The sequence below is a fragment of the Kitasatospora griseola genome (assembly GCF_014648555.1).
In the GTDB taxonomy this organism is placed as follows: domain Bacteria; phylum Actinomycetota; class Actinomycetes; order Streptomycetales; family Streptomycetaceae; genus Kitasatospora; species Kitasatospora griseola.
The window spans coordinates 68,819-118,808 of the sequence record NZ_BMRI01000009.1 but is presented as its reverse complement, the minus strand read 5'-3'; the positions used below and the strand labels follow the sequence as shown (position 1 = coordinate 118,808).

Sequence of the window (49,990 nt, the reverse complement as noted above, 5' to 3'; positions counted from 1 at the left end):
CGGTCAGCCTGAAGCTGCGCAACACCGCGGAACTGGACCGTTTCCTTTCGGCGGTCGGCACTCCCGGCACCGCGGAATTCGGGCACTATCTGACGCCCGCGCAGTTCACCGAGCGTTTCGGCCCGACCCAGGCCGACGTGGACCAGGTGCGCGCGTTCCTGACCGCGCAGGGCCTGAAGGTCGACTCGGTGAGCGCCAACCGCCAGGTGGTGAACGCCACCGGCTCGACCTCCGCGGTCGCCGCCGCGTTCGGCACCCACGAGTCGACCTACAGCGACCCGCAGCAGGGCAACCGGAGCTTCTTCGCCAACGACGCCGCCGCCTCGGTGCCGGCCGTGCTGGCCGGCGTGGTCGAGGGCGTCAGCGGCCTCAACGACCACACCGTGCGCACCACCCGGATCGCCAGGCCCGAGGCGTCCACCCCGCACGCCACCCCGAGCGGCTTCGGCCCGGCCGGCTACGACGGCGCCTACCGCCTCAACCAGCTGGGCGCGGACGGCACCGGCAGCACCGTGGCGCTCTGGGAGTTCGACGGCTACAAGTCCACCAACCTGACCACCTACGACAGCCAGTTCGGCCTGTCCGGTCCGGCGGTCAGCACCGTCTCGGTGGACGGCGCGAACTACGACGCGAAGCCGGGCGACGGCCAGGGCGAGGTCGAGCTGGACTCGGAGATCGTGCGCGGCGTCGCCCCCAAGGCCACCCAGCTGGTCTACGAGGCGCCCAACACCGACCAGGGCGAGATCGACATGGCCGCCAAGATCGTCGCGGACAACCGGGTCTCGGTCATCTCCATCTCCTGGGGCTCCTGCGAGCCGGACACCACCGCCGCCTCGATGACCGCGGTGAACAACTCCTTCAAGCAGGCCGCCGCCCAGGGCATCTCGATCTTCTCGGCGTCCGGCGACGACGGCTCCCGGGACTGCACCCGCTCCACCTCGGGCTCCACCGTGAAGGCCGTGGACTTCCCCGCCTCCAGCCCGTACAACACCGGCGTCGGCGGCACCAACCTGAAGGTCTCCGGCACCACTTACAGCTCGGAGAGCGCCTGGAGCACCGCCGGCGGCGGCGTCTCCACCCAGTTCGCCAAGCCCGCCTGGCAGACCGGCACCAACGTCACCGGCACCATGCGCACCGTGCCCGACATCTCGTCCAACGCCGACCCGGCCAGCGGCTTCGCGATCTACACCCAGGGCAGCACCGCCGCCGGCTGGCAGGTCTACGGCGGCACCTCCGCGGCCGCCCCGCTGTGGTCCGGCTTCGCCGCGCTCTACAACCAGAAGGCCAAGGCCGCGTCCAAGCCCGTCCTGGGCGAGGTCAACCCGAAGCTGTACACGGTCGCCAACAGCAGCTCCTACGCCACCTCGCTGCACGACGTGACCAGCGGCTCGAACCAGGACTTCGCCGCCAAGACCGGCTACGACCAGGTCACCGGCTGGGGCACCCCGATCGCCGACGGCCTGGCGGGCGCCCTGCTCGGCACCGGCGGCACCACCCCGCCGCCCACCGGCGGCTGCACCGCAGGCCAGCTGCTCGGCAACGCCGGCTTCGAGACCGGCACCGCCGCCCCCTGGACCACCAGCACCGGCGTGGTCGACAACTCCGCCTCCGAGGCCGCCCACAGCGGCTCCTGGAAGGCCTGGATGAACGGCTACGGCTCGGCCCACACCGACACCGTCTCCCAGTCGGTGGCCATCCCGGCCGGCTGCAAGGCCGCCTTCAGCTTCTGGCTGCACGTCGACACCGCCGAGACCGGCACCACGGCCTACGACAAGCTCACCCTGTCGGTGAACGGCGCCTCGGTGGCGACGTACTCCAACCTCGACAAGAGCACCGGGTACGTCCAGAAGACCGTCGACCTGTCCGCGTACGCCGGACAGACCGTCACCGTGAAGTTCACCGGCGTCGAGGACGCCTCGCTGCAGACCAGCTTCGTCATCGACGACACCGCGCTCACCGCCTCCTGACGGCCGCTCAGCACGGGTGCCGGGAGGGCCTTCACGGGTCCTCCCGGCACCCATGTGTCAGGAGTGTTTCCGGCGCGATCCGTCTGCGAAATACTTGTCGTGACCACTGTCATATGTCCTGATTGATGACGTAGCCTCTCAACCCTGCATAGGGTTCCCACACACTCGGCGGCGCACCTCCGACGCACCGCGGAGCCGGGGCGAACCCGCCGAACCCGCCGGGTGGGGAAGGTGTCGCATGGGCTCACAGCAACCACAGCACGCCGGCCGGCTCCGCCTGGTCGGCCAGCGCGAACACGGCGGTGACCGGCCCCCGGCCGGACCCGCCGCGCCGGCCGGCCCGCAGGCCGCCGTCCGCACCACCGCATCCGTATCCGCACCGTCCGCCGCCACCGCACCCGCCGCCCCCACGACTCCCGTCCCCGCCACGCCCGCTGTGCCCGCCGCGCCCGCCACCGCGCAGGGCGGCTTCGCCGAGGTCCTCAACGCCGCCATCGAGCACAGCGGCCTCAGCCTCGACCGGATCCGCGCCGCGCTCGCCAAACAGGGCGTCAGGGTCAGCGTCACCACGCTCAGTTACTGGCGGCGCGGCCGCAGCCAGCCCGAACGGGCCACCTCGCTGCGCGCCGTCCACCTGCTGGAGGAGCTCCTCGGCCTGCGCCACACCGCGCTCACCGCGCTGCTCGGACCGCCCCGCCCGCGCGGCCGCTGGGTCGCCCAGGGCCCGGCCCCCGACGGCCTGCGGGTCGAACAGATCTGGCCCGGCGAGACCGAGCTCGGCGAGGTGTTCGCCGAACTCGACGCCCCGCCGGCCGGCCAGCTGGAGCGGCAGTCCATCCACGACGCCTACTACGTCGACGCCTCCCGCCGCGGCAACGTGCTGAGGATGCGCCAGGTGGTGCGCGCCACCGTGGACGGTGTCACCCGGCACGTCGTGGTCCACAAGTCCGACGAGGGCGTCGAGACCTGTCCCGAGATCACCTCCGTCCGGCACGCCCGCCTCGGCCGGATCCGGCGCCGCCCGCTCAGCGGACTGCTGGTCGCCGAGCTCCTGCTCGACCGGCCGCTCGCCCTCGGCGACTCCACCGTGCTCGAGTACGAGGTGCACCTCCCCGACTCCGGCCCCACCACCAGCTACGGGCGGTTCTTCCCGGCCCCCGTGCGGGAGTACGTCCTGCAGGTCCACTTCGACCCCTCCGCCGTCCCCGTCCAGTGCGAACGCTTCGACCGCGCGCCCGGCGCCGACACCGACCGCCACCGCGAACCCCTCTGGATCGGCGCCTCCGCGAGCGCCCACGTCCTCACCGCCGACCAGCAGCCCGGCCAGGTGGGCATCCGCTGGCAGTGGGAGTGACGCCGAACCCGGCCTGACCGCCCATCAGCCCTGCCGCACTGGCACCACGCCGCACCGCCACCCCGCCGTTCACCCGTTCTGCCCAGTCCGACCGCCCATCAGCTGGTCCTTGCTGCTACCTCCGTGAAAGGTGAGTCCCACTCACCGAGGAAAGGCAGGTCCCCCGTGCTGATGGAGTTCAGCGAGGTCGAACCGGACGAGTCCTGTGCCTGCGGCGGCTGCACCGCCCGCGTTCGGGCGCGGCAGCTCGCCGTCCGGTCGGGCCGCGGCGCCACGATCCAGGCCCGTGGCGCGCGGCGGGCGGCGGTGCTGCTCGCCGCCGTCGGCAGTGTGCTGGGCGGCGGGGCGGTCTCGTCGGCGGTCGCGGCCGCACCGCGCACCGACAGCAGTCCGCAGACCGCGAACTCGCCGCAGGGCCAGGTCGCCGGCCCGTTCGGCGAGCCCCCGACGTCCCGCCGGGCGGTGGCCGCGCCGCCGGCCACCACCCGGGCGGAGATCATGCGCCGGGCCCAGGCCTGGGTGGACCAGAAGGTGCCGTACAGCATGACCAAGTACTGGTCGGACGGTTACCGCCAGGACTGCTCCGGGTTCATCTCGATGGCCTGGAACCTGGGCAGCAGTCAGACCACCTGGACGCTGCCGGACTTCGCCGTCCGGATCGCCAAGGACGACCTCCAGCCGGGCGACGTGCTGATCTACAACAACGCGAACGACCCGCAGGGCGGCTCGCACGCTGTGCTGTTCGGCGGCTGGGTGGACGCGGCGCACACCAAGTACACGGCGCTGGAGCAGACCCGCCCGGGCACCACCGAACGCAGCACCCCGTACGCCTACTGGAGCAACTCAAGTGGCTACCTGCCGTACCGGTACCGGGGGTTGAGCCTGCCGATGCCGGCGCCGGACGGGGCCGACGCGTTCCCGGGCGCGGACAGGTTCGGGCCCGGCAAGGTCAACGACTACGTGACCCGGCTGGGCCGGATGCTGGTGGAACGCGGCGGCGGGCGGTTCTACCGGGAGGGACCGAGCCCGGACTGGGGCGAAGCCGACCGCAGGGCCACCGAGGCGTTCCAGCTGGCGCAGGGCTGGCGCGGCGCGGAGGCCGACGGCTACCCGGGCAAGGACACCTGGGACTTCCTGGTCCACCACAAGGGCAAGGACATCCCGCCCGCCGTGACCGCTCCTTCGCCGCCGCCCGCGCCGGGCCCGCCGTCGTTCCCCGGCACGGACAAGTTCGGGCCCGGCAAGGTCAACGACCACATAGCGCAGCTGGGCCGCCAGCTGGTGAAGAAGGGCTTCGGCAGCTCCTACCGGCAGGGCCCGGACCCGGCCTGGGGCGAGGCCGACCGCCGCAACGTCGAGGCGTTCCAGCGCGCCCAGGGCTGGACCGGCTCCGAGGCGGACGGCTACCCCGGCCCGCACACCTGGAAGCTGCTGTTCTCCTGACGGACGCTCAACCCTGCGGGGGCGCGCCGGCGGCGTGCTCCCGCACCCAGGCGTGCATGGCGATCGCCGCGGCCGCCCCGGCGTTGATCGAACGCGTCGAGCCGAACTGGGCGATCGAGCAGACCGCCGTCGAATGCTCCCACGCCTCGGCCGTCAGCCCGGGGCCCTCCTGCCCGAACAGCAGCACGCAGCGCTCGGGCAGCGGATAGGTCTCCAGCGGCACCGCGCCGGGCAGGTTGTCGATGCCGATGATCGGCAGCCCCCGCTCGGCGGCGTGGGCGGCCAGCGAGGCCACCGAGTCGTGGTGCCGGACGTGCTGGTAGCGGTCGGTGACCATGGCCCCGCGCCGGTTCCAGCGCCGCCGGCCGACGATGTGCACCTCCCCCGCCAGGAAGGCGTTGGCGGTGCGCACCACGGAGCCGATGTTGAAATCGTGCTGCCAGTTCTCGACGGCGACGTGGAAGCCGTGCCGCCGGGTGTCCAGGTCGGCGACGATCGCCTCGTGCCGCCAGTACCGGTACTGGTCGACGACGTTGCGGCGGTCGCCGGCGGCGAGCAGCTCGGGGTCGAGGCGGGGGTCGTCGGGCCACGGCTCGGGGTGCGGTCCGACGCCGATCTCCCGGTCGTCGGGGAGCCCCGTGAAATGGCCGTCGTCGTACTGCTCGCCCAGCTGGGGCACCGAGGTGTCGCTCACGCCCTCGAGGGTACGGGCTCGCCGCGGACCGGCTGCGGGCGCGTCCGCACCGACTTCTCCAGCTCGGTGAGCGCCTGCATGACCAGCCGCGCCCCGGCCCGGGTGACGTCGATCCCCTCGTCGCGGGGGAGCGAGGCCAACAGGTAGTCCCAGGTCCGGTGGGCCTCGCGCAGCTCGGAGAAGTCGACGTCCTGGCCGAGCAGGATCGCCGCGGCGGCGATCGCGGTGGCGTCCCGCAGCTCCTCGCCGAACGCGCCGGCGCCGGGCAGCGGCGGGGCGTCCGCGGCGGGCAGGTGGGCCTCCAGCAGGACGATCGAGCGGTCCAGCATGCCGACCGCGGAGCGGGCCCGGTCGAACTGCTTGCGGCTCAGCTCCGGCACCTTCGCGAAGTGGTGCACGGGCTCCAGCTCGGCCCGGTCCAGCGCGGCCAGCATCTCGCTGCGGGTCTCCCGGACGTCCAGCAGCGCGGGCCGGACGTCCTTCTCGGCGTGCCCGCCCGCCGGATCGCCGTACCCGGTGAACACCGCGGCCGCGTACCGCCCGGCGGCGGCCAGCCACTCGGCGAGCCGCTCCGGCAGCCGGGCGGTCTGCCAGGTCGGGAACAGCGCGTACGCGCCGAGCGCGACCGCGCCGCCGAGCAGCGTCATCGCCACCCGGTCGAACGCCAGCCGCACCGGCTCGCCGGGCTGCAGGCCGAGCAGGAACACCACGTACGAGGAGATCGCGGCCGTCAGCAGCGCGTACCCGGTGCTCAGCATCATGTACGACAGGCCCATCGAGAACACGGCGAGCGCCGCCAGCACCCAGTCGCCGGGCTGGAACACCTGCACGATGGCGGTGGACACCAGCACGCCGGCGACGGTGCCGGCGACCCGGGCGACGCCGCGGCTGAAGGTCTGCGCGAAGTCGGGGCGCATCACCATCGCGGAGGCCATCGGCGCCCAGTAGCCGTGCTCGATGCCCAGCAGCTGGGCCGCCAGGTAGGCGGAGGTCACCACGCCCGACATCCGCACCGCGTGCTGGAAGATCGCCGAATGCTTGTGCAGTTGCCGGCCGACGGTGGCCAGCGCCGCGGGGGCCACCTTGACCAGCGGAGGGCGGTGCAGACCGGCGCCGCGGCCGGCGGTGGGGACGGCCCCGCGGTCCTGCCGGTCGAGCCGGTCGGCGGCCCGGCCGAGCAGACCGGACAGCTGGCGCGCGGAGCGGCGGGCGCCGCCGCGCAGCAGGTCCTCGCCGGTGCCGGGGCGGGCCAGCGCCAGGCCGGGGGTGTCCCTGGGCAGCTGCACCGGGTCGCCGGTGCGGATCGCCCGGGCCAGCGCGTCCAGCACGTCGGCGGCGGCGGCCAGCACCTCGCGGGCCCGGTCCCGCTCCGGGCCCTCCTCGGCGGCCCCCACCCGCGGATCGGCGAGCGCGGCCAGCGTGGGCCGCACGCGCTCCGCGATGGTCCGCAGGCCGCGCAGCTCCGGCGGGCGGCGGCGGGCCTGCCGGGCGGTCAGCCGGGCCGCCTGGCGGGCGACGATGAACGGCTCCGGGTCGACGTGCGCCACCGGGTCGTGCCGCAGGCTGCGGGCGTAGTCGCCGAGCCCGGCGTAGATGTCGGCGAGGGCGTCGCGCTGCGCCCGCCAGCTGTCGATCGGCCACAGCGTCACCACCAGGGCCTGCACGCCGCCGCCGACCGAGCAGAGCACGGCGTGGCCGAGCGCCGCGGACACCGACACCGGCAGCTGCACCACCACCATCATCACGGACAGCGTGTTGGCGGCGACCACACCGGCGGTCGGGCTGACCGCCCAGGCCATGCCCGCGCCGAACGCCCACAGCGCCAGCAGCACCGGGAACGCGCCGGTGATGCCGACCGCGACGTAGCCGAGGAAGGTCGACGCACCCAGTCCGGCGCCCGCCACCAGCGCCAGCGAGGCGCGCGGCCGGAACGAGCGCTGGAAGGTCGCGACGCCGGCGATGAACGCGCCCATCGCGGCGGACGCGGCGTGCGAGGGCCCGTAGATCGCCATGGTCGGGAAGATCACCAGCGCGGCGGCGACCGCGGCGCGCAGCGACCGGCGCGGATTGGTGAGCGAGAAGTCCACGGTCAGCCCGGCCTTCGCGGTCTCACGCAGGGCCTTGAACCAGGACATAGCGGGAGCTTAGCGACTTTTCCGCCACCGGCCCGTCAGCACTCGCTCCACTGCCGACAGCGCCGCGGCGGGCCGGAACACCGCGTCCGCGGCGGGCATCGCCGGCGAGCGGAACGGCAGCCCCGGCAGCACCGCGATCGCCAGCTGCTCGGCGCCCGTCAGCACCGGCAGCGCGTTCTTCAACCGCCGGCCCGCCGGCGCGAACGGGACGCCCGCGTAGGTCGGCAGGGGCGGGCCGCTGCTACAGGACGAAGGCGTCCTGGCCGCCGCTGCTCACCATCGGGCGGCCGGCGGCGTCCCACGCGAACATGCCGCCGTCCACGTTCACCGCGTCCCGGCCGCCGGCGACCAGGTACTGCACCACCTGCGCGGAGCGGCCGCCGACCCGGCACAGCACGTACAGCCGGCCCTCGGGCAGCTCGTCGAGGCGGGCCACCACCTGGCCGATCGGGATGTGCAGCGCACCGTCCACGTGGCCGGCGTCCCACTCGTCCTGCTCGCGGACGTCGAGCAGAACGGCATCGGCGGGCACCGAGGCGGCGTCGGTGGTGGGCAGCTGAGCGAACATCGGGGCGTTCTCCTGGGATCGGTGCGGGTCGTTCGAGCCATTGTCCGGCAGCAGTGCGACCAGCTTGGCCTGCCGGTCGGCGGCGGTGGCCAGCAGCTGGTCCGCGAGGTCCTCCAGCAGGCGCTCCGGCTCGTCCGGGCGCAGCAGCAGCAGTTCGCCCATCGGGGTGCGCTCCAGCCGGACCTGCTCGGTGGCCAGCGCGGTGATCCGGCCGGTCAGCCACTCCAGGCGCTGGCGCAGCCAGGCCGACCGGTCGGGGGAGCCGACGGCGGGCGCGGACTCCGGGTCGGCGGACCACTCCTCGGCGAGCCGCTCCAGCCCCTCGGTGTCGGCCAGCGCGTACGCCTCGTTGACCCGGGCGATGAACGCCGAACGGCGCTGCTGCTCGGCCGGGTCGGTGGACAGGTCGGGGTGGGCCCGGCGGGCCAGTTCGCGGTACACCCGCTGGGCGCCCTTGTCGGGCCGCACCCGGCGGGCCTCCGGCTCGCCCTCGCGCGGGCCGCGCTGCTCGGCGGGCTCGACCCGCTCCCGGGCCTCGCGGGCCCGCCGCAGGTCCTCCGGGTCGCCGCTGAGCGCCGCCACCGCCTCGGCGATCAGCGCGTCCAGCTCGTCCAGCTCGGCGTACAGCGGGCCGAGCAGCTGGTGGTGGGCGAGCGCGAAGTTGTCGATCTCCACCCGCAGGGTGGCCACGTCGACGTCCAGGGTCAGCCAGGCCAGCTCGGCCGCCGCGACCCGCTCCTCCAGCTCCTGCCGCTCCGGATCCGCCCACACCTCGACGCTCGGTACGCTCACCCGGGCCACCCTACCGGGACCCTCACACCGCCCTGACGGGTGACGGTGGAGCACGCCGGGGGCGCGCCGTCAACGACACGCAACTGATACGGACGAATCTGCCGGATTAACTACCTCCCATTGGCATCTCCGTGCTTCATTGGAGGACGCACGCAAGGACGCGCGCACCGGCCAGGAGGGGCAGCGAGACTCAAAGGGGCAGACCGATATCCATGGTGGACCAGCCCATTTCCGCACCCGACCGGGCGGACCTCCCGGGCGGCCGCCCCACCGGGGTGGTGGCACTGCTTCGCGTGGCCGCCGCGCTGGTCGATCCGGACGGCCGGATCACCGTGTGGAACCGCACCGCCGAGGAGCTCTTCGGCCACCGCGCCGCCGTCGCCGTCGGCCGCACCGCCCACGGCCTGCTGCCCGCCGTCTGCCCCCGCCACGACCCGGACGCCCCCGCGCACCGCTGCGACGCCTTCGACACCCTCGACGACCTCGCCGCCGACGGCCCCTGGGCCGGCGCGATGACGGTGCACGACCGCGAGGAGCGGCAGCGCGACGTTCTGTGGTGGGCCTACCCGCTGGCCGAACCGGCCGGCCGCTCGCTGCTCGTACTGGCCGCCGACGCCCGACCCCTGCGCGCCGCCGGCCCCCGGATCGCCCTCGGCGAGCGCCTCGTCCACTACTCCGCCGCACCCTCCGCGGCCCGCCCGCAGCAGATCGCGGCCGCCTTCGCACCGCCCGCCGGGCCCACCCCCGAAGCACTGGCCGCGCTGCTGCCGTCCTGCTCCCCGGAACGCCGCGGCCGACTGCTGGCCGCCCTGGCCGCCGCCGGGCCCCCGGCCCTGCGGGTGGACGCGGCGCTGCTGCCGGTGGCGCCCTACCAGTCCTCGCCGGGCGGGCCGTCCGGCACCGCCCGGGTCGCCGCCGGCCTCGGCCGCCGCTACCCCACCCCGCAGCAGCGGGCCGCCCAGCAGCGCGAGCGCACCGCCCGCCGCCCCGCGGAGCCGCAGCGCGGCACGGGTGCCCGGGCCCCGCTCGGGGTACGGATACAGGCTGCCGGGCCCGCGGAGGAAGCGCGGGTGCCCGGCAGCACCGTCCCTGGCCCACGCGACGCCGCCGCCCACGGCCCGACCCCGGGAGGCCCCGCCATCGACCCCGCCACCGCCCCGTCCGAATCGGCCCCCGCCCAGGTCTCCGCCGTCCTGCCCGGCCCCGCCAAGGCCGCCGACGGCGGCGTCGAGGTGGTCCGCGGCCTGCCCGACGACGGCGACCTGGCGCTGCTGGCCTCGGTCGGCAGCCAGGTCGGCACCACTCTCGACCTGGACACCACCGCCCGCGAACTGTGCAAGGTGCTGGTCCCCCGGGTCGCCGACTTCGCCTGCGTCGACCTGCTCGACGGCCTGCTCTCGGACGGCGAACTGCCCGCCGACCCACCGGACAACCGCACCGTGCTGCGCCGCGTCGCCCGCACCTTCAACGCCGGCTCACCGCGCTGGAACCACGTCCTGGACGAGGGCTCGCTGCTGACCATGCCGCGCTCCACCCCGCCCGGCCTGGCCCTGCAGGAGAACCAGCCGGTGCTGGTGCCGCTGATCTCCGCGGACGTCGCGGTCGACTACGCGGCCTCACTGGGCGGCCCCGAGCTGGAGCCGACCGTGGTCGGCCGCTCCATGCTGGCGCTGCCGCTGTCCGCCCGCGGCGCGGTGCTCGGCATCCTCAAGCTGCTGCGGCTGTCCGACCGGGCGCCGTTCACCCGCGCCGACGCCGACACCCTCAAGGAGATCGCCGCCCGCGCCGCACTGTCGCTGGACAACGCCCGGCTGCACCGCGCCGAGTCCAAGGTCGCCACCACCCTGCAGCGCTCGATGATCCCGACCCGCCCGCCCAAGATCCCCGGCGTGCAGATCGCCCACCGCTACATGCCGGGCGACCGCAAGGCCGAGGTCGGCGGCGACTGGTTCGACGCCATCCAGCTCCCCGGCAGCCGGGTCGCCCTGGTGGTCGGCGACGTGATGGGCCGCTTCCGCACCGCCATGCAGACCCTCGCCGCCCTCGACCTGCCACCGGGCCAGCTGCTGCGGCACCTCGACAACCTGGCCCAGAAGCTCGGCGACGACCACCTCGCCACCTGCCTGTACGCGGTCTACGACCCGATCAACCGCACCTGCGAACTCGCCTCGGCCGGCCACGTCCCGCCGGTGCTGGTCCACCCCGACGGCCGCGGCGAACTGCTCGACCTGCCCTCGGGCGCACCGATCGGCGTCGGCGGGGTGCCGTTCGTCGCCACGAAGATCGACGTCTCGGACGGCTCGATGCTGGTGCTGTGCACCGACGGTCTGGTCGAGGTCCGCGGCGGCGACATAGGAGAGGGCCTGGCCGCGCTCTGCGGTAACCTGATCGACCCCAAGCAGACCCCGGACGAGGCCTGCGACACCGTGCTGAACACCCTGCACTCCGACGACCGGCAGGACGACATCGCGCTGCTGGTGGCCCGCTTCGACGGCGTCCCGCCGACCGAGGTCGCCACCTGGCAGCTGGGCGTCACCGAGCTGGAGGTCGGCCGGGCCCGCCGCCTGGTGCGCGACCAGCTCGCCGCCTGGCAGCTGACCGCGCTGTCCGAGACGGTCGAGCTGCTGGTGTCCGAGCTGGTCACCAACGCCGTCCGGGTGGCCCGCTCCGAGGTGCAGCTGCAGCTGATCCGGGTCGACAAGCTGCTGGTCGAGGTCAGCGACGACAACCACAACCTGCCGTCGCTGGAGCCCGCCGACTCGCTGTCCGAGCACGGCCGCGGCCTCAACCTGGTCAGCAAGCTGTCCGAGAAGTGGGGCACCGCCCGCAAGGCGGTCGGCAAGGTCGTCTACTTCGAGATGCCGCTGCCGCGCGGCTGACCGGCCGGGGTCAGGGCGTGACCGCCCTGGCCCCGCCCTGCGCCACCGAGGCGGCCGCGCCGACCCCGGACAGCACCCGCGGCCAGTAGTCGCCGAACACCTCGACCCACACCGCGATCAGCACCGCGGTGCTGATCGCCACCAGGTGCTCCAGGCCCGCCAGGTTCGGCAGCAGCGTCGCCTCGACCACCATGGCCGCCACCACGGCGCCGCCCGTCCACCAGGCCCGGCAGCGGAACGCCACCACCACGGCCAGCGCCACCACCGCCGCCGAGGGCCCGGTGTCGCGCACGTGCGCCACCCAGCGCGGGAACCCGAGCAGGTGGTGCGGGCCGAGGGCCACCGCGATCCGGGCGAACAGCGTTCCCGCCAGGGTGCAGACGTAGGCGACCACCAGGGTCAGCCGCCGCCCCAGCACGATCTCCGCCACCCCGAACACCAGGAAGACCTGCGCCAGCGCCCCCCACACCGGCAGGTCCAGGGCCGGCACGTACAGCGACAGCGGGGTGCGCAGCAGCGACACGTCCAGCGGCAGCGCCGCCTTCACCACCCCGATGTCCGAGACGAACCGGGCCCCGCCCGGCAGGTGCTGGACGATCGAGAACAGCAGGACCAGCGCGGTCGCCGCGGTCGCCAACGGCACCGCGGCGAATTTCCGCCGCACCACCCGTTCCTTCACGGCGCCGAACAGCGCCCCCCACTCGGCGACCGCGGCCCGGCGGAATACCGCCCCGAGCCCCGGCCGCACGCCCCCCGCGTGGGTGTTCTGCTTCACGAACCGGTTCTCCCGTCCCGAGGACGTGCGGCCATCCCGACGTCCGTACCGCTGTGCGCGTCTTCTTCTACGCCTCTTCTTCGACCCTACGCATCGGATTAATCAGGGGCATCAACTTCACAGCCCGGTCGTGTCATACCGCGGTCTGATCTTCCGGCCCGCTCCGCCCCCCGGCGGAGGGACCACCGTCCCGGGCCCAGCGGGCCGGGAAGCCCGTGGCTCAGCCCTCGCGGGTGTGCCTTCGGCGGAACAGCGCCGGCAGGCTCGGCACCGTGATGAAGCCCTCCGCGCGGGCCGAGGCGATACCGATCCGCGGAATCTCGCTGCTCTTCTCGAAGAGCAGATAGCGCGGCTCCCAGATCGGCCGGTATTTCGCATTCGCCCGGTAGAGCGACTCGATCTGCCACCAGCGGGAGAAGAATCCCAGCACCGAACGCCACAGCCGCAGCACCGGGCCGGCGCCGAGCTTCGAACCGCGCTCGAAAACCGAGCGGAACATTGCGAAGTTCAACGACACCCGTTCCAGTTCGACCTCCTTCGCGCGCTGCAGGAGTTCGATCACCATGAACTCCATCAGGCCGTTCTCGCTGTCCCGGTCGCGCCGCATCAGGTCCAGCGACAGACCGTTCGCGCCCCACGGCACGAAGCTCAGCAGCGCCCGCAGCTCGCCGTCCCCGTCGAAGCACTCCAGCATCACGCAGCGCCCGTCGCCCGGGTCGCCGAGCCGGCCCAGCGCCATCGAGAAGCCGCGCTCGGTCGCGCCGTCCCGCCAGTGGTCGGCCTTCGCCACCAGCTCGGCCATCTCCGACTCGGGGATGGCCTCGTGGCGGCGGATCCGCACCGTGTAGCCGGCCCGCTTGACCCGGTTGTAGGCCTGCCGGACCACCCGCATCGCACGGCCGTCCAGCGAGAACTCGTCCAGCTCGACGATCGCCTCGTCGCCCAGCTCCAGCGCGTCCAGCCCGTGCCGGGCGTAGATCACCCCGGCCTCCTCGGAGGCGCCCATCACGGCCGGCACCCAGGCGTGCTCGCGGGCCTCGGCCAGCCAGGCGTCGATCGCCCCCGGCCAGGCCTCCGGGTCGCCGATCGGGTCGCCGGACGCCAGCGTGACGCCGCCGACCACCCGGTAGGCGACCGCGGCCTTCCCGCTCGGCGAGAAGACCACCGCCTTGTCCCGGCGCAGCGCGAAGTAGCCGAGCGAGTCGCGCTCGCCCTGCCGGTCCAGCAGCTCGCGCAGCTTCCGCTCGTCCTCGTCGCTCTGCAGCTCCTCGCCGCGCGGCGAGCGGAACGCCACGTACAGCACGGCCAGGAACAGCACCGCGCTCATCGCGTTGATCGCCGCGTTCACCCAGGTCGGCACGGAGACCACGTCGGCCACCTTCGCCGACGGGGTCAGCGTGATCATCCGGTGCACCGAATAGCTGAACCGGGTGCCGAAGCCCGCGCCGCTGATGGTGTTGGTCAGCTGCACCAGCACCGAGCCGATCAGGCCGCCCAGCAGCAGGCCGCCGGCCCCGGCCGCGATCGCGGTCTTCGGGTTCGACCGGTCGCCCTTGGAGGTGAACTCGCGGCGCGAGAACAGCAGCGCCACCAGGAACAGGCCGGTCAGCACCACCGAGAAGTAGTTCCACGGGTGGGACGCGAAGTGCTGGCCCCAGGCCATCAGCGCCAGGTAGCCGACGAAGGTCAGGCCGGCCAGCCCCGTGTTGAAGATCCACGCCGCCCGCTTGCGGCGGCGCATCGCCACCGCCAGGAACAGCGCCAGCGCCACCGAGGTCAACCCGGCGGTCACCAGGTACGGGGTGAAGAACTGGCCCTCGTTGTGCCGCTGCACCGTGTCCTTGAACGGCACCGAGAGCACCGCCACCAGGTTCAGCAGTGCCACCAGCCGCAGGTACCAGACCGTCGACGTGGCGGCCCGGCGACGCCAGAGCGCCTGCGGACCCGAACCCTCGCCCCGGGAGGGCGACACGGCCGAGGCAGCCGTCTTCACTGTGGACACAGCAACCATTCCAGACGATCGAACATTGGGGCGCATCCGCGCGCGGTCTGCGCACTTCACCCCGATTTCCATGGTTGCCCAGCGAAGATGAGAATTGCGTGAATCCGGTAGCGGATTCCCACCCCCGCCGATCGGCGGGGGTGACAGCCCGAACCCCCACCAGGGAGAGACATGCCGCCGACCCGGGTCCTGATCGTGGACGACGAGGTGCTGGTCCGCTCCGGGCTCGGCCTGATCGTCGGCTCCGCACCCGACCTCGAAGTGGTCGGCGGCTGCTCCGGCGGCCAGGCCGAGCAGCAGGCCCGGGCGCTGGCCCCGGACGTGGTGCTGCTCGACGTCCGGATGCCCGACCTGGACGGCATCAGCGTGCTGCGCCGCCTGCGCGCCCTGCCCGACCCGCCGGTCGTCGCCATGCTCACCACCTTCGACACCGACGAGTACATCGGCACCGCGCTGCGGGCCGGCGCCGCCGGGTTCCTGCTCAAGGACACCGCCCCCGAGCAGCTGGTGCACGCCGTCCGGGTGCTCGCGGCCGGCGGCAGCGTGCTCTCCCCGACCGTCGCCCGCACGGTGATCAGCGGCTACGTCGACGGCGGCGGCCCCGACCTGACCGCCACCGCCCTCACCCACCGGCTCACCGGCCGCGAACTCGACGTGCTGGCCCTGCTCGGCGAAGGCCTCTCCAACGCCGAGATAGCCGACCGGCTGTTCCTCGGCACCGGCACCGTCAAGGACCACATCAGCGCCATCCTGGCGAAACTCGGCGCCGCCAACCGGGTCCAGGCCGCCGTCGTCGCGCACCGCGCCGGGCTGGTCCGGGAACGCCGGGACGGGGAGTGACCTCCGCCGAACCCGCCGCCGAAGCCTCCGCCCCGCACCGCTGGGCCTGGCTGCGCTCCCCCCGCACCACCCTGCTGGTCCCGGTGGTGGCCGCCGCACTGGACTCCGCGCTGGTCGCCAAGGGCTCCGAGCCCTGGCAGATCGCCCTGTCCGCGCTGTCCGTCGTCGCCCTGCTCGGCCGCCGCCGCTACCCGCTGACGGTCGCCCTGCTCACCCTGCCCGGGGCGTTCTTCAACGAGATCTGGCTGGCCCCGCTCACCGGCGTCTACGCGGTCTCCGCCGCCTACCCGAAACCGCGGATCCCGGTCGCCTGCGCCGTTTCCTTCGCCCTGATCGAGTTCTTCCACTGGCCGTTCGCCCCCGACCTGTTCGCCCTCAGCCGGGACAACGCGCTGTACGCCATCCAGTCGGCGATGCTCGGCGCCGGACCGGCCGCGCTCGGCATGCTCACCCGCACCCGCCGCGAGCTCGGCGAACGCGTCACCGAACTCACCGAGGGACGCCAGCGCGAGAGCCGGCTGATCGCCGAGCGGGTGCTGACCGCCGAACGCGCCCGGCTGGCCCGCGAAATGCACGACGTGGTCTCCCACCAGGTCAGCCTGATCTCCATCCAGGCCGGGGCGATCCAGGTCGCCAGCACCGACCCGGCCTCCCGGGACGGCGCCCGCACCATCCGCGAACTCTCCGTCCGCACCCTGGACGAACTGCGCCAGATGGTCGGCGTGCTGCGCGCCGCCGGCATCGGCAACCGCACCCCGCTGGCCCCGCAGCCCACCCTCGCCGACCTGCCCCGGCTGATCGACGACAGCGGCCTGCCGGTCACCCACCGGATCGACACCGGCCGCCGCGACTGGCCCGAGGCGGTCGAACGGGCCGCCTACCGGACCGTCCAGGAAGGCCTCACCAACATCCGCAAGCACGCCCCCGGCGCCCGGGTCACCGTCCGGGTCGCGGCCCGCGGCGGAAAGCTCCACGTCGAGGTCCGCAACGGCCCGCCGACCGACCGCACCGCCGCCGCCCCGCTGCCCGGCGGCGGCCACGGCCTGGTCGGCCTGCGCGAACGCGCCGCCCTGCTCGGCGGCAGCTTCACCGCGGGCCCCACCCCCGACGGCGGCTTCTCGCTGCACGCCGTCCTGCCCGCCTGAGACCGCCGGAGTCCGCGGAGCCTTCCGCGGAGCCGCGGGCCGGAGAACAGTTGCAGGACAACAAAAAAACCCCGCAGATCCTGAGATCTGCGGGGTTTCGCTGTGCGCGAGGGGGGAGTTGAACCCCCACGCCCTTTCGGGCACTGGAACCTGAATCCAGCGCGTCTGCCTATTCCGCCACCCGCGCATGGGTGTTGTCTTCCGGAGCTTGTCGCTCTTTCGACTCTTCGAGAAGCTTAGCGCATCTCTCCGGGTCTTCCGTTCGGCTCCCTTGCGGGCGCCCCTTCCGACATGGAAAACATTAGCACGCCCCGAGCCCCACCTGCGAATCCATTCCCGCAGGCCCTCGGCACGGCCCGGACCGGACCGCAACCGGAGGCGGGTGCGAACGGGTGAGCGGACCGCCCAGTGGGTACCCTCCGGGCGCGACCTGGCCGGGGAACCGTACGGAAGGGCCGGGCGTGGATACGATCAGTACGGAAGTACCGCTTTCCGGCCTACCGGCCGGTCCGACCGACGCCCTGAGAGGGGGTGCCCCGTGGGAGTCCTGAAGAAGTTCGAGCAGCGACTCGAAGGTCTCGTGAACGGCACCTTCGCCAAGGTGTTCAAGTCCGAGGTCCAACCGGTGGAGATCGCCGGTGCCCTGCAGCGCGAGTGCGACAACAACGCCAGCATCTGGAACCGGGACCGCACGGTCGTCCCGAACGACTTCATCGTCGAACTCAGCCCGCACGACCACGAGCGGCTCAGCCCCTACGCCGGGCAGCTCGGCAACGAGCTCGCCGGCATGGTCCGCGAGTACGCCGAGGCGCAGCGGTACACCTTCATGGGCCCGCTGCAGGTCGCCCTGGAGAAGGCCGACGACCTGGACACCGGCCTGTACCGGGTGCGCAGCCGGACGCTGACCGCCGAGGAGCCGCAGCGGCCGCCCGCGCCGCCGGCCGCCCAGCCCGGCTACGGCCGTCCGCCGACCCCGCCCGCCCCCGGCGCGCCCTGGCAGCAGGGCGCCGGCGCCCCGTACGGCGCTCCGCCGCCGCCCTCCGCCCCGCCCGCGATGCCGCCCGCCCCGCCGGCCCCCGGCAACAACGTCCGGCCGTTCCCCGGCGCGGGCCACGGCGGCGCCGGCACCCGGCGCTGGGTCGAGGTGAACGGCGCCCGGCACCAGATCACCCAGAACGCGGTCGTCCTGGGCCGCTCCACCGAGGCCGACATCCGGATCGACGACCCCGGGGTGTCCCGAAAGCACGCGGAGATCCGCCCCGGCACGCCCGCGATGGTGATGGACCTCGGTTCCACCAACGGCATCGTGGTGGACGGACAGCACACCCAGCGCGCTACGCTCCGCGACGGCTCCCGGATCGTCCTGGGGTCGACCACCATCGTCTACCGACAGGTCGAAGGGTAGAAGCGGGCCGGTATGTCTGATCTGACCCTGACGGTCATGCGGCTGGGCTTCCTCGCCGTGCTCTGGCTGTTCGTCATCGTCGCCGTGCAGGTGATCCGCAGCGACCTCTTCACCACCAAGGGCGCCGCGCGCTCCGGGCACCGGGCCGCGCCCACCGCCCCCGCCGCGGCCGGCCAGGGCCGGCAGCCGCAGGGGCAGCCCGCCGCCGCCCAGCAACAGCAGCAACAGGCCCGGCAGCGCCGGGGCCAGCCCACGCACCTGGTGGTCACCCAGGGCTCGCTGGCCGGCACCACCGTCGCGCTGCACGGCCAGACCGTCACGCTGGGCCGGGCGCACGACTCCACGATCGTCCTGGACGACGACTACGCGTCCTCCCGTCACGCCAGGATCTACCCCGATCAGGCTGGGCAGTGGACCGTGGAGGATCTAGGCTCCACCAACGGCACCTATCTGGACCGACAGCGGCTGACCACGCCGACGCCGCTCCAGATCGGCGTGCCGATCCGAATCGGCAGGACCGTCATCGAACTGCGGAAGTAGTCAGCGCATGAGGACCAGCTCCACCCGAAGGAGGGCCCGGACAGCATGAGTCTCGTGCTGCGCTTCGCCGCCGGCTCGCACAAGGGCCTGATCCGCGAGGGGAACGAGGACTCCGGCTATGCCGGACCCCGGCTGCTCGCGGTGGCCGACGGCATGGGCGGGGCGGCGGCCGGTGAGGTCGCCTCCTCCGAGGTGCTGGGGTCGATCGTCCGCCTGGACGAGGAACAGCCCGGCGCCGACCTGCTGACCCTGCTGAGCGACGCGGTGCAGACCGCCAACGACCGGCTCCGGCAGATGGTCGAGCAGGACCCGCAGCTGGAAGGCATGGGCTGTACCCTCACCGCGCTGCTGTGGGACGGCCAGCGGATGGGCCAGGTGCACATCGGCGACTCCCGCGCCTACCTGCTGCGGGACGGCCGGCTCGACCAGATCACCCAGGACCACACCTGGGTGCAGCGGCTGGTCGACGAGGGCCGGATCACCGCCGAGGAGGCCGAGACCCACCCGCAGCGCTCACTGCTGATGCGCGCCCTGGACGGCCGCGGCCAGGTCGAGCCCGACCTGTCGATCCGCGAGGTCCGGGCCGGCGACCGCTACCTGATCTGCTCCGACGGCCTGTCCGGCCCGGTCAGCCACCAGACCCTGGAGGAGACGCTCGGCAGCTACTACGCGCCGCAGCAGACCGTCCAGGAACTGATCCAGCTGGCGCTGCGCGGCGGCGGCCCGGACAACATCACCTGCATCGTGGCCGACGTGATCGAGGTCGGCGCCACCGACCTGCTCAGCGGCCAGGCCGCGCAGGCCCCCGAGGTGGTCGGCGCGGTCGCCGACACCCAGCCGCACCCGCAGCAGCACGACCCGCACCTGCTGGACACCCCCGCCGGCCGCGCGGCCGGCCTCGGCCGCACCCCGCCGGCCCCGCAGGGCGCCTTCGGCCCGGCCGAGGGCTACCAGGGCGGCTACGACCAGCAGCCCGGCTACGGCGCCCCGGCCGGCGACTTCGGCCCCGCCGAGGGCTACCAGGGCGGCTACGACCAGCACGGCAACTACGTCGACCCGGCCGGCTTCCCGCCCGGCGACGGCGACGAGTACGGCGGCCCCGACGACCCGTACGAGGGCGACGCCCCGCCGAGCCGCCGCAAGAAGAAGCGCGGCCTGAAGCTCACCCTGATCGGGGTGCTGGTGCTGGCGGTGCTCGGCGGCGGCGGCTTCTTCGCCTGGCAGTGGAACCAGAACCAGTACTACGTCGGGGCCGAGAACGGCCACCTCGCGGTCTACCGCGGCCTCGACCAGAACCTGGCGGGCCTGAAGCTCAGCTCGGTCTACCAGCAGTACGGGGACGTGGAGCTGAAGTACCTGCCCGCCTTCCAGCGCGACCAGGTCGCCAAGAACATCCAGGCCAGCAGCCTGGAGGACGCCCGGAAGCAGGTCGAGACGCTGCGCACGCAGGCCGAGGTCTGCAAGAAGGTCGCCGATTCCAAGGCCGCCCCGGCCACCGGGGACGCCACGCCGACCGCCCCGCCGTTGACCGAGCAGGAGCAGCAGCTCGCCGTGTCCTGCTCCGGGCAGTAGCCGCGGGCGACCCCGGGGGTTTTCACAGGCATGAGCACATTCGACGTGAGCCGCGGCAGCACGCCCACCACCGGGCGGCGCCGCGCCGTCGGCCGGTCCGCGACGGGCGACGCCCCGAACCGGCGCAACACCGAACTCCTGATGCTGGCCTTCGCCCTCGCGATCCCGATGCTGGCGTACGCCAACGTCGGCCTGGCGATGGACGGCAGCCTGCCCGTCGGCATGCTGAAGTTCGGGCTCGGCATGGCCGTGCTGGCGCTGGCCGCGCACCTGGCGGTGCGGCGGTTCGCGCCGTACGCCGACCCGCTGCTGCTGCCGCTGGCGACGCTGCTGAACGGGCTCGGCGTGGTGATGATCTGGCGGCTCGACAAGGCCGGCAAGCTGCTGCGCCTCAACTTCCCGGCGGCCGGCAACCAGCTGATGTGGTCCGGGCTCGGCGTGGCGATGTTCATCGGCGTGGTGATCCTGCTGAAGGACCACCGGATCCTGCAGCGCTACACCTACATCTCCATGGTGGTGGCGCTGGTGCTGCTGGCCGCGCCGGCCTTCTTCCCGTCCCGGCCGGAGGACTACGGCGCGAAGATCTGGATCCGCTTCGGCTCGTTCTCGATCCAGCCCGGCGAGTTCGCAAAGATCATCCTGACGGTGTTCTTCGCCGGCTTCCTGATGGTCAAGAAGGACGCCCTGGCACTGGCCAGCCGCAAGTTCATGGGCCTGTACCTGCCGCGCGGGCGCGACCTGGGCCCGATCGTGGTGGTCTGGCTGCTGTCGATCCTGATCCTGGTGTTCGAGACCGACCTGGGCACCTCCTTCCTGTTCTTCGGCCTGTTCGTGGTGATGCTCTACGTCGCCACCGAGCGGACCAGCTGGATCGTCTTCGGTCTGACCATGTCGCTCGGCGGCGCGGCCGTGGTGGCCTCCGCCGAACCGCACGTGAAGACCCGCATCAACGCCTGGCTCGACCCGATGGCGGCGTTCGGGCCGAAGCCGCCCTCGCAGTCCTCGGAGCAGATCGGGCAGACCCTGATGTCGCTCGGCTCGGGCGGCACCATCGGCACCGGCCTCGGGCAGGGCCGCAGCTGGCTGATCCAGTTCGCGGCGAAGAGCGACTTCATCCTCGGCTCGTTCGGCGAGGAGCTGGGCCTGACCGGCCTGATGGCGCTGTTCATGGTCTACGGCCTGGTGGTGCAGCGCGGCCTGCGCACCTCGCTGGCGGCCCGCGACCCGTTCGGCAAGCTGCTCGCGGTCGGCCTGAGCTCGGCGTTCGCGCTGCAGGTGTTCGTGGTCGCGGGCGGCGTCACCGGCCTGATCCCGCTGACCGGCATGACCATGCCGTTCCTCGCCCAGGGCGGCTCGTCCGTGGTGGCGAACTGGGCCCTGATCGCCATCCTGATGAAGATCAGCGACACCGCCCGCCGACCGGCCGTCGAACCGGCCGCCGCCATCCCGGAGCCGGCCGGACCGGGGCGGCTCCCGGCCACCGGGCCGGGCGCACCGGACGAGAGCAGGGGAGCGACCTCGTGAACAAGCCGATCCGCCGGGTGTCGATCTTCTGCCTGGTCCTGATCCTGGCCCTGATGCTCCGGGTGAACTGGGTGCAGGGCGTGCAGGCGTCGGCGTGGGCCAACAACCCGCACAACGACCGCACCAAGTACGACCGGTACGCCTACCCGCGCGGCAACATCATCGCGGGCGGCCAGGCCGTCACCAGGTCCGACTTCGTCAACGGCCTGCGCTACAAGTACAAGCGCTCCTGGGTGGACGGGCCGATGTACGCGCCGGTCACCGGGTACTCCTCGCAGACGTACGACGCCAGCCAGCTGGAGAAGCTGGAGGACGGCATCCTCTCCGGCGCCGACTCCCGGCTGTTCTTCCGCAACACCCTGGACATGCTGACCGGCAAGCCCAAGCAGGGCGGCGACGTGGTCACCACCATCGACCCCAAGGTGCAGAAGGCCGGCTTCGAGGGGCTCGGCGACAAGAAGGGCGCCGCGGTCGCGCTCGACCCGCGCACCGGGGCGATCCTCGGGCTGGTCTCCACCCCGTCGTACGACCCGGGCACCTTCTCCGGCGGCACCAAGGACGACGAGAACGCCTGGAAGGCGCTCAACGACGACCCGAACAAGCCGCTGCTGAACCGGGCGCTGCGCGAGACCTACCCGCCCGGCTCGACCTTCAAGCTGGTCACCGCGGCGACCGCGTTCGAGAACGGCAAGTACCAGAAGCCGACCGACGCCACCGACACCCCGAACCCGTACGTCCTGCCGGGCACCAGCACCGCGCTGCGCAACGCCAGCGCCACCGAGCCGTGCGAGAACGCCACCGTCCAGGTCGCGATGGACTACTCCTGCAACACGGTGTTCGGCAAGATGGGCGCCGAGCTGGGCGGCGACAAGCTGCGGGCGCAGGCCGAGAAGTTCGGCTTCAACAGCGACCAGCTGCGCATCCCGATCGCGCCCACCCCCAGCTACTTCCCGAAGGACTCCAAGCCCGACGGCACCGCGATGGACGCCATCGGCCAGCACGACACCCGGGCCACCCCGCTGCAGATGGCCATGGTCGCGGCGGCCATCGCCAACAACGGCTCGCTGATGGAGCCCTACCTGGTCGCTCAGGAGGGCTCGGCCGGGAACGTGATCTCCACCCACACCGAGCACCAGCTGAGCCAGGCCGTCTCGCCGGCCACCGCGCAGAAGCTCCAGCAGCTGATGGAGTCGGTGGTGCAGAACGGCACCGGCACCAAGGCGAAGATCCCGGGCGCGACGGTCGGCGGCAAGACCGGCACCGCCCAGCACGGCCAGGACAACGCGGGCCTGCCGTTCGCCTGGTTCGTCTCCTACGCCAAGGGCCAGGACGGCAAGCAGGTCGCCGTCGCGGTGGTGGTCGAGGACGGCGACAGCGAGCGGAACGAGATCTCCGGCGGTTCGCTGGCCGCGCCGATCGCCAAGGCGATGATGCAGGCGGCGCTCGGCAAGTAGGTCGGTCGTATCCGTCACATTCCGGCCATCGATCCTCGATCGGTGGCCGGAATTGTCACAATGGGACGGTCCTGGTCGGTACCGGTCTGGTCTCAGCTGGCTGCCTGCACCAGGCAGGTCAGGTTCGCCCGGTAGCGTATCCGCCAGCAGCGGGTGTACCCGCAGCCAGTCCGCGGTCACCGACTGCGGACGCCGGCACCGTGAAACCACCGCGGCGGCGGCCGCGTCAGAACAGAGCGTGCGGGGACACTACGTCATATCCTCACCGACCGGTGGGGGAGAGGGTCGGAGATATGGAAGAGCCTCGTCGCCTAGGCGGCAGGTACGAGCTCGGCGGCGTCCTCGGGCGCGGTGGCATGGCCGAGGTGTACCTCGCCCACGACACCCGGCTCGGCCGCCAGGTCGCAGTGAAGACCCTCCGTACCGACATGGCCCGCGATCCCTCGTTCCAGGCCCGGTTCCGCCGCGAGGCACAGTCCGCGGCCTCGCTCAACCACCCCGCCATCGTCGCCGTCTACGACACCGGTGAGGACTACATCGACGGGATCTCCATCCCGTACATCGTGATGGAGTACGTCGAGGGCTCCACCCTGCGCGAACTGCTGCACACCGGGCGGCGGCTGCTGCCCGAGCGCGCGCTGGAGATGACCATCGGCATCCTGCAGGCGCTGGAGTACTCGCACCGCGCCGGCATCGTGCACCGCGACATCAAGCCCGCCAACGTCATGCTGACCCGGCAGGGCAACGTCAAGGTGATGGACTTCGGCATCGCCCGCGCGATGGGCGACGCCGGCATGACGATGACCCAGACCTCCGCGGTCATCGGCACCGCCCAGTACCTCTCCCCCGAGCAGGCCAAGGGCGAGACCGTCGACGCCCGCTCCGACCTCTACTCGACCGGCTGCCTGCTGTACGAACTGCTCACGGTGCGCCCCCCGTTCGTCGGCGACTCCCCCGTCGCGGTGGCCTACCAGCACGTCCGCGAGGAGCCCGCGCCGCCGTCCGCGTACGACCCAGAGGTGCGCCCGGAGATCGACGCGATCGTGCTGAAGGCGCTCGCCAAGGAGCGCGACTACCGCTACCAGTCCGCCGACGAGATGCGCGACGACATCGAGCGCTTCCTCGACGGCCTCCCGGTCGCCGCCGCCCAGCAGGCCGCCTACGGCACCGGCACGAACGGCTACGGGTACGACCAGAGCGGCGGGCAGTACGACCCGTACGGCCAGACCAACATGCTGCCCCAGCAGGGCGGCCCCACCACCATGCTGCCGCCGGTCGGCCACCAGCAGCCCGCGCCCTACGGCGGCTACCAGGACGACGGCTACGGCAACGGCGGATACGACGACGGCTACGAGGGCCGCAGCAGCCGGCGGCGCGAGGAGCAGCCGAAGAAGAGCAACACCTCCTGGATCATCCTCGCCGTCGCGGCGGTGCTGGTCCTGGTCGGCGCGTTCTTCGTGGTGCAGTCGATGGTGAAGACCGGCGGCGGGACCAAGAAGACCACCGTGCCGGCCCTGATCGGCAAGACGCTCCCCGAGGCGGAGGCCGCGGCGAAGGCGCAGAACCCGACGCTCACCGTGGCCGCCGGCGACCCGATCGCCTGCCCCGACACCAAGATCCAGAAGGACCAGGTCTGCACCCAGGAGCAGGCCGCGGGCGCCGAGATCTCCACCACCGGGAAGATCACGGTGCACCTGTCCTCCGGCCCGGCGCAGATCGACGTCCCCGACGTCGTCGGCCAGACCAAGGACGCCGCCAACACCGCGCTGACCGCCAAGGGCTTCCAGGTCACCGTCAACTACAGCAACGACGACAAGGTCGACCCGGACAAGGTCATCTCCCAGTCGGTGAGCGGCAAGGCGGCGGCCAACACCGCCATCACCCTGGTGGTCTCCTCCGGCCAGGCGAAGGTCGCGGTGCCGCCCCTGGTCGGCCAGTCCCAGGACAACGCGTCCCAGGCGCTCACCGACCTCAACCTGGTGCCGAACGTGGTCACCAAGACCATCACCGACCAGACCAAGGTCGGCCAGGTCATCGAGCAGAACCCGCCGAAGGGCACCCAGGTCGCGAAGGGCAGCAAGGTCACCATCACGGTCGGCAAGCTGGCCGACAAGGTGACCGTGCCCCCGCTGCAGAACGTCAAGCTGACCGAGGCGATCAAGCAGCTGTCCGCAGCCGGGATCACCAAGTACCAGCTGATGGGCTCGCAGGACCCGCAGGGCATCGTGCAGACCGTCACCCCGACCGCCGGGTCGCAGATCAGCCCGGACGACACCGTGACGCTGTGGGTCAAGCCCGCGGACAAGACGCCGAACACGCCCTGACCGGCGCCGCACCGTGAAAGGGGCCGCGCCGTCCTCCCGGACGGTGCGGCCCCTCTCGTGTCGGCGGGCCCGGGGCGTCAGCGCAGCTCGGGCGGCGGCGTGCGGTGGTCGTCCACCGGGTCCACCCGAACCAGCGTCGCCCACACCGCCATCCGGTAGCGCGAGGTGTACACCGGCGTGCAGGTGGTCAGCGTCAGGTACCGGCCGGGGCCGGTGAACGGCGAGCCCTCGGGGACGGGCGCGACCACGCCCACGTTGTACTTGGAGGTCTGCTGCAGCGTCCCGGCGACCCGGTACACGTACCAGGAGTCCCGGGTCTCCACCACCACCGGATCGCCCTCGGAGAGCCGGTCCAGGTCGTGGAACTTCGCGCCGTGGCCGTCCCGGTGCGCCGCCATCGTGAAGTTGCCCTCGGCGTCCCACGGCATCGCCGACCGGTACGGCTCCTCGTACACCCCGGCCACGCCCTCGTTGAGCACGTCCGTGTTCGTGCCCATCCGGATCAGCGTCGTGCGGTCGTCCTTCTCGAACGCCGGCACGTGCAGGAAGCCCACCCCGTCACCGGCCTGGTACTCCGGGACGGGCGCCTCGACGCCGGGCGAGGGCGCCGCCGCCGGGGCGCTCCAGGTCTGCCGCAGCCTGTCCCCCTGCAGGCCGGCGGCCCGGGCGGCCACCACGTCCGTCCACCACAGCGAGTACCCGACGAACACGGCCAGCACCAGGCCGAGGGTGATCAACAGCTCCCCCATCAGGCCCAGGGCCGCAGCCACCCGTCCGCGCCGTCGCCCGCCCCGAATGGCTGTGCCCATGGTGCCGTGCCTCGCTGCTCAGTGTTGCCCGGTCAGCGCCTCCGGCTGGCCCTGGCTCCTCGGCCGTTCGTCGACCATCTTGCCAAAGACGATGAGCCTTCCCCGGGCACTGAACTCCGGCGTGCATGTCGTCATCGTCAGATAGCGGCCCGGTCCGGTGAACGGCGAGCCCTTGGGCACCGGCTGAATCACCGTCACATTGCTCGGCGGGGTCTCCGGGATGCCGCCCGCGACCTCGTACGTGTAGTAGGAGGTCGCCGTCTCCACCACGATCTTGTCGCCCGGCGCCAGCTTGCCGATCTCCCGGAACGGCTGGCCGTGCGTGGTGCGGTGCGCGGCGACCGCGAAGTTGCCCGCCTGGTCGGAGGGCATCGCGGTACCCGCGTAGTGGCCGACCAGGCCCTTGTCGAGCACCTGCTGCTTGTTGGTGCCCTCGGCGATCGGGTAGTTCAGGTCCAGCTTCGGGATGTGGATGATCGCGAAGCCCTGACCGGGCTCGAACTTGGTCACCGGCGGCGGCGCCCCACCGCCGGTCGGCGGCGCGGCCGGCAGCTGCCCCCACTGCTGCTCCAGCTTCTTGCCCGCGGCGTCGGCGGCGTTGTCGGCCACCACGTTGGTCCACCACAGCTGGTAGGAGACGAACAGCAGCATCACCACGCCGAGGGTGATGAACAGCTCCCCCACCACCCGGGCCAGCACGACCCGTTTGCGCTCCTTGGGCCGCGGCGGACGCGGCCCCGCGGCCTTCCCGGACGCCCGCCGCCGACCGGAGCCCGCCCGCAGGCCTCCCGGCCCCTGGGCGCGCCGCTGTCCGGCCCGGTCGTCCGGCCCGGATATCGCGGCCGGGTCCGGCTCGGTGTCGGGCAGCCGCAGCTGCAGGGTCCGCTCCGGGGCCGGCTCGTAGACGCCCCAGCCGTCCGGCTCGTCCATCTCCTCGGGAACGCCCCGCTCCGGGCGCACGGCGGTCATCCGGTCAGCCCCGGCCGATCACCGGGGCGAGGCCGGCCGAGCGGCCCACCGCGTCCGGGAACCCGCACTCGGCCAGCCAGTTGGCCAGCATCCGGTGCCCGCCCTCGGTGAGCACCGACTCGGGGTGGAACTGCACGCCCTCGACCAGCAGCTCACGGTGCCGCAGGCCCATGATCACGCCGCTGTCGGTGCGCGAGGTGACCACCAGCTCGGCGGGCACGGTGTCCGGCTCGACCGCCAGCGAGTGGTAGCGGGTGGCGGTCAGCGGCGAGGGCAGGCCCTCGAACACCCCGCCGTCCTCGTGCACCACCGGGGAGGTCTTGCCGTGCAGCAGCTCCGGCGCCCGGCCGACCACCGCGCCGTACGCCACCGCGATCGACTGCAGGCCCAGGCACACTCCGAACAGCGGCAGCCCGATCCGCGCGCAGTGGTGCACCATCTCCACGCACACCCCCGCCTCCTCCGGCGTTCCCGGCCCCGGGGAGAGCAGCACCCCGTCGTAGCCCTCCGCGCCTTCCCTCGGCCTGGCGTGAGCCACCGTCAGCTGGTCGTTGCGGACCACCTCGCAGACCGCACCCAGCTGGTACAGGTACTGCACGAGGTTGAAGACGAAGCTGTCGTAGTTGTCGACCACGAGGATCCGGGGCGGGTGGCCGGCGGAGGTCATCGCTAACTCCTGGGGTGTGCGTGCGTCGAAGGGCGGACGGAACCGGGAGCCGGTTCAGCCGCCGGCGCCCTGATCCACCGTCACGTTCCCGAAGGGGAGCAGCGGCTCGGCCCACGGGAACACGTACTGGAACAGGACGTAGACCACTCCGAGGACGAGCAGCAGCGCGATCAGCGCACGCACCGGCGAAGGGCCCGGAAGATGCCGCCAGATCCAGCCGTACATGGTGCTCCTCGATGCTCGGGTCGGCACAAGCGTAGACGCCCACCCGCCCGCCCCAGGCGGGTATCCGCGCAACGGACCCGACGCGGCGGCCTACTGGGCGGAGGCGGCCCGCAGGTCGATCGATCCGGCGTACCCTGGCAGGCTCAGCTCGTTGCCCTCCTGGACCTTCCAGCCCAGCCCGTAGGCCGCCACGTAGCCCAGGTAGTTGCGGATCGTCGGATCGGCGTCCACCGCCGACCGCAGCGCCTCGGTCCGGCCGACCGCGCGGATCACGTACGGCGGGGAGTAGACCCGGCCCTGCAGCAGCAGGGTGTTGCCGACGCAGCGCACCGCGCTGGTGGAGACCAGCCGCTGGTCCATCACCTGGATGCCCTCCGCGCCGCCCCGCCACAGCGCGTTCACCACGGCCTGGATGTCCTGCTGGTGGATCACCAGGTCGTTCACCCCGGGCTCTGGGACGCCGGGGATCCGGGCGGTGGCGTTCGGCGGGGCGTCGTCCAGCGTGACGGTCAGCCCCGGCCCGTGCAGCGCGTCCAGCCCGGCGGCCTGCTGCAGCGCGGCCAGCCGGGCGGCGTCGTCCGGGCTCTGCCCCTGCTCCCGGGCCAACCCGTCGGCCCGGCCCTGGTCGGCGGCGACCTGCTCCTGGAGCTGCTGGTTCTGGGTGGAGCGCTGCTGTATGACGTCGCTGAGCTTGAGCAGCGAGTTGTCGGTGCGCAGATCGGTGCCGTGCGCGGTCCGCCCGCTCACGTAGAACAGCAGCCCGGCGAGTGCGAAGACGGTGCAGGTCAGGGCACGTCCGACAATTCGGCCCCGGCGCGGGCGTGCGGCCGGGGTCTGCGAAGAAATCGTGGAATCAGTCACCGTACCCTTATCTCCCTCAGACCCGGCGAGCCACTACGCTAACGGACGCCGGTGGCATGTGCGGAGCTCCGACCGTTCTCATGTGCCACCTCGCCCCCACTGACCACCTGCGCGGTCACAGCGCATCGACAGGAGAGCCCCTCGTGCCGAAGTCTCGACTCCGCAAGAAGGCCGACTACACGCCGCCGCCGTCCTCCGTGACCGCCGTGAAGATCAGTTCCGGCCGGAGCTGGGTGGCGCCGCTGATGCTGGTGCTGTTCCTGATCGGCCTGGCCTGGATCGTCAGCTACTACGTGACCAGCGGCACCTGGCCGGTCCGGAGCTGGGGCAACTGGAACATCCTGGCCGGTTTCGGCTTCATCGCGGCGGGCTTCGGCGTCTCCACGCAGTGGAAGTGAGGCCGGCGCCGCCCGCCGGGCGGTCCGTGCTCTGATCCGCACTCCGCACCGCTCCAGCCTCCGGGCCGGGGCGGTGTTCGGCGCGCCCGGACGCCGGCCGGTCACGGAGCGTCCGAACGTTTATCCACAGGGTTGTCCACACTGGGGAAAACTTCGCCGGTCCTGTGGATAACTCGCAACGCAGCAGGATAACGCGCGTAGAACAGGGAAATCCAATCCCCCGCCGCGCACTGCCTGTGGACAGTGTGCAGGGGGCGGCGCTCAGCCGGGCAGCCGGGCCGTCCCCACCAGCACCAGCGCCAGGGCGGCGGCCAGCACGGCGGCCGTCGTCAACCCCTGCACCAGGTTCCGGTGCGCCCGTGGGGCGTACATCATGCCCGCGCCGATGACGGTGCCCGCCACCAGGCCGCCGATGTGCGCCCGCCAGTCGATCATGCTGCTCAGCGAGAAGGTGATCACCAGGTTCACCACCAGCAGCGCGATCACCGGCTGCATCGGCACCCGGTTCGCCCGGAACAGCACCGCGGTGGCTCCCAGCAGCCCGAAGATCGCGCCGGACGCGCCGACCGTGAACAGCTTCTCGGGCCCCGGCGTCAGCAGGAACGACAGCGCGTTGCCCGCGATGCCCGCCACCAGGTACAGGCCCAGGAAGCGCAGCCGACCGAGCACCCGCTCCAACTGCGGGCCGAGGATCCACAGCGAGAACATGTTGGTCGCGATGTGCAGCAGCCCGCCGTGCACGAACATCGCGGTCACCAGCCGGTACCACTCCTCCGGCCCGGCGGCCATCCCGAACCGCAGCCCCGGCATCGGCGCCCAGCTGACCAGGCCCAGCTTGACCTGCCACTCCGGTGCCACGTACTCGGTGAGCAGGAACACCAGCAGGTTCAGGCCGATCAGCACCTTGGTGACCAGCACGCCGTCGCCGAGCGCCAGCACCCCGCCGAACGCCGTCCGCGGCCGGGCCTGCCGCTCGGCCGCCCCGTGCACGCAGTCCGGGCACTGGAAGCCGACCGAGGCGGGCACCATGCACTCCGGGCAGACCGGCCGCCCGCACCTGGCGCAGGACACCCCGGTCTCCCGGTCGGGGTGCCGGTGGCACCGGGGCAGCCCCGATCCCTGGCCCTCCACGGGCGTCGGCCGCACGGGCTCGTCCGGAAGCATCGGCGCTGTCCCTCCATCAACGAAACGGTCCCGGCGCCGCCTCCGTGCGAAACGGGGCACCACCGGGACCGTCCAGGCTACTGCGCGCCGGGGCGCGCGGGGCCGCCCCGGAGGGCGGCAGGGGGCTCGAATCAGCCGCGGGAGACGACGACCTGCTCGATCACCACGTCCTGGACCGGGCGGTCGTAGGGCTTGGTGGTGGCGGTGGTGCCGATCGCGTCCACGACCTTCTGGCTGGCCGCGTCCACGACCTCGCCGAAGATGCTGTGCTTGCGGTTCAGCCAGCTGGTCGGGGCCACCGTGATGAAGAACTGCGAGCCGTTGGTGCCCGGGCCGGCGTTGGCCATGGCCAGCAGGTACGGACGGTCGAACGACAGGTCCGGGTGGAACTCGTCGGCGAACTTGTAGCCCGGGCCGCCGGTGCCGTTGCCCAGCGGGTCGCCGCCCTGGATCATGAAGCCGTCGATCACCCGGTGGAAGACGGTGCCGTCGTACAGCGGCTTGGCGGCCACCTCGCCGGTCTCCGGGTTCTTCCACTCGCGAGTGCCCTCGGCCAGCTCGACGAAGTTGGCCACGGTCTTCGGCGCGTGGTTCGGGAAGAGCTTCACCACGATGTCACCGCGGTTGGTCTTCAGGGTGGCGGTGAGTTCCTCGGCCACGGGAGTACCTTCCTGTCTTTCTGGCTGACTATCCGAGGAATCATCCCATGATCGCCGCAGACGGCTCAGCCGGAGGTGCCCGGCAGATGAGCAGCATGCATGATCTCCTATCAGGTGGAAAGGTGCATACCGGACAACGCCGGACACCCGCCGAGAAGGAGAAGCCCGTGAGTCGTACGGACACCGCGCGCGAGACCGCCGCACGGGCGAAGGACGCCGTCGCGCCCTACGCCACCTCCGCGAAGGAGGCCGCCCTGCACTACGCCGAGGAGGCCAAGCAGGTGCTCGGCCCCAGGCTGGAGGCGCTCGGCCCGAAGGCCGCGGCCGCCGGCGCACAGGCCCGCCAGGGGGCCGGCCAGGCCGCGCAGGCCGCCCGGGTGCAGTACGTCAAGCACCTCGCCCCGCACCTGGAGCAGGCCTTCTTCAGCCTCCCCCCGGACACCCAGAAGGCCGCCCTGAAGGCCGTCCACCGGGCCCAGGAGGCCGCGCTCGCCGCCAAGCTGTCGGCCGGTCAGGCCGCCTGCCAGGCCCGGACGAACGTCGCCCCCAAGGTCGCCGAGACCTTCCAGGCCGCCAAGGAGAGCGTCGTCCCGCTCGCCCAGGAGGCGCAGGCCCGCGGCGCGGCCGCGATCACCGCGCTGCACGGCAACGTCAGCGCCGCCGAGATCAGCGACCTGGCCGCCAAGAACACCAGGAAGAAGCGCTGCAACGGCTGGGCGACCGGCCTCGCGGTGGCCGGCGCGATCGCCGTCGGCGCCGGCGTCGCGGCCTGGCAGTGGTACCGCAAGCAGAACAACCCCGAGTGGCTGACCGAACCCCCGGAGCCCGTCACCGCCCCGCCCGCCCCGCCCGCGACGGCCGACCCGACCCGGCCCGGCAGCGCCACCGGCGCGCCGGTCGGCGGGGCCACCCTGAACGGCTCCGTCCCGCACGACGACCCAGAGGCCGACTCCACTCCGAAGCCGACCCCGCCTCCGGTCACCCAGCCCGCCGACGACGAGCGGCCCAAGCCGCACGACCCGCGCAAGCCGCACTGAACCGGGGCCGCCGCGACCGCCCGCAGACAGAAACGACTTCGCCCGACCGCAGTTCTGCGGTCGGGCGAAGTCGTATTCGGGTGGAGCCTAGGGGAGTCGAACCCCTGACATCTGCCATGCAAAGACAGCGCTCTACCAACTGAGCTAAGGCCCCGAGCAACGGGCACTAGCGTACCCGCTCCCGGGCAACGCCCCATGCGGGTTTCGGACCGGCCCCGGCCCGTGCTCCGTGGGCCGGTCCGAGGAAGACTCGTCGGTCGGCTCAGCGGCCGGCCGGAACCGGGTCGGTCGCCTCGGTCCACAGGTCCTGCTCGGCGCGGTCCGCCTGGACCTGACGGTAGACAAAGAAGCCGCCGAGGGCGACCAGGGCGACCAGGAGAAGCTTCTTCACCGCGGGACCTCGTCCTTCTTGCTTGCTTGGATGTAAGGGTACGAACCAGCGGTCAGGCTGAAGACCGCCCTGGGGCCGATGATACACACCGGTAACCGGTTCAGAAGCGGCCCCCGCCACCGTCAACCGGCCGATCTGCAAGCGCCTTTGACGCTTCCCCACCAGTACGGTCATCAGACTGCGAGCCCGCTCCCTCCCCGACTGTCGACGCACCCGGGCCCGCCACCGGTTCCGAACCGCCGACGGGCCCTTCGAACAGCGCCCCGCAGCCCCCGCCTACCCGCGACGCCGCCTCCGCAACTGCGCGACATCCCGCCGGATCGCCCGGACGTCCTCGCCCAACGAATCCAGCCGGGCCCCGTGGGCGTCCAACCGGGCACCGTGGGCGTCCAGACGCGACTCCTGCCGGGAGAGCCGCTCACTGATCGCCGTGATCACCACGCCCTGCGCCTCCAGCCGCCGGTCGATCGACCCCAGCGCGGCGGCCAACGCGGCGACCGCACCCCGCAGGTCGTCCCCCGAGAAGCCGAACCCCGGCTCCTCCTCCGCCACCTGCGACGGCACCACGGGCAGACGCCCCTCGAACGGCTCCAGCCCGTCGATCCGCCGCCGCCAGGCCGCCACGGCCGGATCCCGCCGCCCCGCCTCGTCCTCGTCCCACCGCAACTCGCTCCACCGCTTCCACGGCCGAGCCGACAGCGTGTACAGGGCCGGGGGCTCGGCTGCAGGACGGGCCACGCCCTCGATCATGTCGAGCAGCCGGCTACGGACCTGGCGGGCGACCTCGCTGTCCCGCAGCAGCATCGCCACGTTCAGCACGGCGCGCCGGGAGTACAGCGCGACGCCGTTTCCACCGCCCTGGGGCCGGCGGGTGGCGTTCCTGGAGTTATCCACAGGCAGGGTGGGGCGGTGGCCCCCGTCGGAGGGGTGGTCCTGGGGGCGTTCCGGGGCGCTGACCTGCCAGAGTTTCATCATGAAACCCTGGCTCGCGGAGTTATCCACAGGGTGCGCAGGGAGGACACTCACCGCGTCCTCCGGCTGACCGCCCTCCAGGCCGCTGACCTGCCAGACCTGCAAGTTGCAGGTCTGGTCGGCAGGGTTATCCACAGGCTTGAGGACGGTGTAGCCGTTGCTCTCCAACTCCTCACGGTGGCGACGGAACAGGCCGTAGATGGCCTTCTCGCCGACCCCGAAGTACTCGGCGACCATCCGCGTGTTGACGTGCAGCCCGTCGGGCAGCAGGACGAGGGCCTTGACCTCGTCGAGGACTTCGGTGCGCTCGCACAGGCCGCTTCGGAGCGTCCTGGATTCGAGCAGCGCGGCTTCCATGGACATGGGAGTGCCTCACAGGGTGAATGAAGACATGACGTGGGAACCGCCCAGTCGCCCGGGGCGGGCGGGGCCGGTCATCCGCCGGCCGGAGCAGAGGTCGCGCTACGTCCCACGTCACCCAATGACCGGGTCTGTCGCCCGGCTATCCCCGACTTCACATCAGTTTCGAGTCAGCTCACCCTGTGTTTTGCCTCTGCGCACCGGTCTCAACGAGCAACCGGAGGCGGGGGTTACGGCCGATGGCGGGGAAAACGTCGAAGGCCCCGATCACCAGGTGATCGGGGCCTTCGCGCCGGTGGGCCTAACAGGACTTGAACCTGTGGCCTCTTCCTTATCAGGGAAGCGCTCTAACCGTCTGAGCTATAGGCCCTTGCCGCACTCAAAGATTAGCGGACCGTTGGCCGATCTCCCAAATCCGTATCCGCGGCCCCCTCCGGACGGTGCTGCTCAGGGGCTTCGGCGAGCCACTGGGCGCGGGTGGCGGGGAGGCGGGAGGCGCCTGCGGGGGTGGGGCGGACGGCGAGGACCTGGTTGATGCCGATGCGGTTCTGCTCGAAGGCGAGGGCGCAGGCGGCCATGTAGAGGCGCCAGACGCGGGCCCGGCCGCGGCCGGCCAGGGAGACGGCGTCGGGCCAGTGGGCTTCGAGGTTGGCGACCCATTCGCGGAGGGTGCGGCCGTAGTGCTCGCGGAGGGCCTCGACGTCGCGGACCTCGAAGCCGGCCTCCTCCAGGCGGGTGACGGTGGTGCCGACGGGGGAGAGCTCGCCGTCGGGAAAGACGTAGCGGTCGATGAAGGGAGACAGCTGGTACTTCTCGCCGGGGTGCAGCGGACGGCGGGCGATCTGGTGGTTGAGCAGGCGGCCGCCGGGGGCGAGCAGGTCGTACAGGTGGCGGGCGTAGATCAGGTACTGGTCCGAGCCGACGTGTTCGGCCATGCCGACGCTGGAGATGGCGTCGAAGGGCCCGTCGGGGATCTCCCGGTAGTCCTGGAGCCTGATCTCGATCCGGTCGGCCAGACCGGCCTCGGCGACCCGCTTGCGGGCCAGCGCGACCTGTTCGGTGGAGATGGAGACGCCGACGGCCTGGACGCCGTAGTGCCGGGCCGCGTGCAGGACCAGGGAGCCCCAGCCGCATCCGACGTCCAGCAGGCGCATGCCGGGGCGCAGGCCGAGCTTGCGGCAGATCAGGTCGAGCTTGGCCTCCTGGGCGTCCTCCAGGCTCTTCGCGGCGGGCGTCCAGTACGCGCACGAGTAGACCAGGGTGGGACCGAGGACGAGGCCGTAGAAGTCGTTGCCGACGTCGTAGTGGTGGCTGATCGCGGCGCGGTCGCGGCGGCGGCTGTGCAGGTTGCCGCGGCGGCGCCGGACCTCCTCGGGCGGGGGTGCGGGCGCCGGGCCGAGCGCGCCCAGGCGCAGGGCGGTGGCGAGCAGGTGGCGGCCGGGGGCGCCGAGGAGGTGGCGCGGGCCGAGCTGCAGGCTGCGGACGTCCGGGTCCTCGGCGAAGGCCGCGACGGCGTCCAGCACCTCGTAGAGGTCTGTGCCGGGGTCGATCTCGAGGTCGCCGGAGACGTAGGCGCGGGCCAGGCCGAGTTCGCCGGGGGACCAGATCAGCCGGCGCAGGGCCCGTCGGTTGCGGAGCACGACGGTGGGGGCGCCCGGTGGGCCGGCCTGGGAGCCGTCCCAGGTGCGTACTCGCAGGGGGAGCCGACGGCCGATCAGGCCTTCGAGCGCTCGGACCAGTTGCTGTGCGTTCTCCGCCATCACGGACACCTCTCGACCGGCCGTACCCGTCTGGCCGCCCGGTGACCGCTGTCGCGGCCGGTCGGCCCCGTGCTCGTTCGTGTCTTCCATTTGTCCATGCGGGGCGGTGCGGCCGATCCCGGCGCGCCGCCCGGTCACCCGATTGCCGCCGCCGAACGACAACGGGCCCCGAAGGCTTCAACAGCCTTCGGGGCCCAGGGAATTCCATCGAGCTGACGCTAAGTCAGTCCTCTTCGGCCAGGGTGAGTTCGATGCCGCCGGTGAAGCCGGCCGCGGTGTTGTAGATGAACGCGGCGAGGGTGGACAGCGCGGTCATCAGGACCACGTCGACCACCGCGATCAGGGTGGTGAACATCATGACCTTGCCGAACCCGATGTAGTCCATCAGGTTGAACGCGCCGGAGCTGTCGGTGCCGGTGACGTCCTTGAGGGTGCTGGTCAGCGAGTCGAAGACGCCGAGGCCGTCCAGGGTCATCCAGAGCACCGCGGAGGCCACGATGATGATGACGCCGACGGCCAGCGAGAGCAGGAAGCTGACCTTCATGACCGACCAGGGGTCGGCCTTGGTGATCCGCAGCCGGGCCTTGCGGACCTTCCCGGTGCCGCCGCCGGGGCCCTGCGCGGGGCCGCCGGGGCGACGGGCCGGGCCGCCGCCCTGACCGCCGGGCGCGCCGCCCTGCGGGCCGGGCCCGGCGGTGCGGGTGCCGCGGGCCGGGGTGGGCTGGCCCTTGGCGTAGGTGGTGGGCTGGGAGAAGCCGGGCGGGCCGCTGGGGGCCGGCGGGGTCTGGCCGCCGTAGCCGGGCTGGGCGCCGCCCTGGCCGACCGGGGGCATCACCGAGGTGGACGTGGCAGGGTTCTCGGGGCGCTGCGGTGCACCGTACGGTGTCCCGCCCGGTCCGCCCGACAGCCCGCCCGTGGCACCTCCAGCACCCGTGGCTCCGCTCACCGTGGTCCTCCCGAACCGTCCGCCAGGCCGATCGAACCGCCCTGGTCCGTGTTGTGCTCGTGCTCCGCCGGCCCGGTTGGCCTGCGGTCAACCCGTGGTGCCCGCCCCGCTGGAAGCGGGACGGGCACCACGGTCGCGGTCGTGCGTCAGCCCTGGTCGGGCGCGCCGTCCGCCTCGTGCTCGGTGGCGGTCGCGGTCTCGGCCGCCTCGGCGTCGAGGTCCGCGCCCTCCTCCTCGTCGGCTTCCGCGTTGCGGGCCATGCCCACCACCGCGTCGCGCTTTCCGAGGTTGATCAGTTGGACGCCCATCGTGTCACGTCCGGTTTCACGAACCTCGGAAACCCTGGTCCGGATCACTCCTCCGGAGAGCGTGATGGCCATGATCTCGTCGGTCTCCTCGACCACCAGGGCGCCGACCAGCGAGCCCCGGCCCTCGACGATCTTCGCTGCCTTGATGCCGAAGCCGCCGCGTCCCTGGACACGGTACTCGTCGACCGAGGTCCGCTTCGCGTAGCCGCCGTCGGTGGCGGTGAAGACGTACGTCCCCGGGCGGACCACGTTCATCGAGAGCAGTTCGTCGTCCTCGCGGAACGACATGCCCTTGACGCCGGAGGTGGCCCGGCTCATCGGGCGCAGCGCCTCGTCGGTGGCCTTGAAGCGGATCGACTGGGCCTTCTTGGAGATCAGCAGCAGGTCGTCCTCGGCGGAGACCAGCTCGGCGCCGATCAGCTCGTCGTCCCGGCCCTCCTCGTCCTGGCGGAGGTTGATCGCGATCAGGCCGCCGGAGCGCGGGGAGTCGTAGTCCTTGAGCGCGGACTTCTTGACCAGGCCGCCGCGGGTGGCGAGCACCAGGTACGGCTTGTCCTCGTAGGTGCGCACCGCCATCACCTGGGTGATGTGCTCCTCCGGCTGGAAGGCCAGCAGGTTGGCGACGTGCTGGCCGCGGGCGTCGCGCCCGGCGTCGGGCAGCTCGTAGCCCTTGGCGCGGTAGACCCGGCCCTTGTTGGTGAAGAACAGGATCCAGTTGTGGGTGGTGGTGACGAAGAAGTGGTCGACGATGTCGTCCTGCTTCAGCTGCGCGCCGCGCACGCCCTTGCCGCCGCGCTTCTGCGAGCGGTAGAGGTCGGAGCGGGTGCGCTTGACGTAGCCGCCGCGGGTGATGGTGACCACGATGTCCTCTTCGGCGATGAGGTCCTCGATGGAGAGGTCGCCGTCGGAGGGGATCAGGGTGGAGCGCCGCTCGTTGCCGTACTTCTCGACGATCGCGGTGAGTTCCTCGGAGACGATCTCGCGCTGCCGGGCGGGCGAGGCGAGGATCGCGTTGTACTCGTTGATCTTGGCCTGGAGCTCGTCGTGCTCGCTGAGGATGCGGGCGCTCTCCAGGGCGGCCAGCCGGCGCAGCTGCATTTCGAGGATGGCGTTGGCCTGGATCTCGTCGATCGTCAGGAGCTGCATCAGGCCGGTGCGGGCGGCGTCGGCGCTCTCCGAGGCGCGGATCAGCGCGATCACCGCGTCGATCTGGTCGAGGGCCTTGAGCAGCGCGCGCAGGATGTGGGCGCGCTCCTCGGCCTTGCGCAGCCGGAAGGTGGTCCGGCGGACGATGACCTCGATCTGGTGGGCGACCCAGTGCCGGATGAAGGCGTCCAGCGAGAGGGTGCGCGGCACGCCGTCGACCAGGGCCAGCATGTTGGCGCCGAAGTTGGTCTGCAGGTCGGTGTGCTTGTACAGGTTGTTCAGCACGACCTTGGCGACCGCGTCGCGCTTGAGCACGATGACCAGGCGCTGGCCGGTGCGCGAGGAGGACTCGTCGCGGACGTCGGCGATGCCGGCGATCCGGCCGTCCTTGACCAGGTCGGCGATCTTCAGCGCGAGGTTGTCCGGGTTGACCTGGTAGGGCAGGTCGGTGATCACCAGGCACTGGCGGCCCTGGATCTCCTCGACCTCGACCACCGCGCGCATGGCGATGGAGCCGCGGCCGGTGCGGTAGGCGTCCTCGATGCCGCGGCGGCCGACGATCAGCGCGCCGGTGGGGAAGTCGGGGCCCTTGATCCGCTCCATCAGGGCTTCCAACAGCTCTTCGTTGGAGGCCTCGGGGTGCTCCAGCGCCCAGAGCGCGCCGGAGGCGACCTCGCGCAGGTTGTGCGGCGGGATGTTGGTGGCCATGCCGACCGCGATGCCGGTGGCGCCGTTGATCAGCAGGTTGGGGATGCGCGCGGGCAGGACGGTGGGCTCCTGCTGGCGGCCGTCGTAGTTGGCGGCGAAGTCGACGGTCTCCTCGTCGATGTCGCGCATCATCTCCATCGCCAGCGGCATCAACCTGCACTCGGTGTAGCGCATCGCCGCGGCCGGGTCGTTGCCCGGGGAGCCGAAGTTGCCGTTGCCGTCGACCAGCGGCATCCGCATCGACCAGGTCTGGGCGAGCCGGACCAGGGTGTCGTAGATGGAGGCGTCGCTGTGCGGGTGGTAGTTACCCATCACGTCGCCGACCACGCGGGCGCACTTGTAGTAGCCCTTCTCGGGCCGGTAGCCGCCGTCGTACATCGCGTAGAGCACGCGTCGGTGCACCGGCTTGAGGCCGTCGCGGACCTCGGGGAGGGCGCGCGACACGATGACGCTCATCGCGTAGTCGAGGTAGGAGCGCTGCATCTCGGTCTCGAGCTCGATGAGCTCGACCCGGTTACCGCTCTGGGCAGGGGTGGTGCTGTCCTCGGGCTGCTCGCCGCCGTCGGGACGGTTGTCGTCGACCACTTGGGGTCAGTTTCCTTTCAACGATCCTTGACGGGACGTCAGACGTCCAGGAAGCGGACGTCCTTCGCGTTGCGCTGGATGAAGGAGCGCCGGGCCTCGACGTCCTCGCCCATCAGGACGGAGAACAGGTCGTCGGCGCGGGCCGCGTCCTCCAGGGTGACCTGGAGCAGCAGGCGGTGGGCGGCGTCCATGGTGGTGACGCGCAGTTCCTCGGCGTTCATCTCGCCGAGACCCTTGAAGCGCTGGATCGCGTCGTCCTTGGGGAGCCGGCGGCCGGCCTCGACGCCGGCCGCGACCAGCGCGTCGCGCTCGCGGTCGGAGTAGGCGTACTCGAAGTCGTCCTTGCCCCACTTGATCTTGTACAGCGGGGGCATCGCCAGGTAGACGTACCCGGCCTCGACCAGCGGGCGCATGAAGCGGAACAGCAGGGTCAGCAGCAGGGTGCGGATGTGCTGTCCGTCGACGTCGGCGTCGGCCATCAGCACGATCTTGTGATAGCGGAGCTTGTCGGCGTCGTAGTCCTCCTGGATGCCGCAGCCGAAGGCCGAGATCAGCGCCTGGACCTCGGTGTTCTGCAGCACCTTGTCGATCCGGGCCTTCTCGACGTTCAGGATCTTGCCGCGGATCGGGATGATCGCCTGGGTGCGCGGGTCGCGGCCCTGCTTGGCGGAGCCGCCGGCCGAGTCGCCCTCGACGATGAAGATCTCGCACTCGGCCGGGTCCTTGGACTGGCAGTCCGAGAGCTTGCCGGGCAGCGAGGCGGACTCCAGCAGGCCCTTGCGGCGGGTCAGGTCGCGGGCCTTGCGGGCGGCGACCCGGGCGCTGGCGGCCTGGATGGACTTGCGAATGATCTCCGCGGCCTCGTTGGGGTTGCGGTCCAGCCAGTCGGCCAGGTGCTCGTTGACCACCTTCTGCACGAAGGTCTTGGCCTCGGTGTTGCCGAGCTTGTCCTTGGTCTGGCCCTCGAACTGCGGCTCGCCGAGCTTGACCGAGATGATCGCGGTCAGACCCTCGCGGATGTCCTCGCCGGAGAGGTTGTCGTCCTTTTCGCGGAGCAGCTTCTTGTCGCGCGCATAGCGGTTCATCAGACCGGTCAGCGCGGCGCGGAAGCCCTCCTCGTGGGTGCCGCCGCCGTGGGTGTGGATGGTGTTCGCGAACGAGTACACGCCCTCGGTGTAGGACGAGTTCCACTGCATCGCGATCTCGGCGGAGATCCGCCGGTCCTTGTCCTCCGCCTCGAAGTCGATCACCGAGGGGTGGATGACCTCGCCCTTGCGGGAGTTGAGGTGGGCGACGAAGTCCGCGATGCCGCCATCGTACCGGTAGGTGACGGAGAGCGGCTTGCCCTCCTCGTCGGCGTGCTCGGGACGCTCGTCGGTCAGGGCGATGGTCAGGCCCTTGTTGAGGAAGGCCATCTCCTGGAACCGGCGGGAGAGCGTCTCGAAGGAGTAGACGGTGGTCTCGAAGATGTCCGGGTCGGCCCAGAAGGTGACGGTGGTGCCGGTCTCCTCGACGTCCTCGTGCTTGGCCAGCGGGGCGGTCGGGGTGCCGGACTTGTACTCCTGGGTCCAGCGCGAGCCGTCGGTGCGGATGTCCACCGCGAGGCGGGTGGAGAGCGCGTTCACGACGGAGACGCCGACGCCGTGCAGACCGCCGGAGACCGCGTAACCGCCGCCGCCGAACTTGCCGCCCGCGTGCAGCACGGTCAGGACGACCTCGACGGCGGGCTTGTCCTGGCCCGGCATGATGCCGACCGGGATGCCTCGGCCGTTGTCCACCACCCGCACGCCGCCGTCGGCCAGGATCGTCACGTCGATGGTGTCGGCGTGGCCGGCCAGGGCCTCGTCGACCGAGTTGTCGACGATCTCGTACACCAGGTGGTGCAGGCCGCGCTCGCCGGTCGAGCCGATGTACATGCCGGGGCGCTTGCGGACGGCGTCGAGGCCTTCCAGCACCTGGATCGCGCTGGCGTCGTACGCCTTGTTGTCGGACGGGTCTGGGGTCTGGCTGGGGTTGCCGGAATCGGCCACGAAGCGCCCTCTCTGGCACAGCGCGGGCCGCGCCCCTTCCCGCTTGCCCGGGCAGGTGTGCGACCACAGCGTTTCGACTCGGTTGCTGCACGCAACGGTGTTTGCGCTTCAGTCTACCGGTACGAGTGACAGAGAGGGGCGTTTGGCAGCCTCTGAGGGCAGATGTGCCGCCCTGAATCCCCTCGGGACGTGTCCCGATACTCGACAGGGGGGCTCAGAGCGCCTGGACGGGCCGTCAGCGATTCCGGAAGGTCCGGATCCGCTAGCCCCAGGTGTCCCCGGGACCCTTGCTGCCGGGCGCTCGCAACCGCCCGTAACCGCGCACCGGGGCGTCCGGCCCCAGCACCTTGATCACCCGGACCGTGCCGTGCCCCAGCTCGTGATTCAGCCGGGCCACCAACTGGCGTGCCAGCAGGCGGAGTTGAGTGGCCCATGCGGTGGAGTCGCACTGCACGGTGAGCACCGCCTCGGCTTCCGCGTACGACTTGGGTTCACAGTGCGCAGCGATGTCCGGGCCCACGATCTGCGACCAGCGGCCCATCACCCCGCCCACCGCGGCCGGCGCCTCCCAGCCCCGCTCGGTGATCAGCCGGTTCAGCGCGGCGCCCAGCGGCACCGGGTCGCGGCCGTCCGCGCGGGCGCCGCTGCGCAGCCCGGTGCGCTTGGCCTCCCGGCGCTCGCGGACCTGCTCGCCGCGCTGCCTGGCCTGTTCCTTGGCGGCGCGCAACGCCACCCGGGCCAGGTCCACACCCGAAAGCTCCGAACCCTCCGACATCACGCTCCATCCCCAGGCTGTGGACAACTGCACCGACGAGCGGTCCAGGGTACGGGCTCGCCGGGGGTCACGGCGTCAGCCGGGTCACGGCGCCGTCCGAGACCGCGTACCGGGCGCCGCTGAGCGCCTTCGGGACGTCCTCCGCGACCGCCGCGGTGACCAGCACCTGCTCGCCGCCGGCCACCAGCTCGGCCAGCCGGTCCCGGCGGCGGGCGTCCAGCTCGGCGAACACGTCGTCCAGGATCAGCACCGGCTCGCCGCCCTCGGCACGCAGCAGCTCGTACGAGGCGAGCCGCAGGGCCAGCGCGTACGACCAGGACTCGCCGTGGCTGGCGTAGCCCTTGGCGGGCAGCGGGCCGAGCCGCAGCAGCAGTTCGTCGCGGTGCGGGCCGACCAGGGTGAGGCCGCGCGCGACCTCCTGCGCACGGGCCGCTTGGAGGGCGTCCAGCAGCTGCTGTTCGGCCTGCTCGCGGCTGGTCGGCAGCTCGCCCTCGAAGGAGGAGCGGTACTCCAGCACGGTCTCCCCGCCGCCGGGGGCGAGCTGGCGGTAGGCCTCGGCGACCAGTGGCTGCAGGGCGGCCACCAGCTGGATCCGGAAGGCGGTCAGTTCGGCCCCGGTGCGGGCCAGGTGGCCGTCCCAGACCTCCAGGGTGGCCAGGTCGGCGGCCTTGCCGCCGCCGGCCCGGCGGGCCGTCGCGGCGGTCTTCAGCAGGGCGTTGCGCTGCTTGAGCACCCGCTCGTAGTCGGAGCGGACCCCGGCCAGCCGGGGGGCGCGGGCGGTCAGCAGCTCGTCCAGGAAGCGTCGGCGCTCGCCCGGGTCGCCCTTGACCAGGCTGAGGTCCTCGGGGGCGAACAGCACGGTGCGCAGCACGCCCAGCACGTCGCGCGGGCGGACGTTGTCGGAGCGGTTCAGCCGGGCCCGGTTGGCCTTGCCGGGGGTGATCTCCAGCTCCACCAGGGTGGTCCGGCCGCCCTGCGCCACCACGCTGGCCCGGACCACCGCCCGCTCGGCGCCGAGGCGCACCAGCGGGGCGTCGGTGGCCACCCGGTGGCTGCCCAGGGTGGCGATGTAGCCGATCGCCTCGACCAGGTTGGTCTTGCCCTGCCCGTTGGGCCCCACGAACGCGGTGACGCCCGGGTCGAGCGGAACCTCGACCCGGGCGTAGGAACGGAAGTCGGCGAGCGACAGGTGCGCGACGTGCATGACGGTGGACTGCGCTCGCCTTCTGGCCGTGGGTGCTTACTTCGACTCGACCGCGTGGCCGCCGAACTGGTTGCGCAGCGCGGCGATCATCTTCATCTGCGGCGAGTCCTCCTGGCGGGAGGCGAACCGGGCGAACAGCGAGGCGGTGATCGCCGGCAGCGGCACCGCGTGGTCGATCGCGGCCTCGACGGTCCAGCGGCCCTCGCCGGAGTCCGCGGCCCAGCCCTTGAGCTTGGCCAGGTGCTCGTCGTCGTCCAGCGCCCGGACCGCCAGGTCGAGCAGCCAGGAGCGGATGACGGTGCCCTCCTGCCAGCTGCGGAACACCTCGCGCACGTCGGTGACCTCGGGGGCCGCCTCCAGCAGCTCCCAGCCCTCGGCGAAGGCCTGCATCATCGCGTACTCGATGCCGTTGTGGACCATCTTGGCGAAGTGGCCGGCACCGACCTTGCCGGCGTGCACGGAGCCGAACTCGCCCTCGGGCTTGAGCGCGTCGAAGATCGGCTGGACCTTCGCGACGTGCTCGGCGTTGCCGCCGTACATCAGCGCGTAGCCGTTCTCCAGGCCCCAGACGCCGCCGGAGACGCCGCAGTCGACGAAGCCGATGCCCTTGGCGGCCAGCAGCTCGGCGTGCTGGATGTCGTCCGTCCAGCGGGAGTTGCCGCCGTCCACCACCACGTCGCCGGGGGAGAGCAGCTCGGCCAGGTGCTCGACGGTCTCCTGGGTCGGGCCGCCGGCCGGGACCATCACCCACACCACGCGGGGGCCCTCGAGCTTGGCGATCAGCTGCTCCACGCTGTCGACGTCGGCGAGGTCGGGGTTGCGGTCGTAGCCGATGACGGTGTGGCCGGCGCGGCGGATGCGCTCGCGCATGTTGCCGCCCATCTTGCCGAGACCGATGAGGCCGAGCTCCATGACAAGTCCTTCACTGTGGTGTCGTGCCTGACGGCGGCGCCGTTGCCGCGCTCTGTGAGCCTACGCCGCCGATCGGGCCGCTCCGGGCAGCCACAGGGGCGCGGAGGCCGATGGCCCTCGCGCCCCTGTGACCTGAGGCTTCGTCAGCCGGACAGGCGGACCGGCATGATCAGGTACTGGTAGGCGTCGTCCGGTTCGGCGTCCACCGCGGGCTTGCCGGTGAGCAGGGCCGGCTTGGTCGGAGTGGTGAAGCTCAGCTGCGCGTACGCGGCGTCGATCGCCTTGAGCCCCTCCTCCAGGTAGCCGGGGTTGAACGCGATCGAGATGTCGTCGCCCTCCAGGTCCGCCTCGACCCGCTCGGAGGCCTGGGCGTCGTCGCCCGAGCCGGCCTCCAGGGTGAGCACGCCCTGCTCGAAGTTCAGCCGGACCGGGGTGTTGCGCTCGGCCACCAGCGAGACGCGCTTGAGCGCCTCCAGGAACGGCTGGGTCTGCACCGCGGCGACCGCCGAGAACTCGGTCGGGAAGATCGACCGGAACTTCGGGAACTCGCCCTCCAGCAGGCGGGTGGTGGTCCGCCGACCGGCGCCCTCGAAGCCGATCAGGCCCTCGCCGGCGCCGCCGGTGGACAGCGCGATCGACACGTGGTCGCCGCTGCCCAGCGACTTGGCGATGTCCTGCAGGGTCTTGGCCGGGACCAGCGCGACGGCGTTGATGTCGTCCTGCTCGGGCTTCCACAGCAGCTCGCGGACGGCGAACCGGTACCGGTCGGTGGCGGCCAGGGTGATCCCGCTGCCGTTGATCTCGACCCGGACGCCGGTCAGCACCGGCAGGGTGTCGTCGCGGCCGGCGGCGACCGCGGCCTGGCTGACCGCCGAGGCGAACACGTCGCCCGGGACGGTGCCGGTGGCGGTCGGCATCTGCGGCAGCGCCGGGTACTCGTCGACCGGCAGGGTCGGCAGGGTGAACCGCGAGCTGCCGCAGACCACGGTGACCCGCATGCCGTCGGTGGAGATCTCCACCGGGCGGTTCGGCAGGTTCCGCGAGATGTCGTTGAGCAGGCGACCGGAGACCAGGACGGTGCCGGCCTCCTCGACGTCCGCCTCCAGCTCGACCCGGGCCGACACCTCGTAGTCGAACCCGGACAGCGCCAGCGTGCCGTCCTGCGCCGTCAGCAGCAGGCCGGCCAGCACCGGCACCGGCGGCCGCGCGGGGAGGCTGCGAGCGGCCCAGGCCACCGCCTCCGCGAGGACATCACGCTCCACCCGGAACTTCACCGGTAACCGCCTCCTGGCTGCTGTCGCCGCGCCGGCGGCCCGTACTGCCGACCGGCGCTGTTGATCGTCTTCCGGCTCCCCGCCGACCGGACTCGCTCCGCTCGGCTTCCAGGTGCCGAGAGACAGTCTGACGTACTCGGCCGACAGTCGGGGCAGATGGGCGGAAGCAAGCCGAACAGATGTCGGGGCGCGGTTGTCCACAGATTCGGGCCACCCCCACTGTTGATCAAGTCGCGAGGTCTCTAGGTGTAGCAGTAGTAGTAGGGCCTGTGGATACCGTGGATAACCTCGTTTTCGCAGGTCAGACCCGGTTTTTTGTCCACAGGTCCTGTGGACGGCAGCTGTGGACAACCAGGGCCTGCTGTGGACAACGGAGCGTAATCCACAGGGCACGCTGAGTATCCACAGGTTATCCCCAGGTTCATCCACAGAAATTGCCGGAGTTATCCACCGGCTCCGATCAACATCACGTGACGCCTTTCACACCCAAGCCTGACAAGGGAGTTGAAGTTGTCGAACTGTGGACGCAGCTGTGGAAAACCTGGGGATAACTCCCCTTCCGCTGTGGACAGCCCGTGGATAACTCTGAGGGCCTCCTGACGGGTCCTCAGTTCTCCACAGGCTGTGGATAACTGTTGTGCACAAGTCCACAGGGGTCTGACCTGCGCCGAAGAGCGTAGCGGTGATCCGCCTGTGGAGGAACCTCTGGATAACTCGGGCCTGTAGGGCCTGTGGACGGGGAAAACCCACCCGTTCCTGTGGAAAACTCAAGTACGCACCCGAACCGTTCGAATAGCTGCGCAGATGTTCGGGTGGACGCCGGCCCGGCCGCCCGGGCCGGTCGAACGATTCCTGCCCCGCCGAGGCCCGCTCCACACCCGCCGGCCGCCCCAATTCCCCCGACCGACCCAGTGCGGGCACGCCGAAGGGGAGCCCGGCGGCCTCGCCCGGACTCCCCTTCGGGTACCTCAACTGCCGCCCTGCGGCTAGCTCTTGATGCGGTTGGTCAGCTCGGTGACCTGGTTGTAGATGGACCGCCGCTCGGCCATCAGCGAGCGGATCTTCCGGTCCGCGTGCATCACCGTGGTGTGGTCCCGGCCGCCGAACTGCGCGCCGATCTTCGGCAGCGACAGGTCGGTCAGCTCCCGGCACAGGTACATGGCGATCTGCCGGGCCGTCACCAGCACCCGGCTGCGCGAGGACCCGCAGAGGTCCTCCACGCCCAGCCCGAAGTACGCGGCGGTCTGCTGCATGATCACCTGCGCGGTGATCTCCGGCCCGGCGTCCTCGTCCCCGCCCGGGATCAGGTCCTTCAGGACGATCCCGGCCAGTTCCAGGTCCACCGGCGCCCGGTTCAGGTTGGCGAACGCGGTGACCCGGATCAGCGCGCCCTCCAACTCCCGGATGTTGCGGGTGATGCGGGACGCGATGAACTCCAACACGTCGGCGGGAGCGTTGAGTTGCTCCTGGATCGCCTTCTTGCGCAGGATCGCGATCCGGGTCTCCAGCTCCGGCGGGGTGACGTCGGTGATCAGGCCCCACTCGAACCGGTTGCGCAGTCGGTCCTCCAGCGTGATCAGCTGCTTGGGCGGCCGGTCCGAGGAGAGCACGATCTGCTTGTTGGCGTTGTGCAGGGTGTTGAAGGTGTGGAAGAACTCCTCCTGCGTCGACTCCTTGCTGGCCAGGAACTGGATGTCGTCGACCAGCAGGATGTCGATGTCCCGGTAGCGCTTGCGGAACGCGTCCGCCTTGCCGTCCCGGATCGAGTTGATGAACTCGTTGGTGAACTCCTCCGAGCTCACGTACCGCACCCGGGTGCCCGGGAACAGGCTGCGCGAGTAGTGCCCGATGGCGTGCAGCAGGTGGGTCTTGCCGAGCCCGGACTCGCCGTAGATGAACAGCGGGTTGTACGCCTTGGCCGGGGCCTCGGCGACCGCCACCGCCGCGGCGTGCGCGAAGCGGTTGCTGGCGCCGATCACGAAGGTGTCGAACAGGTATTTGGGGTTCAGTCGGGCGTTCGGCTCGTCCTTGCGGGCGCCGCCGGCCGGGGGAGCACCGGGCGGGGCCGGGACGCCGGGAGCGGGCCGGCGCTCCACCGGGGCCGGACGGTCCGCCGGGCGGGGGGCGCCCCGCCGGGAGCCGCCGTGCCGCGGCCGGTCCTCGTCCGGGGAGCCCAGCGCGCCGCCGAACAGGTCGCCCTGCGCCGAGTCCGGGCCGGGCCGGCTGGTCCGCCGCGGGGCCGGCTCGGGGCGCCGCTCGGGCGCCGCCTGCGGCTCCCAGCTGCCGCCGCTCGCGTCGGGCTGCTCCCGGTACGGGTCCTGCGGCGGCGCCCCGTAGGGCTCGACCGGCGGGTAGCCGGGCGGGTACGCCGGGCGCTGGTAGTCCTCGGCGGGGCGGCCCGGCCAGGCGCCCGGCTGGTGGGCGGGGCCGGGCTGGTACGTCGGCTCGGCCGGGTAGCCCTGCTCGCTGCGGGGGTGCGGCCACTCCGCGGCGTCGTCGGCCTCCGGCTCGGGCTCGGCCTCCGGCCCGAGGCCGGCGGGCGGGGCGGCGTTGGCGTCCACCATCACGGCGATCCGCACCTGGCGGCCGAACTCGTGCGAGATGGCCTCGGTCAGCTGCGGCAGCAGCCGGCCCTCCAGCACCTGCTTGGCGAACTCGTTGGGGGCCGCGAGCAGGGCGGTGTCGTGCATCATCCACATCGGCTGGGTGCGCCGGACCCAGTTCTTGTCCTTCTCCACGACATCGCTGTCGCTGACCAGTCGCTCGACGACCCTCGACCACATCAGGACGAGATCGCTGTTGACATCAGCCACTGGTACACGCTTTCTCGTTCCCCGGGCAGGGGCAGTCAGTCAAGGTCGGGAGAGGTTTGGGTGGGCGCGGCGCGAAGGCGGCCGCGAGCACAGAACAAAAGAGACAAGTCCTGCAACGGTAGTCAGCGCGCAGAGCTGATTCAAGTCGTTGTCCACAGGCTGTGGGCAACGGGCCGACACCCACCTGGTTTGACCCTCGGACCCGCCGCCGCGTACCGTAACCAGGTCGAGTTGTCGATGGCCGCTGCCGCATGTCCGCGGGTCCGCCCGCTTCCATGACGCGCGCAGCACGGGCGCCGTGGTGGTCCCGGTCCAGCAGATCTGGGCCCCGGGACGGGATTTCCCAGTGCAAGGGGAGATCGCGCGGACGCACGGTGACGGCCAAGCGACCCCCCGTCATCCTACGATTCACCCCAGGAGCCCCCGAGTGAGCAAGCGCACCTTCCAGCCGAACAACCGTCGTCGCGCCAAGACCCACGGCTTCCGGCTGCGCATGCGTACCCGTGCCGGCCGCGCCATCCTGGCGTCGCGCCGTGCCAAGGGCCGCAGCGCCCTGTCCGCCTGATCCGCGCCAAGGGTCTGCAGTGCTGCCCACCGAGAATCGGCTGCGGCGGCGCCAGGACTTCGCGACCGCGGTGAAACGCGGTCGCCGCGCCGGTCGACCCCTGCTGGTGGTCCACCTCCACAGAGAGGCGGTACCCGACGAGGGCGCCGACCGGAACAGCGACTCCCGCCCGCACGTCGCCGAGGGGCTTCCTTCGGCGCGTGCGGGTTTCGTCGTCAGCAAGGCCGTGGGGCCTGCCGTGGTCCGCAACGTGGTCAAGCGTCGGCTGCGTCATCTGGTCCGCGAGCGTCTGTCCCGGTTGCCCGCAGGTAGCCTGATAGTGGTACGGGCGCTGCCTGCTGCGGCGACAGCCTCGTACGCAGAACTCGGGCACGACCTGGACGCGGCGTTGCGCCGCCTGCTCAGGTCGGAACCGGCCGGCAGTGCCCCGACGGGAACAGGGCGATGAAGTACCTGCTGATGGGCCTGATCAGGCTCTACCAGTGGACCATCAGTCCGCTGCTCGGCCCGGTGTGCCGTTACTACCCCTCGTGCTCCCGCTACGGGTACGAGGCGGTGCGCGTCCACGGGGCGATCAAGGGAGGCGGGCTCACCGTCTGGCGCATCCTGCGCTGCAATCCCTGGTCTCCCGGTGGGGTCGACCATGTTCCGCCGCGAAAGCATCCGGTGTGGCATCGCCGGCTGCGCAATCTGCTGAGCCCCACGAGCGGGACCGCCGAGCCGGAGCCGGTGGCCAGCCCGATGTCCAAGGAGTCTGACCGGTGACCTTCGGCTTTCTGAGTCCCCTCTATTACGCGGTGTCCTGGATCATCGTCCAGTTCCACTCGCTGTTCAGCCACGTCTTCGACCCGGACGGTGGCTGGGCCTGGGGCCTGTCCATCGTGATGATGGTGGTCGTCATCCGGATCTGCCTGATCCCGCTCTTCGTGAAGCAGATCAAGGCGACCCGGGCCATGCAGGCGATCCAGCCGAAGATGAAGGCCATCCAGGAGCGCTACAAGAACGACAAGCAGCGCCAGTCCGAAGAGATGATGAAGCT

General features: G+C 71.9%; 41 protein-coding genes, 3 tRNA genes and 1 pseudogene. 18 read left to right on the top strand and 27 right to left on the bottom strand.

Annotated elements, in window-relative coordinates:
• From IEZ12_RS14200 to IEZ12_RS14190, 3 genes are all read left to right on the top strand, one after another.
• Positions 1 to 1,967 (top strand): protease pro-enzyme activation domain-containing protein (locus IEZ12_RS14200; RefSeq protein WP_189272362.1); only part of this gene is annotated, 1,967 nt, incomplete at its 5' end.
• A 238-nt stretch (positions 1,968 to 2,205) separates the two neighbouring features.
• Positions 2,206 to 3,321 carry a hypothetical protein gene (locus IEZ12_RS14195; protein ID WP_189272361.1) on the top strand — a complete coding sequence of 372 codons (1,116 nt, stop codon included), beginning with the start codon at positions 2,206 to 2,208 and terminating at the stop codon, positions 3,319 to 3,321.
• Between the two features lie 171 nt (positions 3,322 to 3,492).
• Entirely contained in the window at positions 3,493 to 4,764 is a 1,272-nt protein-coding gene (locus tag IEZ12_RS14190; protein ID WP_229847530.1) for a peptidoglycan-binding protein, read from the top strand.
• A gap of 7 nt (positions 4,765 to 4,771) precedes the next feature.
• Here the strand turns inward: IEZ12_RS14190 and IEZ12_RS14185 are convergent, their stop codons facing one another.
• The 4 genes from IEZ12_RS14185 to IEZ12_RS14170 are packed head-to-tail and all read right to left on the bottom strand — an operon-like array spanning position 4,772 to position 8,953.
• Positions 4,772 to 5,458, bottom strand: a complete 687-nt coding sequence (locus IEZ12_RS14185) for a TrmH family RNA methyltransferase (protein ID WP_083462592.1) — start codon at positions 5,456 to 5,458, stop codon at positions 4,772 to 4,774.
• Complete coding sequence (locus IEZ12_RS14180; RefSeq protein ID WP_189272359.1) at positions 5,455 to 7,593, bottom strand: FUSC family protein; 2,139 nt, start codon at positions 7,591 to 7,593, stop codon at positions 5,455 to 5,457. Before IEZ12_RS14180 ends, IEZ12_RS14185 begins: the two co-directional genes overlap by 4 nt.
• A 9-nt stretch (positions 7,594 to 7,602) precedes the next feature.
• Positions 7,603 to 7,776, bottom strand: a complete 174-nt coding sequence (locus tag IEZ12_RS14175; protein WP_189272358.1) for a hypothetical protein — start codon at positions 7,774 to 7,776, stop codon at positions 7,603 to 7,605.
• Positions 7,777 to 7,834: 58 nt separating this feature from the next.
• On the bottom strand, positions 7,835 to 8,953 hold the full coding sequence (locus IEZ12_RS14170) for a rhodanese-like domain-containing protein (protein ID WP_189272357.1): 1,119 nt from the start codon (positions 8,951 to 8,953) through the stop codon (positions 7,835 to 7,837).
• A 212-nt stretch (positions 8,954 to 9,165) separates the two neighbouring features.
• Between IEZ12_RS14170 and IEZ12_RS14165 the strand changes: the two genes are divergently transcribed.
• Positions 9,166 to 11,832, top strand: coding sequence for an ATP-binding SpoIIE family protein phosphatase (locus tag IEZ12_RS14165; protein ID WP_189272356.1), 2,667 nt, complete (start codon positions 9,166 to 9,168; stop codon positions 11,830 to 11,832).
• A gap of 10 nt (positions 11,833 to 11,842) precedes the next feature.
• Here IEZ12_RS14165 and IEZ12_RS14160 read toward each other — a convergent pair whose 3' ends face one another.
• Positions 11,843 to 12,607, bottom strand: a complete 765-nt coding sequence (locus IEZ12_RS14160) for a hypothetical protein (RefSeq protein ID WP_161801111.1) — start codon at positions 12,605 to 12,607, stop codon at positions 11,843 to 11,845.
• A gap of 220 nt (positions 12,608 to 12,827) precedes the next feature.
• Positions 12,828 to 14,609, bottom strand: a complete 1,782-nt coding sequence (locus tag IEZ12_RS14155; RefSeq protein ID WP_373295476.1) for a phosphatidylglycerol lysyltransferase domain-containing protein — start codon at positions 14,607 to 14,609, stop codon at positions 12,828 to 12,830.
• Positions 14,610 to 14,780: 171 nt separating this feature from the next.
• Here IEZ12_RS14155 and IEZ12_RS14150 point away from each other — a divergent pair, with 171 nt between their 5' ends.
• Both IEZ12_RS14150 and IEZ12_RS14145 read left to right on the top strand, forming a co-directional pair.
• Positions 14,781 to 15,449 carry a response regulator gene (locus IEZ12_RS14150; protein WP_100589588.1) on the top strand — a complete coding sequence of 223 codons (669 nt, stop codon included), beginning with the start codon at positions 14,781 to 14,783 and terminating at the stop codon, positions 15,447 to 15,449.
• Entirely contained in the window at positions 15,446 to 16,594 is a 1,149-nt protein-coding gene (locus IEZ12_RS14145) for a sensor histidine kinase (protein WP_189272354.1), read from the top strand. The genes IEZ12_RS14150 and IEZ12_RS14145 overlap by 4 nt, the downstream gene beginning before the upstream one ends.
• Before the next feature lie 103 nt (positions 16,595 to 16,697).
• Here IEZ12_RS14145 and IEZ12_RS14140 read toward each other — a convergent pair.
• Positions 16,698 to 16,781: transfer RNA gene (locus tag IEZ12_RS14140), tRNA-Leu, on the bottom strand.
• Positions 16,782 to 17,132: 351 nt separating this feature from the next.
• On the opposite strand from IEZ12_RS14140, the gene IEZ12_RS14135 reads away from it, so the two are divergent.
• The 6 genes from IEZ12_RS14135 (at position 17,133) to pknB (ending at position 25,413) form a co-directional block, all read left to right on the top strand.
• Complete coding sequence (locus tag IEZ12_RS14135; RefSeq protein WP_043915381.1) at positions 17,133 to 17,999, top strand: FHA domain-containing protein; 867 nt, start codon at positions 17,133 to 17,135, stop codon at positions 17,997 to 17,999.
• Between the two features lie 12 nt (positions 18,000 to 18,011).
• Complete coding sequence (locus IEZ12_RS14130; RefSeq protein ID WP_189272353.1) at positions 18,012 to 18,539, top strand: FHA domain-containing protein FhaB/FipA; 528 nt, start codon at positions 18,012 to 18,014, stop codon at positions 18,537 to 18,539.
• Positions 18,540 to 18,584: 45 nt separating this feature from the next.
• Positions 18,585 to 20,111, top strand: a complete 1,527-nt coding sequence (locus tag IEZ12_RS14125) for a PP2C family protein-serine/threonine phosphatase (RefSeq protein ID WP_189272352.1) — start codon at positions 18,585 to 18,587, stop codon at positions 20,109 to 20,111.
• A gap of 30 nt (positions 20,112 to 20,141) precedes the next feature.
• Positions 20,142 to 21,635, top strand: coding sequence for an FtsW/RodA/SpoVE family cell cycle protein (locus tag IEZ12_RS14120; RefSeq protein ID WP_083462589.1), 1,494 nt, complete (start codon positions 20,142 to 20,144; stop codon positions 21,633 to 21,635).
• On the top strand, positions 21,632 to 23,089 hold the full coding sequence (locus tag IEZ12_RS14115) for a peptidoglycan D,D-transpeptidase FtsI family protein (protein WP_189272351.1): 1,458 nt from the start codon (positions 21,632 to 21,634) through the stop codon (positions 23,087 to 23,089). The genes IEZ12_RS14120 and IEZ12_RS14115 overlap by 4 nt, the downstream gene beginning before the upstream one ends.
• Before the next feature lie 293 nt (positions 23,090 to 23,382).
• Complete coding sequence (gene pknB / locus IEZ12_RS14110; RefSeq protein ID WP_189272350.1) at positions 23,383 to 25,413, top strand: Stk1 family PASTA domain-containing Ser/Thr kinase; 2,031 nt, start codon at positions 23,383 to 23,385, stop codon at positions 25,411 to 25,413.
• 77 nt (positions 25,414 to 25,490) lie between these two features.
• On the opposite strand, the gene IEZ12_RS14105 is transcribed toward pknB, so the two are convergent.
• From IEZ12_RS14105 to IEZ12_RS14085, 5 genes are all read right to left on the bottom strand, one after another.
• A complete protein-coding gene (locus IEZ12_RS14105) occupies positions 25,491 to 26,162 on the bottom strand; it encodes a class E sortase (RefSeq protein ID WP_308431035.1) in 672 nt (223 codons plus the stop codon).
• A gap of 78 nt (positions 26,163 to 26,240) precedes the next feature.
• Positions 26,241 to 27,191: a class E sortase gene (locus IEZ12_RS14100; protein ID WP_189272348.1), complete on the bottom strand. Its 951-nt coding sequence runs from the start codon at positions 27,189 to 27,191 to the stop codon at positions 26,241 to 26,243.
• A 4-nt stretch (positions 27,192 to 27,195) separates the two neighbouring features.
• Positions 27,196 to 27,858, bottom strand: a complete 663-nt coding sequence (locus IEZ12_RS14095; RefSeq protein WP_189272347.1) for an aminodeoxychorismate/anthranilate synthase component II — start codon at positions 27,856 to 27,858, stop codon at positions 27,196 to 27,198.
• Between the two features lie 54 nt (positions 27,859 to 27,912).
• On the bottom strand, positions 27,913 to 28,083 hold the full coding sequence (locus tag IEZ12_RS14090) for a hypothetical protein (protein WP_043915373.1): 171 nt from the start codon (positions 28,081 to 28,083) through the stop codon (positions 27,913 to 27,915).
• 90 nt (positions 28,084 to 28,173) lie between these two features.
• On the bottom strand, positions 28,174 to 28,944 hold the full coding sequence (locus tag IEZ12_RS14085) for a DUF881 domain-containing protein (RefSeq protein ID WP_373295475.1): 771 nt from the start codon (positions 28,942 to 28,944) through the stop codon (positions 28,174 to 28,176).
• 143 nt (positions 28,945 to 29,087) lie between these two features.
• Here IEZ12_RS14085 and crgA point away from each other — a divergent pair, with 143 nt between their 5' ends.
• Positions 29,088 to 29,342, top strand: a complete 255-nt coding sequence (crgA, locus tag IEZ12_RS14080) for a cell division protein CrgA (RefSeq protein WP_100589598.1) — start codon at positions 29,088 to 29,090, stop codon at positions 29,340 to 29,342.
• Positions 29,343 to 29,603: 261 nt separating this feature from the next.
• Here crgA and IEZ12_RS14075 read toward each other — a convergent pair whose 3' ends face one another.
• The gene (locus tag IEZ12_RS14075) at positions 29,604 to 30,506 is read right to left on the bottom strand and encodes a rhomboid family intramembrane serine protease (RefSeq protein WP_189272346.1); all 903 of its coding nucleotides are present in this window, start codon (positions 30,504 to 30,506) and stop codon (positions 29,604 to 29,606) included.
• 131 nt (positions 30,507 to 30,637) lie between these two features.
• The gene (locus IEZ12_RS14070) at positions 30,638 to 31,165 is read right to left on the bottom strand and encodes a peptidylprolyl isomerase (protein ID WP_189272345.1); all 528 of its coding nucleotides are present in this window, start codon (positions 31,163 to 31,165) and stop codon (positions 30,638 to 30,640) included.
• A gap of 167 nt (positions 31,166 to 31,332) precedes the next feature.
• Between IEZ12_RS14070 and IEZ12_RS14065 the strand changes: the two genes are divergently transcribed.
• Positions 31,333 to 32,202: a DUF5324 family protein gene (locus tag IEZ12_RS14065; protein ID WP_189272344.1), complete on the top strand. Its 870-nt coding sequence runs from the start codon at positions 31,333 to 31,335 to the stop codon at positions 32,200 to 32,202.
• A gap of 81 nt (positions 32,203 to 32,283) precedes the next feature.
• On the opposite strand, the gene IEZ12_RS14060 is transcribed toward IEZ12_RS14065, so the two are convergent.
• The 13 genes and pseudogenes from IEZ12_RS14060 to dnaA all read right to left on the bottom strand — a co-directional run bounded on the left by IEZ12_RS14060 (position 32,284) and on the right by dnaA (position 48,386).
• A tRNA-Ala gene (locus tag IEZ12_RS14060) sits at positions 32,284 to 32,356 on the bottom strand.
• A gap of 108 nt (positions 32,357 to 32,464) precedes the next feature.
• Positions 32,465 to 32,593 (bottom strand): DLW-39 family protein, encoded by a 129-nt coding sequence (locus IEZ12_RS38400; RefSeq protein ID WP_014137031.1) that lies wholly within the window; start codon positions 32,591 to 32,593, stop codon positions 32,465 to 32,467.
• Positions 32,594 to 33,334: 741 nt separating this feature from the next.
• Positions 33,335 to 33,430, bottom strand: a pseudogene (locus IEZ12_RS40800) (restriction endonuclease); the annotation flags it as partial.
• A 791-nt stretch (positions 33,431 to 34,221) separates the two neighbouring features.
• Positions 34,222 to 34,295: transfer RNA gene (locus tag IEZ12_RS14050), tRNA-Ile, on the bottom strand.
• 16 nt (positions 34,296 to 34,311) lie between these two features.
• Positions 34,312 to 35,685, bottom strand: a complete 1,374-nt coding sequence (locus IEZ12_RS14045) for a class I SAM-dependent methyltransferase (protein WP_189272343.1) — start codon at positions 35,683 to 35,685, stop codon at positions 34,312 to 34,314.
• Positions 35,686 to 35,908: 223 nt separating this feature from the next.
• Positions 35,909 to 36,517, bottom strand: coding sequence for a DUF3566 domain-containing protein (locus IEZ12_RS14040; protein WP_189272342.1), 609 nt, complete (start codon positions 36,515 to 36,517; stop codon positions 35,909 to 35,911).
• Between the two features lie 260 nt (positions 36,518 to 36,777).
• A complete protein-coding gene (gene gyrA / locus IEZ12_RS14035) occupies positions 36,778 to 39,378 on the bottom strand; it encodes a DNA gyrase subunit A (protein ID WP_189272341.1) in 2,601 nt (866 codons plus the stop codon).
• A gap of 38 nt (positions 39,379 to 39,416) precedes the next feature.
• Positions 39,417 to 41,408: a DNA topoisomerase (ATP-hydrolyzing) subunit B gene (gene gyrB / locus IEZ12_RS14030; RefSeq protein ID WP_229847528.1), complete on the bottom strand. Its 1,992-nt coding sequence runs from the start codon at positions 41,406 to 41,408 to the stop codon at positions 39,417 to 39,419.
• Between the two features lie 262 nt (positions 41,409 to 41,670).
• On the bottom strand, positions 41,671 to 42,183 hold the full coding sequence (locus IEZ12_RS14025) for a DciA family protein (protein ID WP_043915363.1): 513 nt from the start codon (positions 42,181 to 42,183) through the stop codon (positions 41,671 to 41,673).
• A 67-nt stretch (positions 42,184 to 42,250) separates the two neighbouring features.
• Complete coding sequence (gene recF / locus IEZ12_RS14020) at positions 42,251 to 43,387, bottom strand: DNA replication/repair protein RecF (RefSeq protein ID WP_189272340.1); 1,137 nt, start codon at positions 43,385 to 43,387, stop codon at positions 42,251 to 42,253.
• 36 nt (positions 43,388 to 43,423) lie between these two features.
• Complete coding sequence (gene gnd, locus IEZ12_RS14015; protein WP_100589608.1) at positions 43,424 to 44,299, bottom strand: phosphogluconate dehydrogenase (NAD(+)-dependent, decarboxylating); 876 nt, start codon at positions 44,297 to 44,299, stop codon at positions 43,424 to 43,426.
• A 143-nt stretch (positions 44,300 to 44,442) separates the two neighbouring features.
• A complete protein-coding gene (dnaN, locus tag IEZ12_RS14010; protein ID WP_043915360.1) occupies positions 44,443 to 45,573 on the bottom strand; it encodes a DNA polymerase III subunit beta in 1,131 nt (376 codons plus the stop codon).
• A 986-nt stretch (positions 45,574 to 46,559) separates the two neighbouring features.
• Positions 46,560 to 48,386: a chromosomal replication initiator protein DnaA gene (dnaA, locus tag IEZ12_RS14005; RefSeq protein WP_189272339.1), complete on the bottom strand. Its 1,827-nt coding sequence runs from the start codon at positions 48,384 to 48,386 to the stop codon at positions 46,560 to 46,562.
• 427 nt (positions 48,387 to 48,813) lie between these two features.
• Here dnaA and rpmH point away from each other — a divergent pair, with 427 nt between their 5' ends.
• The 4 genes from rpmH to IEZ12_RS38395 form a co-directional block, all read left to right on the top strand.
• Positions 48,814 to 48,951, top strand: a complete 138-nt coding sequence (rpmH, locus tag IEZ12_RS14000; protein ID WP_043915359.1) for a 50S ribosomal protein L34 — start codon at positions 48,814 to 48,816, stop codon at positions 48,949 to 48,951.
• A gap of 19 nt (positions 48,952 to 48,970) precedes the next feature.
• Positions 48,971 to 49,399, top strand: coding sequence for a ribonuclease P protein component (gene rnpA / locus IEZ12_RS13995; RefSeq protein WP_189272338.1), 429 nt, complete (start codon positions 48,971 to 48,973; stop codon positions 49,397 to 49,399).
• The gene (gene yidD, locus IEZ12_RS13990; protein ID WP_043915357.1) at positions 49,396 to 49,716 is read left to right on the top strand and encodes a membrane protein insertion efficiency factor YidD; all 321 of its coding nucleotides are present in this window, start codon (positions 49,396 to 49,398) and stop codon (positions 49,714 to 49,716) included. Before rnpA ends, yidD begins: the two co-directional genes overlap by 4 nt.
• Positions 49,713 to 49,990: YidC/Oxa1 family membrane protein insertase (locus IEZ12_RS38395; protein ID WP_229847527.1), on the top strand; the 278-nt coding region annotated here is incomplete at its 3' end. The genes yidD and IEZ12_RS38395, both read left to right, overlap by 4 nt.

Excerpts from the sequence above, each read along its gene's own strand:
- IEZ12_RS14195 (WP_189272361.1), top strand. The coding sequence starts at position 2,206 with ATGGGCTCACAGCAACCACAGCACGCCGGCCGGCTCCGCCTGGTCGGC.
- IEZ12_RS14190 (WP_229847530.1), top strand. The coding sequence starts at position 3,493 with ATGGAGTTCAGCGAGGTCGAACCGGACGAGTCCTGTGCCTGCGGCGGC.
- IEZ12_RS14180 (WP_189272359.1), bottom strand. The coding sequence starts at position 7,593 with ATGTCCTGGTTCAAGGCCCTGCGTGAGACCGCGAAGGCCGGGCTGACC.
- IEZ12_RS14165 (WP_189272356.1), top strand. The coding sequence starts at position 9,166 with ATGGTGGACCAGCCCATTTCCGCACCCGACCGGGCGGACCTCCCGGGC.
- IEZ12_RS14150 (WP_100589588.1), top strand. The coding sequence starts at position 14,781 with ATGCCGCCGACCCGGGTCCTGATCGTGGACGACGAGGTGCTGGTCCGC.
- IEZ12_RS14130 (WP_189272353.1), top strand. The coding sequence starts at position 18,012 with ATGTCTGATCTGACCCTGACGGTCATGCGGCTGGGCTTCCTCGCCGTG.
- IEZ12_RS14125 (WP_189272352.1), top strand. The coding sequence starts at position 18,585 with ATGAGTCTCGTGCTGCGCTTCGCCGCCGGCTCGCACAAGGGCCTGATC.
- IEZ12_RS14120 (WP_083462589.1), top strand. The coding sequence starts at position 20,142 with ATGAGCACATTCGACGTGAGCCGCGGCAGCACGCCCACCACCGGGCGG.
- pknB (WP_189272350.1), top strand. The coding sequence starts at position 23,383 with ATGGAAGAGCCTCGTCGCCTAGGCGGCAGGTACGAGCTCGGCGGCGTC.
- IEZ12_RS14105 (WP_308431035.1), bottom strand. The coding sequence starts at position 26,162 with ATGGGGGAGCTGTTGATCACCCTCGGCCTGGTGCTGGCCGTGTTCGTC.
- IEZ12_RS14100 (WP_189272348.1), bottom strand. The coding sequence starts at position 27,191 with ATGACCGCCGTGCGCCCGGAGCGGGGCGTTCCCGAGGAGATGGACGAG.
- IEZ12_RS14095 (WP_189272347.1), bottom strand. The coding sequence starts at position 27,858 with ATGACCTCCGCCGGCCACCCGCCCCGGATCCTCGTGGTCGACAACTAC.
- IEZ12_RS14090 (WP_043915373.1), bottom strand. The coding sequence starts at position 28,083 with ATGTACGGCTGGATCTGGCGGCATCTTCCGGGCCCTTCGCCGGTGCGT.
- IEZ12_RS14075 (WP_189272346.1), bottom strand. The coding sequence starts at position 30,506 with ATGCTTCCGGACGAGCCCGTGCGGCCGACGCCCGTGGAGGGCCAGGGA.
- IEZ12_RS14045 (WP_189272343.1), bottom strand. The coding sequence starts at position 35,685 with ATGGCGGAGAACGCACAGCAACTGGTCCGAGCGCTCGAAGGCCTGATC.
- IEZ12_RS14040 (WP_189272342.1), bottom strand. The coding sequence starts at position 36,517 with ATGCCCCCGGTCGGCCAGGGCGGCGCCCAGCCCGGCTACGGCGGCCAG.
- IEZ12_RS14025 (WP_043915363.1), bottom strand. The coding sequence starts at position 42,183 with ATGTCGGAGGGTTCGGAGCTTTCGGGTGTGGACCTGGCCCGGGTGGCG.
- recF (WP_189272340.1), bottom strand. The coding sequence starts at position 43,387 with ATGCACGTCGCGCACCTGTCGCTCGCCGACTTCCGTTCCTACGCCCGG.
- gnd (WP_100589608.1), bottom strand. The coding sequence starts at position 44,299 with ATGGAGCTCGGCCTCATCGGTCTCGGCAAGATGGGCGGCAACATGCGC.
- yidD (WP_043915357.1), top strand. The coding sequence starts at position 49,396 with ATGAAGTACCTGCTGATGGGCCTGATCAGGCTCTACCAGTGGACCATC.